The organism is Brachyspira hampsonii (genome assembly GCF_002214805.1).
Taxonomy (GTDB): domain Bacteria; phylum Spirochaetota; class Brachyspiria; order Brachyspirales; family Brachyspiraceae; genus Brachyspira; species Brachyspira hampsonii.
This window is the reverse complement of record NZ_CP019914.1, coordinates 2,652,885-2,710,555: the sequence shown is the minus strand read 5'-3', so window position 1 is coordinate 2,710,555 and position 57,671 is coordinate 2,652,885. Positions and strand designations below refer to the sequence as shown.

Annotated in this window: 52 protein-coding genes (2 of these 52 cut by a window edge); 21 read left to right on the top strand and 31 right to left on the bottom strand. The window is 27.1% G+C overall.

Features of this window, described 5'->3' with window-relative positions; genetic code table 11:
* From BHAMNSH16_RS11900 to galT, 5 genes are all read right to left on the bottom strand, one after another.
* Positions 1 to 1,041, bottom strand: partial view of an MGDG synthase family glycosyltransferase gene (locus BHAMNSH16_RS11900; RefSeq protein WP_069731506.1) — the 5' portion only. It extends 93 nt beyond the left edge of the window; only the first 1,041 of its 1,134 coding nucleotides appear in the window; its start codon is at positions 1,039 to 1,041; its stop codon lies beyond the left edge, outside the window.
* Between the two features lie 149 nt (positions 1,042 to 1,190).
* On the bottom strand, positions 1,191 to 2,855 hold the full coding sequence (locus BHAMNSH16_RS11895) for a S1 RNA-binding domain-containing protein (protein WP_008731697.1): 1,665 nt from the start codon (positions 2,853 to 2,855) through the stop codon (positions 1,191 to 1,193).
* A 48-nt stretch (positions 2,856 to 2,903) separates the two neighbouring features.
* The gene (cmk, locus tag BHAMNSH16_RS11890; RefSeq protein WP_008731698.1) at positions 2,904 to 3,575 is read right to left on the bottom strand and encodes a (d)CMP kinase; all 672 of its coding nucleotides are present in this window, start codon (positions 3,573 to 3,575) and stop codon (positions 2,904 to 2,906) included.
* Positions 3,576 to 3,837: 262 nt separating this feature from the next.
* Positions 3,838 to 4,830: a glycosyltransferase gene (locus BHAMNSH16_RS11885; RefSeq protein WP_069731505.1), complete on the bottom strand. Its 993-nt coding sequence runs from the start codon at positions 4,828 to 4,830 to the stop codon at positions 3,838 to 3,840.
* Positions 4,831 to 4,833: 3 nt separating this feature from the next.
* On the bottom strand, positions 4,834 to 5,808 hold the full coding sequence (galT, locus tag BHAMNSH16_RS11880) for a galactose-1-phosphate uridylyltransferase (protein ID WP_069731504.1): 975 nt from the start codon (positions 5,806 to 5,808) through the stop codon (positions 4,834 to 4,836).
* Positions 5,809 to 5,995: 187 nt separating this feature from the next.
* On the opposite strand from galT, the gene BHAMNSH16_RS11875 reads away from it, so the two are divergent.
* Both BHAMNSH16_RS11875 and BHAMNSH16_RS11870 read left to right on the top strand, forming a co-directional pair.
* Positions 5,996 to 6,904: a glycosyltransferase gene (locus BHAMNSH16_RS11875; RefSeq protein WP_069731503.1), complete on the top strand. Its 909-nt coding sequence runs from the start codon at positions 5,996 to 5,998 to the stop codon at positions 6,902 to 6,904.
* Positions 6,905 to 7,134: 230 nt separating this feature from the next.
* The gene (locus BHAMNSH16_RS11870) at positions 7,135 to 8,067 is read left to right on the top strand and encodes a nucleotide-diphospho-sugar transferase (protein WP_069732252.1); all 933 of its coding nucleotides are present in this window, start codon (positions 7,135 to 7,137) and stop codon (positions 8,065 to 8,067) included.
* 15 nt (positions 8,068 to 8,082) lie between these two features.
* Here BHAMNSH16_RS11870 and BHAMNSH16_RS11865 read toward each other — a convergent pair whose 3' ends face one another.
* Positions 8,083 to 8,937 carry an alpha-1,2-fucosyltransferase gene (locus tag BHAMNSH16_RS11865; protein ID WP_069732251.1) on the bottom strand — a complete coding sequence of 285 codons (855 nt, stop codon included), beginning with the start codon at positions 8,935 to 8,937 and terminating at the stop codon, positions 8,083 to 8,085.
* Positions 8,938 to 9,052: 115 nt separating this feature from the next.
* Between BHAMNSH16_RS11865 and BHAMNSH16_RS11860 the strand changes: the two genes are divergently transcribed.
* On the top strand, positions 9,053 to 10,069 hold the full coding sequence (locus tag BHAMNSH16_RS11860; RefSeq protein WP_069732250.1) for a glycosyltransferase family 8 protein: 1,017 nt from the start codon (positions 9,053 to 9,055) through the stop codon (positions 10,067 to 10,069).
* Between the two features lie 547 nt (positions 10,070 to 10,616).
* Here BHAMNSH16_RS11860 and BHAMNSH16_RS11855 read toward each other — a convergent pair.
* Positions 10,617 to 11,471: an aldo/keto reductase gene (locus BHAMNSH16_RS11855; protein ID WP_008728611.1), complete on the bottom strand. Its 855-nt coding sequence runs from the start codon at positions 11,469 to 11,471 to the stop codon at positions 10,617 to 10,619.
* A gap of 45 nt (positions 11,472 to 11,516) precedes the next feature.
* On the bottom strand, positions 11,517 to 12,551 hold the full coding sequence (locus BHAMNSH16_RS11850; RefSeq protein ID WP_039954438.1) for a mechanosensitive ion channel family protein: 1,035 nt from the start codon (positions 12,549 to 12,551) through the stop codon (positions 11,517 to 11,519).
* 160 nt (positions 12,552 to 12,711) lie between these two features.
* Here BHAMNSH16_RS11850 and BHAMNSH16_RS11845 point away from each other — a divergent pair, with 160 nt between their 5' ends.
* Together BHAMNSH16_RS11845 and BHAMNSH16_RS11840 are read left to right on the top strand one after the other, a co-directional pair.
* Complete coding sequence (locus tag BHAMNSH16_RS11845; protein ID WP_008728608.1) at positions 12,712 to 13,470, top strand: hypothetical protein; 759 nt, start codon at positions 12,712 to 12,714, stop codon at positions 13,468 to 13,470.
* Positions 13,471 to 13,542: 72 nt separating this feature from the next.
* Positions 13,543 to 13,890 (top strand): YqfO family protein, encoded by a 348-nt coding sequence (locus BHAMNSH16_RS11840; RefSeq protein ID WP_008724609.1) that lies wholly within the window; start codon positions 13,543 to 13,545, stop codon positions 13,888 to 13,890.
* Between the two features lie 7 nt (positions 13,891 to 13,897).
* Here BHAMNSH16_RS11840 and BHAMNSH16_RS11835 read toward each other — a convergent pair whose 3' ends face one another.
* From BHAMNSH16_RS11835 to BHAMNSH16_RS11810, 6 genes are all read right to left on the bottom strand, one after another.
* Positions 13,898 to 14,677 (bottom strand): hypothetical protein, encoded by a 780-nt coding sequence (locus BHAMNSH16_RS11835; protein WP_069731880.1) that lies wholly within the window; start codon positions 14,675 to 14,677, stop codon positions 13,898 to 13,900.
* A 26-nt stretch (positions 14,678 to 14,703) separates the two neighbouring features.
* A complete protein-coding gene (fliE, locus tag BHAMNSH16_RS11830) occupies positions 14,704 to 15,072 on the bottom strand; it encodes a flagellar hook-basal body complex protein FliE (RefSeq protein ID WP_008728607.1) in 369 nt (122 codons plus the stop codon).
* Positions 15,073 to 15,097: 25 nt separating this feature from the next.
* Positions 15,098 to 15,559, bottom strand: a complete 462-nt coding sequence (gene flgC, locus BHAMNSH16_RS11825; RefSeq protein ID WP_008724603.1) for a flagellar basal body rod protein FlgC — start codon at positions 15,557 to 15,559, stop codon at positions 15,098 to 15,100.
* 35 nt (positions 15,560 to 15,594) lie between these two features.
* Entirely contained in the window at positions 15,595 to 16,023 is a 429-nt protein-coding gene (gene flgB, locus BHAMNSH16_RS11820; protein ID WP_008728606.1) for a flagellar basal body rod protein FlgB, read from the bottom strand.
* Between the two features lie 119 nt (positions 16,024 to 16,142).
* A complete protein-coding gene (locus BHAMNSH16_RS11815; protein WP_008728605.1) occupies positions 16,143 to 17,225 on the bottom strand; it encodes a tetratricopeptide repeat protein in 1,083 nt (360 codons plus the stop codon).
* A gap of 1 nt (position 17,226) precedes the next feature.
* Entirely contained in the window at positions 17,227 to 17,886 is a 660-nt protein-coding gene (locus tag BHAMNSH16_RS11810) for an HAD family hydrolase (protein ID WP_008728604.1), read from the bottom strand.
* A 202-nt stretch (positions 17,887 to 18,088) separates the two neighbouring features.
* Between BHAMNSH16_RS11810 and def the strand changes: the two genes are divergently transcribed.
* From def to BHAMNSH16_RS11790, 4 genes are all read left to right on the top strand, one after another.
* A complete protein-coding gene (def, locus tag BHAMNSH16_RS11805) occupies positions 18,089 to 18,652 on the top strand; it encodes a peptide deformylase (protein ID WP_069731881.1) in 564 nt (187 codons plus the stop codon).
* Positions 18,653 to 18,658: 6 nt separating this feature from the next.
* Entirely contained in the window at positions 18,659 to 19,321 is a 663-nt protein-coding gene (locus BHAMNSH16_RS11800) for an HAD family hydrolase (protein ID WP_069731882.1), read from the top strand.
* A 99-nt stretch (positions 19,322 to 19,420) separates the two neighbouring features.
* Positions 19,421 to 20,659 carry a M23 family metallopeptidase gene (locus BHAMNSH16_RS11795; RefSeq protein ID WP_069731883.1) on the top strand — a complete coding sequence of 413 codons (1,239 nt, stop codon included), beginning with the start codon at positions 19,421 to 19,423 and terminating at the stop codon, positions 20,657 to 20,659.
* Between the two features lie 123 nt (positions 20,660 to 20,782).
* Positions 20,783 to 21,610 (top strand): GGDEF domain-containing protein, encoded by an 828-nt coding sequence (locus BHAMNSH16_RS11790; RefSeq protein WP_008729723.1) that lies wholly within the window; start codon positions 20,783 to 20,785, stop codon positions 21,608 to 21,610.
* 161 nt (positions 21,611 to 21,771) lie between these two features.
* On the opposite strand, the gene BHAMNSH16_RS11785 is transcribed toward BHAMNSH16_RS11790, so the two are convergent.
* Complete coding sequence (locus BHAMNSH16_RS11785; protein ID WP_008729676.1) at positions 21,772 to 23,367, bottom strand: potassium/proton antiporter; 1,596 nt, start codon at positions 23,365 to 23,367, stop codon at positions 21,772 to 21,774.
* A gap of 232 nt (positions 23,368 to 23,599) precedes the next feature.
* Between BHAMNSH16_RS11785 and BHAMNSH16_RS11780 the strand changes: the two genes are divergently transcribed.
* The 6 genes from BHAMNSH16_RS11780 (at position 23,600) to BHAMNSH16_RS11755 (ending at position 33,359) form a co-directional block, all read left to right on the top strand.
* Positions 23,600 to 25,267, top strand: coding sequence for an ankyrin repeat domain-containing protein (locus BHAMNSH16_RS11780; RefSeq protein ID WP_069731884.1), 1,668 nt, complete (start codon positions 23,600 to 23,602; stop codon positions 25,265 to 25,267).
* A 114-nt stretch (positions 25,268 to 25,381) separates the two neighbouring features.
* The gene (locus tag BHAMNSH16_RS11775) at positions 25,382 to 26,266 is read left to right on the top strand and encodes an Rpn family recombination-promoting nuclease/putative transposase (RefSeq protein WP_069731885.1); all 885 of its coding nucleotides are present in this window, start codon (positions 25,382 to 25,384) and stop codon (positions 26,264 to 26,266) included.
* 215 nt (positions 26,267 to 26,481) lie between these two features.
* On the top strand, positions 26,482 to 28,458 hold the full coding sequence (locus tag BHAMNSH16_RS11770; RefSeq protein WP_069731886.1) for a lysozyme inhibitor LprI family protein: 1,977 nt from the start codon (positions 26,482 to 26,484) through the stop codon (positions 28,456 to 28,458).
* Between the two features lie 135 nt (positions 28,459 to 28,593).
* The gene (locus tag BHAMNSH16_RS11765; RefSeq protein ID WP_008729773.1) at positions 28,594 to 30,267 is read left to right on the top strand and encodes an ankyrin repeat domain-containing protein; all 1,674 of its coding nucleotides are present in this window, start codon (positions 28,594 to 28,596) and stop codon (positions 30,265 to 30,267) included.
* Between the two features lie 104 nt (positions 30,268 to 30,371).
* A complete protein-coding gene (locus BHAMNSH16_RS11760) occupies positions 30,372 to 31,277 on the top strand; it encodes an Rpn family recombination-promoting nuclease/putative transposase (RefSeq protein ID WP_069731892.1) in 906 nt (301 codons plus the stop codon).
* A gap of 132 nt (positions 31,278 to 31,409) precedes the next feature.
* Positions 31,410 to 33,359: a lysozyme inhibitor LprI family protein gene (locus BHAMNSH16_RS11755; RefSeq protein ID WP_069731887.1), complete on the top strand. Its 1,950-nt coding sequence runs from the start codon at positions 31,410 to 31,412 to the stop codon at positions 33,357 to 33,359.
* Between the two features lie 74 nt (positions 33,360 to 33,433).
* Here the strand turns inward: BHAMNSH16_RS11755 and BHAMNSH16_RS11750 are convergent, their stop codons facing one another.
* The 10 genes from BHAMNSH16_RS11750 to BHAMNSH16_RS11705 form a co-directional block, all read right to left on the bottom strand.
* Positions 33,434 to 33,859, bottom strand: a complete 426-nt coding sequence (locus tag BHAMNSH16_RS11750; RefSeq protein WP_008730552.1) for a helix-turn-helix domain-containing protein — start codon at positions 33,857 to 33,859, stop codon at positions 33,434 to 33,436.
* 2 nt (positions 33,860 to 33,861) lie between these two features.
* Entirely contained in the window at positions 33,862 to 34,563 is a 702-nt protein-coding gene (locus BHAMNSH16_RS11745) for a JAB domain-containing protein (RefSeq protein WP_008730550.1), read from the bottom strand.
* A 149-nt stretch (positions 34,564 to 34,712) separates the two neighbouring features.
* Positions 34,713 to 36,230 (bottom strand): hypothetical protein, encoded by a 1,518-nt coding sequence (locus BHAMNSH16_RS11740; protein ID WP_008730547.1) that lies wholly within the window; start codon positions 36,228 to 36,230, stop codon positions 34,713 to 34,715.
* Positions 36,231 to 36,429: 199 nt separating this feature from the next.
* Entirely contained in the window at positions 36,430 to 38,928 is a 2,499-nt protein-coding gene (gene feoB / locus BHAMNSH16_RS11735) for a ferrous iron transport protein B (protein WP_069731888.1), read from the bottom strand.
* A 138-nt stretch (positions 38,929 to 39,066) separates the two neighbouring features.
* Positions 39,067 to 39,924 carry a DMT family transporter gene (locus tag BHAMNSH16_RS11730; RefSeq protein WP_069731889.1) on the bottom strand — a complete coding sequence of 286 codons (858 nt, stop codon included), beginning with the start codon at positions 39,922 to 39,924 and terminating at the stop codon, positions 39,067 to 39,069.
* Between the two features lie 158 nt (positions 39,925 to 40,082).
* Positions 40,083 to 40,343: a YkgJ family cysteine cluster protein gene (locus tag BHAMNSH16_RS11725; protein WP_008730562.1), complete on the bottom strand. Its 261-nt coding sequence runs from the start codon at positions 40,341 to 40,343 to the stop codon at positions 40,083 to 40,085.
* Positions 40,343 to 41,329, bottom strand: coding sequence for a hypothetical protein (locus BHAMNSH16_RS11720; protein ID WP_008730564.1), 987 nt, complete (start codon positions 41,327 to 41,329; stop codon positions 40,343 to 40,345). The genes BHAMNSH16_RS11725 and BHAMNSH16_RS11720 overlap by 1 nt, the downstream gene beginning before the upstream one ends.
* 20 nt (positions 41,330 to 41,349) lie before the next feature.
* Entirely contained in the window at positions 41,350 to 41,883 is a 534-nt protein-coding gene (locus BHAMNSH16_RS11715; protein WP_008730567.1) for a hypothetical protein, read from the bottom strand.
* Positions 41,884 to 41,885: 2 nt separating this feature from the next.
* Positions 41,886 to 42,353 carry a tellurite resistance TerB family protein gene (locus tag BHAMNSH16_RS11710; protein ID WP_008730569.1) on the bottom strand — a complete coding sequence of 156 codons (468 nt, stop codon included), beginning with the start codon at positions 42,351 to 42,353 and terminating at the stop codon, positions 41,886 to 41,888.
* 26 nt (positions 42,354 to 42,379) lie between these two features.
* Positions 42,380 to 43,909 (bottom strand): hypothetical protein, encoded by a 1,530-nt coding sequence (locus BHAMNSH16_RS11705; RefSeq protein ID WP_008730571.1) that lies wholly within the window; start codon positions 43,907 to 43,909, stop codon positions 42,380 to 42,382.
* Between the two features lie 322 nt (positions 43,910 to 44,231).
* Between BHAMNSH16_RS11705 and BHAMNSH16_RS11700 the strand changes: the two genes are divergently transcribed.
* Entirely contained in the window at positions 44,232 to 45,359 is a 1,128-nt protein-coding gene (locus tag BHAMNSH16_RS11700) for an ABC transporter ATP-binding protein (RefSeq protein ID WP_008730572.1), read from the top strand.
* A gap of 102 nt (positions 45,360 to 45,461) precedes the next feature.
* Here BHAMNSH16_RS11700 and BHAMNSH16_RS11695 read toward each other — a convergent pair whose 3' ends face one another.
* Positions 45,462 to 46,952 (bottom strand): VWA domain-containing protein, encoded by a 1,491-nt coding sequence (locus BHAMNSH16_RS11695; RefSeq protein ID WP_069731890.1) that lies wholly within the window; start codon positions 46,950 to 46,952, stop codon positions 45,462 to 45,464.
* Position 46,953: 1 nt separating this feature from the next.
* Complete coding sequence (locus tag BHAMNSH16_RS11690) at positions 46,954 to 48,681, bottom strand: AAA family ATPase (RefSeq protein WP_069731891.1); 1,728 nt, start codon at positions 48,679 to 48,681, stop codon at positions 46,954 to 46,956.
* A gap of 202 nt (positions 48,682 to 48,883) precedes the next feature.
* Here BHAMNSH16_RS11690 and BHAMNSH16_RS11685 point away from each other — a divergent pair, with 202 nt between their 5' ends.
* The 4 genes from BHAMNSH16_RS11685 to pgsA are packed head-to-tail and all read left to right on the top strand — an operon-like array spanning position 48,884 to position 52,209.
* Positions 48,884 to 49,831 (top strand): ABC transporter ATP-binding protein, encoded by a 948-nt coding sequence (locus BHAMNSH16_RS11685; protein WP_008731160.1) that lies wholly within the window; start codon positions 48,884 to 48,886, stop codon positions 49,829 to 49,831.
* Positions 49,832 to 50,557 carry an ABC-2 transporter permease gene (locus BHAMNSH16_RS11680; RefSeq protein ID WP_008731159.1) on the top strand — a complete coding sequence of 242 codons (726 nt, stop codon included), beginning with the start codon at positions 49,832 to 49,834 and terminating at the stop codon, positions 50,555 to 50,557. It abuts the gene before it with no gap.
* A gap of 43 nt (positions 50,558 to 50,600) precedes the next feature.
* Positions 50,601 to 51,617, top strand: coding sequence for a DUF4340 domain-containing protein (locus BHAMNSH16_RS11675; RefSeq protein WP_008731156.1), 1,017 nt, complete (start codon positions 50,601 to 50,603; stop codon positions 51,615 to 51,617).
* Between the two features lie 37 nt (positions 51,618 to 51,654).
* Positions 51,655 to 52,209, top strand: a complete 555-nt coding sequence (pgsA, locus tag BHAMNSH16_RS11670; RefSeq protein WP_008731154.1) for a CDP-diacylglycerol--glycerol-3-phosphate 3-phosphatidyltransferase — start codon at positions 51,655 to 51,657, stop codon at positions 52,207 to 52,209.
* Between the two features lie 52 nt (positions 52,210 to 52,261).
* Here pgsA and BHAMNSH16_RS11665 read toward each other — a convergent pair whose 3' ends face one another.
* The 4 genes from BHAMNSH16_RS11665 to galK form a co-directional block, all read right to left on the bottom strand.
* Positions 52,262 to 52,834: a hypothetical protein gene (locus tag BHAMNSH16_RS11665; RefSeq protein ID WP_008731152.1), complete on the bottom strand. Its 573-nt coding sequence runs from the start codon at positions 52,832 to 52,834 to the stop codon at positions 52,262 to 52,264.
* 127 nt (positions 52,835 to 52,961) lie between these two features.
* Positions 52,962 to 53,531: a hypothetical protein gene (locus BHAMNSH16_RS11660; RefSeq protein ID WP_008731150.1), complete on the bottom strand. Its 570-nt coding sequence runs from the start codon at positions 53,529 to 53,531 to the stop codon at positions 52,962 to 52,964.
* A 127-nt stretch (positions 53,532 to 53,658) separates the two neighbouring features.
* Positions 53,659 to 54,763 (bottom strand): peptide chain release factor 2 gene (gene prfB / locus BHAMNSH16_RS11655; protein ID WP_206193851.1). Its coding sequence is split into 2 segments (ribosomal slippage): positions 53,659 to 54,690 and positions 54,692 to 54,763, totalling 1,104 coding nucleotides; the frame shifts between segments, so codons are not numbered across the junction.
* A gap of 641 nt (positions 54,764 to 55,404) precedes the next feature.
* Positions 55,405 to 56,586, bottom strand: a complete 1,182-nt coding sequence (gene galK, locus BHAMNSH16_RS11650) for a galactokinase (protein ID WP_008727308.1) — start codon at positions 56,584 to 56,586, stop codon at positions 55,405 to 55,407.
* Positions 56,587 to 56,796: 210 nt separating this feature from the next.
* Between galK and BHAMNSH16_RS11645 the strand changes: the two genes are divergently transcribed.
* Positions 56,797 to 57,671: the 5' portion of an L-cysteine desulfidase family protein gene (locus BHAMNSH16_RS11645; protein ID WP_008727309.1), read on the top strand. 394 nt of this gene lie beyond the right edge of the window; the window shows 875 of its 1,269 coding nt (coding positions 1-875); the start codon lies at positions 56,797 to 56,799; its stop codon lies off the right edge, out of view.

Here is a 57,671-nt window from a genome sequence, read left to right as displayed (position 1 = left end):
TCTCATTTTTACTAAATTCTCTCTATTATTAGCAACAAGCAAATCTATTTTATTAAATATATCATCTGTAGAACTAGTATCATACCCTAATCCATTATTATCAATATATATAGGATTCTCCTCTTCCTGTCCCGGTAAAGCCCCCATAGATACAATAGGTATTAAACAGTTAATAGCTTCTATTATAGCTGTAGGACCGGATCTTGTTATTAATATATCATTATCATGAAATAATCTAGGAAGTTCTTGTGTATATCCTATTATAGTAGGCTTATTATCTTTTGAAGAATATACTTTATTTAAAGTATTAAATGTCTTTTCATTTCTTCCGCATACAACTGTTACTTCGCATTTATATCTTTCATATAAACCATCTATTATGTAAATAAGTCTTTTAGTTCTTTCAGAATTATTGAGAAGAAGTATTTTCAATGTATTATTAATATTTGTATTTTTTACAACCTCTTCTTTACTTTTAAACGATGAAGAGAATCCTTCTCTTACGGGTAAACCAAATGTGATAATTTTTTCTTTATCTATTCCGTTTTTCATCATATATTCAGAAGCCTCATAAGAAGGACTTATAATTTTATCTGCCCTATTATCAAACCATAATTTGCTTATTGTAATTAAATCTGTTATTATGATGAAAAATTTTATATTTATATTTTTCTTCTTTAAGATATTTAAAAGACTTCCGCTAAACATAGGGTGAACATTTACTATTATATCTGGCTTATATTCATTTATAAGTTTTAAAAATTTTCTTTTAACATGAAAAGCATTATTTTTATTGATAATATCTTTATTTTTAAAAGAAAATTTAAAAATTCTGTACCATAGTTTCGGTGCATATTTTATGCAGCTATTATAAAGCCTTTCTGTAGTCATAAGAGCCAGATTACCAAGTGTAAAACCATTTACAACTTTACATTCTATTTCTTCACAGTACAATGATTTAAAACCTTGTAAAAGTGAAGTGTGTACGCTTTTGTGTCCATGTCCTGTATATTCTGATGATATAATAAGAATCTTTTTCATAATATACCTTCTAAAAAACTATATGTAATAATTATACTTTAATTGATTCATTTGTCAATAATATCAAAAATCAAAACAAAATATTATAATAAAAAATCCTAATACCATAATGATACTAGGATTTTTTATTTCAAATAATCATTTATAAATTAGTTATTAATATTATCAAAAGGATTGTAAGTTAGAGAAGTAGGTTCTGCTTTAGAGATATAATTTTGTGTTTCTTTTTTATTTTGAGCTTCCATATATTCTCTTCTGGATAGCGATATTCTTCTTTTACTTTTATTAACTTCTCTTACAACAAAAGGATAAGTTTCTCCTACTTTAAGAACATCTTCTAAAGTGCTACCTTTAGGAATTTCTACCTGAGAAATATGCATATATCCTTCCAAATCATCTTCCAAAGCAATAATAGCACCTGAATCAACTATAGCTTTTACAGTGCCATCAACTATAGAACCTTGAGGATGTGCTTTTTCAAATAATCTCCAAGGACTGTCTTTAGTATGTTTATAGCTTAATTTAATTCTTTGTTTATCTCTGTCTATAGACATTATAACCATATTAGCTTCTTCGCCTTCTTTTACATAGTCTTTCATATTAACTATATTATTTCTCCAATCGAAGTCGCTTATATCGCATATTCCTTCCAAACCATTAGGAAGTTCAAATACGGCGAAGTTTTTAATGATTCTTTTTACTTTACATTTTACAGCAGATTTAACAGGGAAATCTTTTTCAACTGTATCCCAAGGATTTTCTTTAACCTGCTTTAATCCCAAAGTAAGTTTTCTTTCAGCAGCATTCATATCAAGTATTTTACACTCTAAGAAAGCACCTTTTTTAACGAAATCTGCCGGATTATTAACATGAGAATTCCAGCTTAAATCTGAAACATGTACAAGTCCTTCTATACCATCAGCAACTTTTACAAAAGCACCAAATTTTTTAACATTAGTAACTTCACCCTGAATAACATCGCCTATTTGATACTGCTCAACAAATTTACCCCAAGGATCTTCATCTAATTGTTTAATACCTAAATCAACTTTTTTGTTTTCTTTATCAATATGAAGAACTTTAAACATCCTTTCTTCGCCTTTTGATATTATAGATTTAGGATTTACAACTTTATCCCAAGACATATTAGGTATAGCAAGGAAACCATCAAAACCCGGAGTAATTTCAACAAAAGCTCCAAATTTCTCGATATTTTTTACTTTACCATTAATAATATCATTTTCCTGAAGATTATTTAAGAATGTTTCTATTCCTGCATTTTGAGCTTCTTCTAATAGAACTCTTCTTGAAACTACAACATCTCTTCCGTTTTTCTTAATTACTCTAAACTCATACTCTTTACCTATATAATCAGATTCTTTAATTCCTCTAGCCAAGTCTATTTGAGAAAAAGGACAGAATGCCTGATGTCCCATTATAGATACTTTAAATCCGCCTTTAACAACCTCTTTAACAACGCCTGTAACTGAGGTATTATTTTTTACAGCATTATCTATTAACTCCTGAGATTTTCTCTTATCTATTTCACTCTTAGACAATATAACATAACCTTTATCATCTTCGCCTGAAACAATAGCTTCTATTTCCTCTCCAATAATAGGTTCTTTATCAAATTCACTTCTTTTTATTTTACCTTCAGATTTAGAATCAAAATCTATAAAAACATCAGTGTCATCAAACTGCACCACTTTGCCTTTAACGATTTTGCCTCGGCTTAAAAATGTATTATCACTTTCTTCTAAAGCCTTACGAAATTCAATTTCATCATTTGATAAATTTTTATTATCTTCCATTGTTCCTTCTCCCTCCTGTACTTTGACAGGTTAAAAAATATCTAATATTTAATTAGACTTTATATTAAAAATCACATTAGTAATTTTTTCAACAACTTCATCAATAGTCATGCTGGTAGTATCTATTATATTTGCATTTTTAGGTACAACAAGCGGACTATCCTCTCTATTTGAGTCAAACTCATCTCTTTTTCTTATACTTTCGCGAATATCCTCATAACTAATATTCTTACCCTTAGATAATTCCTCATTATATCTTCGTTTAGCCCTTTCATCTAAAGAAGCATCCATATAAAACTTATATTTGGAATCTGGGAATACTACACTGCCTATGTCTCTACCGTCTACTACATAATTACCGCCTTCTGCTATTTTTCTTTGCAGAGATACCATATTCTGTCTTACAATGCTTATAGAAGAAACCTTAGAAACAAGATTAACAACTTCCATACTTCTTATAGCCTCTGTTACATCTTCATTATCTAAATATATTCTGCCGGCATTATCAAAGTTAATACTTAAATTATTAAGAGCTGATATGACTTCAATATTATTATTTATATTAATATTATGCTTGATCATATATAGGGTTACGGCTCTGTACATAGCTCCTGTATCTAAGTATTTAAAAGATAATTTCTTGGCTAATAATTTAGCTATTGTACTTTTACCTGCCCCGGAAGGACCATCTAAAGTTATTATTTCGTATGTACTTGACACCTATAACCTTTTTTTAAATTAATATAAGTTTCTCTAGAGTATATCATAAATAATTATAATTTGCAAATATTTATTTTAATAAAAAACAAACTTTATTATATTTTTTAAATATTTTCTAATAAATAATATATACTATTAATATAATAATATTAATAATAACAACTATATATCATAAATAATTTATTATATTCTAATATATACATCAAATTAACACAATATAAAAATATATACTTATATTTTGAAGATAAACAAAATATATTTTTTAGCCAAAAGATTTATATTTTTTTATAGAAAAAGTAGCAACTCTTTTAAATTTAGTTATTATTCTAATGATCCCATAAAAAAATCCAAGTCCGTAAAAAAAGTGCGTAATAAAAAACATAAAAGGATATATGAATATACCTAGAATTTTTGATATAAAGCCTTTATCGCATAAAGAATATACAACGCCGGCAAAAAAAGTCATTATTATGTAAACTAATAATGGAAGAAAATAAAATTTCAATATATCTAATTTAGAAAAATGATAAATAACTAATACTATAGGACTTGAAAGTATATAAACAGCAAATAATGACGGTAAAATAAATATTAAATTTTTAACATTAAAATCTCTGAATAATTGCTCAAATCTGCCCCTTCCATAATTAAGAAGCATTTTTATATAAGATTTTAAATTTGATCTTGGAGGACGATGAACTATTATTTTAGGATTATATATTAATTTGTATCCTAAAGAAAGTATTTTATCTATCAAAGCATTTTCTTCATTTGGGTACAATCTTTCATTAAAAAGCCCAGCCTCAAATAATACATTCCGCCTTACAAACAAATTACAAAGTATGACATCTCTATCAGTACCCTCTTTCATATCCTCATCATTAGATTTATATCTATTTGCTATTGGACCAACAGCATAATAAGATTTCATACATCTGTCAATATACATTTCTGTAAGTGAATTAACATTATGAATAGCAGGTCCACCTACTACGGCAACATTTTCATTAGATTCAAATATAATACTAGCTTCTTTGATATTATCCGCACTTACAATAGAATCATTATCTATAAAGTATACAATATCTCCTAATGATTGTTTAATACATTCATTTCTTTGAACTGTAGGGTGCGTACCCTCAGCTTGGAAAATTTCGATATCTTCCTTAGGGTAATTAGATAGATATACCCCTTCCAATGTTTTTTCTATATTTTCACCAACTCTGTGCGGTATTATAATAGTAAATTTAAGCAAGTTTTACATTCCCATATATCTAATATATGCCGTTCTTAATTGGGCAGCCATTTCCTCAGGGCTTGTAGGATTGCAAGGTGCCCAAGCTCCTGTTTCAGAAGAAGCATTAAATTTTTGTTTTTCCTTACTTCTCATAGGAGGGAAAAATTCTATATGGTAATTCCATATATCGCTGTAATTAAAACCGTCATTAACAGGTGCACTATACATACACATCATATATGGAAACTTCATATCAAATAACAAATCTAATGTAGAAGTAGCCTTTTTCAAAGCATCAGCAAGAGACAAACTTTCTTCTTTATTAAAATCAGTTATTGAAAGTGTTTTCTTTTTAGGCATTATCATAATACCATAAGGATATTCTGATGCAAAAGGCAAAAAACATATAAAATGATCATTTTCAAAAATGACTCTTTTATTGTATTCTAACTCCTGCTCTATCATATCCATAAAAAGATTTCTGCAGTTAGTATTATAATAGCTTGAAGCCATTTCTATTTTTCTTTTAATTCTTAAAGGTATCCAACTGTAGCCGTATATCTGTCCATGAGGATGCGGCATTGTAACACCTACAACTTCCCCTTTATTTTCAAAAGGCATAATATATTTTATTTTTTTATTTTCTGCTATAACTTTCATTCTTTCCTGCCATAAAGCTACCAATTTAGCAATATGCTCTACAGGAAGTTCTGGTAAAGTGGTATTATGATCCGGAGAATATAAAATAACTTCGCATTTACCTATAGAAGGAGCTGTTTTAAACATTTTACCATTATCTACTTCATCTGGATAAGGAGGCTCAAAAGATAAAGCAGGAAAATCATTATCATAACAAAGAACCTCATAAGTATCCGGTACTTTTCCGCTTCCGGGACAAAACGGACAATAGTCTTTAGGCATCTGAGGACGTGCCTGCCTATGACTAGCTATCATAACATAATCTCCAAGCAATGGGTTGTAACGCAATTCTGCCATATTTATTTCTCCTTAATATTAATTTATATTCTTTAATATCATATTTCATTTTTAATATGAATATATTATATATCTTTTTTGATAATAAACAATACATAAAACATTTATAATTTAAAAATATAAAATTATTTACTTTTTCATCATTATACTATATTATAAATACAACAATAAAAATGGATATAAAATTATGAAAAAGAAAATTGCTCTGCTTTTATGCTCTACCGGAAACGAAGCCTTTGCAGCTGGAAATGTTATAATAGGGGCTAAAAAATATCTATTTCAAAACTTAAAAGATGAAGAATATGATATTATATTTTATACTGATAAATTAGAACCTAATGATGAAAATGCTCTTAAAAAAATATTCAGGGGAATAATTATCAAAATATATCAGTCTCCATTTTCAAAAAAAATGATGGATTTAAAAGAATTAAACAATTTCAGTGTGTTCGCTTATGCACGTTTTGAAGCATTTAATTTACTCGACAATTATCAAAAAGTTTTCTATACAGACACTGATATAGTTATACAAAAAGATATTTCAGAAATAATAAATATAAATAAAAATATATCAACTATATATTTTCCAAATAAAATGCCTATATCCGGAAATTTTACGGATGATAATATTAAATTAGTAAAAAAATACGATTTAAATAAAATTTCAATAATAGATGCTGTTTTACTAATCAATGATAATCTGGAAAGACATGAAATTATGACAGAATGGTGTTATAAAAAAGCAGAAGAATATAAAACCAATGATCAATCCATAATAAATTTATTAATACAAGAGTTTAATATTGAAGTTTATGATTTAACTGAAAGTTACGGAGCATATCCCACTTCCAAAATAGCTAATGAGGCTCATATAATACATGCTATAGGTCCTCAAAAATTTTGGAGGGGAACTTACAATAAATATTGGGAAGAGAATAATAAAATATGGATAGAAGCAGGCGGAAATCAAACATATGAAGAAAATAATGCTAAAAGAAAAAAAATAGATAAAATTGTTTGGTGGATACCTACATTCAAATTGCGTGATAAAGTAAGAAGATATTTACTAAGAAAATCAGGACTTACAGGAAGGTAATATATTGACTTTTTTAATACTGAAGTTAATATAAATAAAGGTTTTTATATGCAACACAACACAACACAACACAACACAACACAACACAACACAACACAACACAACACAACACAACACAACAATAACAATAATAACTCAATTATATATTTCACTACCCCATATTTTAAATATATGGGGCATTTTAGCTGCAAAGAAAAATACATTGAAATTAATAATGTTGGAGATAATATATGTTTAATACTCCAATACTATTAATAATTTTCAAAAGGAAAGATACCGCATTAAAAGTATTAGACACTATAAGAAAAGTAAAGCCTAAAAAATTATATATATCTGCAGACGGATGGAGAAATGATGAAGAAAAAGTAAAATGTATTGACACAAGAGAAAGTATTTTAAAATCCATTGATTGGGAATGCGAAGTAAAAACTTTATTTCAAAATAAAAATTTAGGCTGCTGTAATGGAGTAGCAACTGCTATAACTTGGTTTTTTGATAATGAAGAACAAGGGATAATACTTGAAGATGACATAATAGCAGAAAACTCATTTTTTTATTACTGTGAAAAATTACTAGACTATTATAAAGATAATGAAAGAATAATGCATATTGCTGGAGACTCTCCTTTAGATAGAAAAGTTGGAGAAGCAAGTTATTATTTTGCCACTGTTCAGCATTGCTGGGGCTGGGCTTCTTGGAAACGAGCCTGGAAATATTATGACTCAACGATGAAAACTATAAGCTATAAAGATACTAAAAAAACTCTTAAAAAAAGATATAAAGACTTTAATATAAGAGATTACTGGCAGAATTGGTTTTATAGAACGGCGGATATTAATACTTGGGATTATCAATGGACTTACTGCATAATATCAAAAGACGGTATATGTATTAACCCTAGTTTAAATCTAACTTCTAATATAGGATTTGGGGAAGATTCTACTCATACTGGAAATCCAAATGATGAAAATGCAAACAGAAAAACATATCCTATAGATTACGAAAATTTAATTCATCCTAAAGAAATAAAATGTGATGCACAGGCGGACTTTGAAATAGCAGTTAAAAGATTTAATTTAATACCTTTCTCATTAAAACATAATATCACTAGAGAAATTAAAAGAATAATTAGACAAATAAAAGGTCTTTTTACAAGAAAATAAACAGTAAAATAAAAATTAAGGTGTTATACCAATATTACTGTTTATAAAACTATCTTTTATAGAAACTATATCATTCTTATTATTTATCCACATAAGAGGAACATTTCCAATAAAACTAGACCATAGGGTGAAAGTTGAAGGAGGCCCTATTATATAATCGCACAAACTCAGTAAGCTGTGATCCTCATTCCAATTGCATTTTGAAATTACATAATCATGATTTGGTTTTAGGGTTATCTCTTCATTAGAAAAAATTATAAACAAAATTTTTTTATTCGGGAATAAATTATAAAACTGCTCTATCTTATCATTATAAACCTCATCTTCATAATAATATTTGCCATTATTCCAAACTTTGTAATCGCCTCTTCTTATATGAATACCAACTTTCAAATCATAATCTGCAAATTTATTTTTTATATTATTGTACTCTTCTGAGTTTAGATTAATAGGAGTATATTTATTTACAAAATAATCTCTATACTGATATACCAAATTTGTAACTCTAAAATCCCAGCCTGAAACAAATATAGTTTTATTTTTATTTGCTAGTATCTGGCTATCATATAAATTAATATTTTCTCTTAAATTAATATCCATATAATCATATATTAAATAATTTTTTATATGAAGTTTATTACAAAAATTGGATATACCTTCAATAATTGCATATCTAGTATTAAGAGGAGGTAAAAGTATAGGAGGGATTTTTTTAAAGCTGTATTTATCTTTTATACCATAAAAATCTTCCATATCATAAAACTCTAAATTATGATATTCAATATCATTATGTTTACAATATGCCTCAAAATGAATATTCTGCAATAATCTATTGCTTTTATCTCCAAATCTTTTATAAAGAAAAACCATATAAAACCTATAAATATTTTGCATTTATTATAAAGTATAAATTTAAATTTGCAAATTATAAAATTGATGATATCATTACTTTCATGATAACAACATATACAGGAAATAAGCTATAATGTTAGAAATGAATATATGTTTTACATCTGATAATAATTATGCTCCATATATGGGTACAGCCATTGCATCTGTATTAAAAAATAGCCTAGAAGATGAAAAAATAACATTTCATTTAATAGACGGCGGAATAACTAAAGAAAATAAAGAGAAAATATTATCACTAAAAAACATAAAAGACTGCGAAATAAAATTCTACACACCGGATATAGAAAGGTACAATGAATGGTTTGAAAAAACATCTGCTAAATTATATTTTTCTCCTGCAATGTTTTACAGACTATCAATATCTACATTAATACCAAATGTTGATAAAATCTTATATTTAGATTCTGATTTAGTAGTTACAGGAAGTTTGAGAGAATTATTTTTAATGGATTTTGAAAACTATTATGCTATTGTTGTTAAACATTTAGAAGAATTAGAAAAAAAAAATAATAATAATAAATATTTTTGTTCTGGTTTTTTATTAATAAATAATAAATTATGGAAAGAAAATAATATAGAACAGCAATTTATAGATTATTATGAAAAAAATTATCAAACTTGTTTTGGAGATCAGGATATATTAAATGAAGTATTAAAAGATAAAATAAAATATGTACCTGAAAAATGGCTTTTTTTTTCTGATAAAAGATATCATTATAAAAATAGTAATTTAGAAGATCTTATTATTATTCATTATTTAGGATTTGATAAGCCTTGGATGGAAAACTGCAGAACTTCATTATTAATAGATGAGTTTTGGAAATACTATCAATACACGCCTTGGTTTAGAGATGAGCCTATCACAGCTTTTCAAACAATACTAAAACAGAAATTTTATGATTATGATGATGTGCGTTTAAAAGGTAATTGGATAAAACTATTTGGAATATACAGCAGTGATAAAGTACTTCAAATAGTTATATTCGGAATACAGATTAATATATCTATAGATTACAAAAAAAGAAGGGATATAGGAAGACTTCTGCCTTTTCAAAAATGGCGTGATAGATTTAGAGAAAAATTTAAATAATAACTATTAATAATCATTAAATATTTTATTTTTAAAATTGGAGAAAAAATGAATAAATCCATTTTGTTTATAATATTCAATCAAATCCTTAGCTAAAAATATAGCATGGTATATTCCATATAAGAAATATCGAGATATTTACAGAGAATTTATAAAAAGAAATGGGATAGAAATTTCTAAATCTATATATAATAAAACCAATTTTCAATATGATACTTCAAATGTAATTTTTATAGACATATTAATAAAACTTTCACTATTAATAATGAAAAATAAAATAATCAATTTTATTAAATTAGATAATAATTATTTACAAAAAATAGAAACTGAAATAGAAAATTATAAAACTACTAAATCATATTATCTATAATAAACGAGTATTACAAAAATATTAATTTATTAAAAATAAAAAAATTAATTATGTTTTATAGTTTAATATTATTTATAATATATAAAACCACTACATTTTTATATAAATAAAACTAAAAATTTAAAAAGTTGTTTTTATAGCATAAATAAAATATTTTAATAACTAAAATATATTTATTTATACTATATCCAAATGCATTTTTTTATTTGGTTTTGGAAACTCTTTATTTATAAGTACCATATCTTCATCATCAAGTTTAATTTTTTGCGACTCTATATTTTCTATCAAATGTTTTTTATTAGAGCTTTTAGGAATAGCTATTTTATTATTAAAACTCATAATAAATGCTAAAGCTATCTGAGAAGGCATAGCATTATGTTTTTTTGCTATGCTTAAAAGAGTATCATTTTTTAATATATCCTTACCCAATCCTCCTGCCTGTGCCAAAGGACAATATGCCATCAAAGCAATATTCCTCTCCTCCATATAAGGAGCTAAAGAATAATCAACACCTCTAGAACCTAAATGATATAATACCTGATTAACTGTGCATTTATCGCCATCTTTTACAGTTTCAAGCTCTTTCATGTCATCAATATCAAAATTAGAAACGCCCCAATCATTTATAAGCCCTTCTTTTTTTGCTGTCTCCATACATTCAACTGTTTCACTTAAAGGTACTCTTCCCCTCCAATGAAGCAGATACATATCCAAATAATCTAATCCTAAACGCTTTAATGATGCTTTTAAACTATCAAATATTTTATCTCTTCCGGCATTATGAGGATACACTTTAGAAACTATAAAAAGCTCTTCTCTCTTTATATTTACTGTCTTTAAAGCATTTCCTATTATTGACTCAGCTTTTCCATTTCCGTACATCTCAGCTGTATCTATAAGCCTCACACCATTTTCTAAAGCAAATGCTATAGCTTCAGACTCTTTTTTAAATTCTGTTTCAACTTCTCCTATACACCAAGTTCCTATTCCAAATTTAGGCATTATATTTGAAGATTTTAAAGTATAATTCATAAATAAACTCCTTAAATTAAGTATGAAGCTATTATTTAAAAAATATTATTCTTTGCTTATATACAAAGTCCTTGAAGGGAATGCAAATCCTACACCAAGTTTATTAAACTCATCTATTATTTTATAATTTATATCTTCCACTACTCTTACAAACTCATTGTACTCTGCAGTATTTACATAGTATATTACTTCAAAATTAAGAGAAGAATCAGCAAACTCTATAAATCTGGCACTTATAAATTCAGTATTATTAGTTTCTATAATTCTCTTTAAAAGATCCGGTATCACTTTTAATTTTTCTAAAGGAGTAGAATATTCAACCCCCAACATCATATACTGTCTTCTTTTTTCTAATATTCTATAGTTTTGTATTCTTGAAGCAAGTAAATTAGTATTTGATATTAAAAGCTGTTCACCGCTGTTTCTTCTTATACGAGTAGACTTTATGCCTATATATTCAACTACACCTTTATCAGCATCTATCTGTATATAATCACCTTTCAAAAAAGGTTTGTCAAATACTATAACAAAATAATTAAATAAATCGGCTATTATACTTTGTGCCGCAAAAGCAACAGCCACACCGCCTATACCAAGTCCAGCTATGAAAGTATTAACATTAACTCCCAAATTTGAAAGTATTGTTAAAAATCCAATAACCCATATTAAAGCTTTTAATATTGTGATAATACCGTCAGATATTACAACACCTTTTTTATTAGACAAATAATTATTACTGAAATTGCTTATAATATCACATATAAACATTATTACAAATATTATTATAAGTACAATAAGTATTTTTATCCAATATGTTCCAACCTCTTTAGGAAGTATTAATCCAACCCTTCCAAAAGATAAAGATACCATAAATATAATAGGTCTTACTCTTTTTTTAATACTTTTTACAAGCTCGTATAAAAATGTGCTTTGAAATTTTGTATTAAGTTTTAATAATATTTTCATAAAAAATATTAATATAACATTCATTAAAACTAAACTAATAATAAATACAGATAACGATATCAAGTACCTTAATAAACTATTATTCCAAATAATCGTTTCTTTCAAATATTGCATATATTCTCCTAAAAGCTAAATTATAATCCAATTTTATTATAAAATCGTATTTTTTTAAATAAATAAATTATTATTATAATAAAATATTAATAATTTTTTGACATAAAATAAACAATATATTACAATATTGCAAAATATTTTAATAAAAATGAGGGTAAAAATGAAAAAGATTTTTATTATTTTTGTCATTTCTGTTTTAGCTATCGCATGCGGCGGTCAAAAAACAGAAACAACTACAGCTAATGATGCAGCAGCTGCTAATAATGCAGAAGCTGCAACATTAACTATTGATTTCCAAGCTATGGTTGGAGATACTAATAATGCTTCAATAAGCAGCAACGCTTATTTAAAAGTTACAGGTTCTTATGGAGACATAGACGGTAAAATAGATGCTGCTACAGGAGCTTCTACACCTACTAGAACACCAGACTTATTAAACAAATACAGATCTGCTGACAACAATGTATTAAATAACAGAATGGAAGTAAGTATGGGACAATTCTTATTATTCGGTACAGCTAATGCATCAAGATATATTGATGACGGTATGTCTGGTTCCGGTATAGCTCAAAGAACTGTTGATGGTACTACAGGTCCTAAAGTTACAGGTACAGGTATTACAAAAGGCGATGATGGAGTTATTACTATCAGATTTGTACATGCAGGCGGTAAAACAGTAGAACCTTATGTATTTGAAATGAAATCTGATGCTAACGGAGTATTCCAAATCGGTGCCGGTACTGAAAACTTCAAAAGAAGCGAAACTCCGCTTACAAATGATTTTGATTTTAATACAGATTCTGCTCTTTTAATAGTTGATAAAGCTAAAGATGGAAATCCTTATTGGAAAGGAGATCTTAAAGCTACTTTTGAAAATAATATAATAAAAATTAATGGTACTTTAACAGAAACAAAATAATATAATTTAATATGATTAAAAGAAGAGCATGGTATTTTTACTATGCTCTTTATTTTAAATAAAGGAATATTGATGAATATAAAAAAAGTAAAAATAGAAATATATATACCTGAAGAATATACACAAAAACTCAGAGAAGCTTTAAATGATATAGGGGCATTAGGTGTTGGAAATTATGATAATGTAATGTCTGTAACAAAAATTACAGGTTATTGGCGTCCTTTAGAAAATGCTAATCCATTTGACGGAAAAGTTAATGAAATATCAGAAGCTCCTGAAGATAAGGTAGAGTTTTCAACAGATGCCAAAAATATAGAAAATATTATAAAAGTTATGAAAGAAGTTCACCCTTATGAAGAGCCTGTTATAAATATTATTCCGCTTTTAAATGACAGATTCGATGTAAATTTAAATTATTAATTTATGTTTATAATGAAAAAATATCTTTGATTATATAAACAAAATCATTCTTTGGAAACTTATTCATATTGACTACATTTTCTATAGCATCGGCAAAGTATAATTTATTATTACTTGGCAAATATGATACAGTGAATATTTGGGCATTACTGTTTAATAATTTTTCTTTAGTATATCCATATTCTGACATTTCTATTATTCCGCTTTGTATATTATCACCATAAAAAATAAAAACCGCATGATTATATAATTTAGCTTTTACTATTTTTTCTTTATCATTATCATCTTTTCTGAAAAGTTTTTGATTATCATCTATATACAAATCAAATATTTCATTAAATTCATTTCTTATATTGTTTAAAACTGCCTCTCCATCTTTATCAATATCAACTAAAAAGAAATAGTATGCATGTATTATAATAGATTTTTTATTTTTTATAACTTCAGCATTTATGAAAACCCTTGATGAATTAATAGAATACATACTATATCCGAAATATTTTAATCTGTCTATTATATTTTCTTTGCTTACTTTTTTATCTATATTATGTTCCAATACAGAATTATTTTTTATGAATAATAATTTTCTTTTATTAATATTTGAGGCATCAATATATAAAAATACTAGAGTTATTATTTCAAGTATTATTAAAATTATAGTTATATATATTTGATTATTGTTATAGATTGAAAAGAAAATTAAGTTGGCAAACGCTATGGCTATTACACCATAAACGCTTGCCCTTAATAACTCTTTTTTGAAGGAGAACAGCTTATTATTGTTCATTATTACTAATTTATTTGATGAATTTATTATCTATAAGTAGTTACTTCTTGATAAGCTCTAACCGCTCTGTCAATTACAGCCTTTGTAAAGCTAAGAGATAATTCAGCTTCAGCAATGGCATTCATCACATCGGATACATCAACCTGATCCGGTCTTATACCAGCCTGAACTATTATATTGTCTCTGTCAACCTGTTTCTGATTAACAGCATCAATAGCATCGCTTAACATTGTACCAAAATTACTTATTAAATCATTGCTTGAACTTCTTCTTAACTGCTGAGCAGGTCCGTAATGTCTTGGATCTCTAGTTTTAAGTATAAATCCGTAATTATCGCCGACATTTCCTGTTTTTGTACTAGCACTATAAGAGTTCATTACACTATTAATATTCATAAAATATCCTTACCATTATAAAAAATTAATATCTAATTATATTCAAAGCACTTCCAAACATAGTTTTAGCAGACTGAATCATAGTAGAGTTTGCCTCATAAGCTCTTGAAGCCTCCATCATATCAACCATCTCTGTAACAGGGTTAACATTAGGCATTTCTACATATCCGGCTTTTTCACCGTATTTAATAGCATCAGGGTGAGAAGGATCATATACAAACCTAGTTGCAGTTTCCATATCCTTTTCTATGCTGAATACCCTTACGCCTGTGCCAACATTAGGCTGCAAAGCCTCTGGTAAAAATGGACTTCTGTATTTGTTGCCATCATCTCTAGGCTTGAATATTACTCTGCTTCTTCTAAAAGCTCCGCCTTCTGTTGTGCGTGTTGTATTAACATTTGCTATATTATCTGCTATAACATCAAGTCTAGTTCTTTGAGCAGTTAAACCGCTTCCTGATGTATTAATAATTGAAAATATTCCCATTTCTGTTACTCCTTCAAGAATTTAAGCAGTACAAATTAAGCATTGCCTATCATTCTTCTTATTTCTCTATACTGAGCATTTACTATTTGCGTAAACATTTGATATCTTAAAGTATTTTTAGCTTCTTCTGCCATTTCTTTATCTATATCAACATTATTTTTATCATTTCTATAGCTAGTATCATAATCTACTGTAATAGTAGGTGCAACCTGTTTATAATCCATAGGCATATTAAAAGGAAAATGTCTTGAATCTGTTCTTTTAGCTTCCATACCATTATAATTTTCACTATCTAAAGCTCTTGCAAGCTGATATTCAAAAGTTACATCGCTTCTTTTGAAATTTGGAGTAGATACATTTGCTATATTATCTGCTATAACCTCAGCTCTAAGTCCGTAAACATTTAAAAGCTTTTTTGCTACTGTCATAGTTTTAGCATAAGTTGTATCAGCAAACATATTCATAGTTATAACCTCTAAATTATAAAATTATACTTATAAATATTGTCGGTTTAATGAAAAACTGCTTTAATATTTTTTAGGATTATATTATGTTAAATTATGATAAAATTTTATATACTACTTTACTTAAAATACAAACTATTCATAACTTCTTTAGCAAATGATATTAAATGACTGCTTACTGTAACAGTTGATGATATTGTAAGTATTATAGACTCTTCTACCTTACCAACTACCGCTATGGCATTAAAGAAATCATTATTATTTATCTTTGAAATGAATATATACTCTGCAAATAAATCATTATATTCTTCTCTTTGTTTTATGGATATAGGAGTAATTATAGAGTAAAGCTCCCCTCTCCTGCTTCTAAATCCGTCAAAAAGCTCTCTTATAGCAGCTTCATCATATTTTTTATCACTATAGCTGATTATTATTGATATTCTATTATCAGGACTTTCTATTTTTAATACTGCTCCGTCTATAGAGGCATTAAAAGTCTCAGGAACCATCAAATTAAATCTGTCAGGATTAGCCTGTATTGCTGTTAATTTTCCTATTTCAAACTTTGAATTATTTATTAAATATTTTATATTATTTATTCTGTTTATAATATTTTGGTCATTTTTATTTATAGTTAATGCCCTGTCTAAAATATTCAAAGCATCATCATATTTATATAATGCCCTATAAGCTACAGACATATTAATCATAGATAAAACATCTTCATTATCTATTGATATGGCTTTTTTATATTTTTCTATAGCATCATTATGTTTTCCTTCCATAGAAAGTAAAATTCCATACTGTCCGTAAACACTTGAATCAGCATTACCTAAAGATATTAGCTTTTCTATTACATTCTTAGCTTCTTCATATTCATAAGTACTTATAAGGGCCTCTATCTTATTTTCAAGCAAATCCTTATCATCTTTTATAAAATTAAGAGCATTATTAATAAGTTCTATTACAGACTTGAAATCATTTTCTTCATAGTAAATATCAATTAAAACTAAATATCCGTATTTGTATTTATTATCTTTTTTTATTAATTCTAAAGCTAATTTTTTGGCATAAGAAATATCATTTATATCTATAAGATTGTTAATTTTTTCTGCAATAACATCATTATTTTCTTTTATGATATCTTTAATATCCTCATCTACTGCCGCATTATCATAGATATTGTTAATATTTTCAAGCATACTATCTCCAATTAACTATAGTAAAACCTTTATCTTTATTTTTTAAAGCATACTCTTTTAATCTCTTATCAGGATTAACGCATACTTTAGTGTCGGCAAAATTAAAAAGAGGTAAATCACTTATAGAATCACTATACGCTATATTTTTATTGCTATGATGCGGGAAAAAATGCTCAGTGAATAATCTGTATCTTTTGGCAGCACCATAACAATTCTTACCGTACATATATCCTGTATATTTTCCCCTGAAAGTCCATAATTCAGTACCCATACATCTGTCAAAGCCTAAATTTGATGCTATATACTTAGCATAAATTTCAAAACTTGCTGTAACCATAATTAATGTATATCCATTATTTTTTAATTTTTTTATTTCATCTAAAGCATCTTTATAGTATAATTTTGGTACAATTTCATCAGCAAACTCTTTACCTATTTTATCTCCGAATTCTATATCTATATTTTTGAATATATGAGCTATTCTGTACTTAATACTTTGATTATCTATTATTTTTAAACAAAATAATAAAAAATAAGGTATCAAAGCCATATAATGCATTATACTTGAAGGATTCTTTTTCAAATAGAACATCATAAATGGAAATATAGAATCTTTATTTAATATAGTTTTATCCAAATCAAAATAAGCAACTCTCATCATAAAGTTTATTCTACTACAAAAAAATCATTTGTCAAAGGAATTTTATAATTTTAAACCGTAATTAACAAAAAAATTATGTAAACTAAAAAATCACTTGACTATAAATAAAAAATTTAATATTATATATTAGATTTAATATTAATTAATAATAATTGTAAATAATATCTTTATTTTATAAATATATATAATTTTGGGAGATAATATGCTAAGAAAATTAGTAATATACGGAGATGAAAGACTGCAGAAAGTATCAGAAAAAATAGAAAAAATAGATGATGAAATACTCACTTTAATAGATGATATGTTTGAAACTATGTATAAAGAGAAAGGGGTCGGACTTGCTGCGGTTCAGGTAGGAATATTAAAAAGACTTATAGTTATATCTGTACCTGATTTTGATGATGAAACAAAGCCTGATTTTAAATTGGCTTTAATAAATCCGGAAATAATATGGCATGGAGAAGAAAAAGAAATTTTAGAGGAAGGATGCCTTTCATTTCCTGAAATAAGAGATGATGTTGCAAGATATACTCAAATTAAAGTAAAATATTTGGACAAAGAAGGCAATGAACAGATACTTGATGCTGAAAATTACATAGCTAAAGTACTTCAGCATGAAATAGATCATACAAACGGCATATCATTTATAGACAGATTAGAATCATATCAAAAAAGAAGATTGAAAAGAGAATTAAAAGAACTTAGAAATAATACTGTTAGAGAAATAAAAAAAATACAAAACAGGGAAATGTTAAAAAATAGCTGATTAATTATGATAAAAAATATAATATTCGATTTAGACGGAACTTTAGCAGATTCTATATCAGACATATATAATTGTGTTAATGCTTCATTAAAACATTTTAACTTAAAAACAATATCAATTGAAGATACTCATAAGTTTGTTGGAAACGGAGCAAAACTTCTTATCAAAAGAGCTGTTAATAAATACAGTCATAATGAGAAAATCGAAGAAGAAGTATATAAATACTATATAAAATACTATGAAGAACATTGTGTAGACAGTACTAAAGCATATAATGGAGTTTATGAAACTTTAGAATTATTATACAATCATAATATTAATATGTTTGTTATAAGCAATAAACCTAATAAAATGGCTATAAAAACTGTAGAAAAACTAAATATACTAAAATATTTCAAAGCAGTTATAGGAGACGGTATTTATTCATACAGAAAACCTGATGTAAATATATGGTACAGTTTGAAAAAAGATTATAATTTAATAGAAGATGAAACAGTTATGATTGGAGACGGAATACCGGATTATGAATTCGCATGTAATTCAAGTATAAAATGTTTGTTAGTCTTATACGGAATAACAGATAAAAATATTTTGTTAGAATTAAATAACAATTATTATTTAAATTCGTTCAATGAGATTGCCGATTATATAATTAACAAAAAAATTTAATTAAAAAGAATTATATACTTGACAATACTATAAAATATTTGTATATTAAAATGGATTATTTATTAGTAATAAAATAAGTATTAATTTAACAGTAACAATATGAAAAATAACAAATTTAAGTACACCAAAATTCGCAAAAATAATAATATTTTTTCGCATATAGAAGATATATTATTTAAAATCAAATCTCAATTTACTAAATCAAATAGTATTCAAAGAATAAGAACAACTTATGTTCATTCTACAAGATATACAGGTAAAAAAAATAATATTTTCATATCAATAATCAAAAAATTTTCATTAGCTGCAGCATCGCTATCATTATTTATGATTTTATCTAACTTTTTAATAATGAATATACGCCATACTTCCAATGCGGCAATTCTTCCTAAAGATAAAATGCCTACTAGTGCAGCATATTCTAAAGTATTAGATGAAATATCTCCTGAAGAAGTAAGTTATAATACTTCAAGTATATCTGAAGTTCCTACTGTAACATCAGCAGTAACCCTAGAAAATGCTACAGATATATTTTACAACTCTATAACCTCAGATAACACTTTAGTCGGAGACGGCACTATAGGGATGAAATATGATGAATATATCATAGAAGAAGGAGACAATCTAACAACAATATCAAGAAAAATAGGTGCTAATTTGGATACATTAGTAAGTGTAAATAAAATAAGCAATGCAAATAGATTAAGACCCGGACAAAAAATTGTTATACCTAATCGTAACGGATTATTATATACAATAAAAAAAGATGAATCTCTAGAAGATATTGCTGAAAGATATGATGTATCATTAAATAGAGTTCTTTCCTTTAATAAAATAAGCAATCCTAATGATATTAAAGTGGGAGAAGATATATTTTTACCGGGAGCTAAATATACTTTAGATGAAAGAATAGATAAATTCGGACAAATGTTTAGCCTTCCTACAACCATCACTAGAATAAGCAGTGTATTCGGATATAGAGTTCACCCTATTACAGGAGTTAGAACTAAACATATGGGTGTTGATATACCGGGAAGACTTAATACCCCTGTATATGCCGCCAGAAAAGGAAAAGTAATATTTGCAGGATACAGCGGCGGTTATGGTAACTTGGTAATAGTTCGTCATGATAAAGGATATACAACATATTACGGACACCTTAACTCTATAACTACAAGAGCAGGTGCTACTGTAGGTGTTGGTGTTATGATAGGAAGAATGGGAAGTACAGGAAGATCTACAGGAAGTCATTTACATTTTGAAGTTAGAAGAAATGGCGTGGCACTTAATCCTGCTGATTTTATACCTATAAAGAAATTCCTAAGAGGAAGAAGATAAAAACTATTAATATTAAAACTAATTAGAGGGATTCTTTCAAGAGTCCTTCTATTTTTTTAAATTTATATATTTTTATTATATTACTATTTACAATTATATTTATTTTTGTATAATATTTTTATTATGAATGATATTATCAAAGTAATAAACATATTAAATGAAATACCAGAACCATTTTCTGTAGACGGAATAATAAAAACTTTTGAAGCTAGTTCTAAAGATTTTATAAAAAGTTTTGCAATATATTTTCATAAAGATAATACTGCCGAATCAAGATTATGGTATGTATCGGAAAATAAATTGGTCATAAATGAAAAAGAAAATAATAGAGAATATATTTTATCTGCCAGAGGAAACAAATTCGGTTCTATAATAATAAATACGGATAAAAATAAAAATGATATATTAATACTTATTAATTATCTTTCAATAATATTATATAGCGAAAAATTGTCATTTTTAGCGAACAGAGATAAACTTACAGGGCTATACAATAGAGGATATATTATTAAATATCTGCAAGAAAAAGAAACTTCAGATGAAATATATTCTATAGTAATAATAGATTTAGATAAATTCAAACACTACAATGATACTTATGGTCATAATGTAGGTGATCATGTATTAAAATTAGCATCAAAAGCAATGAAGGATTCTTTAAAAAGCATAGAGAATAAATCTGTACTTGCAAGATATGGAGGAGAAGAATTTATTGTTGTATTTGATATACAAGATAAAAATGATCTTTTTAAAGCTATGGAAAAAATAAGAAACTTTATTACAGAAACTGATTTTTCTACTGAAGAGTATTCCCTTAAAGCAACAGCTTCTTTAGGCGGAGCAATAAAAGAAAAAGATACATCATTAAGAACATTTATAAATAAAGCGGATCAATCACTATATAGTGCAAAAGAAACAGGAAGAAATAAATCTGTTATATTAGATTTCTAGATTATTTAAGACTGTATAATTATTCTATAGCTAAATAAAAAAAGTCACTTTTATTTAGCTTTAATAAAAATAAAGCTAAATAAAAGTGGGAGATTATTTATGAAAAATACTATATATTATAACCATTCATACATAGTATGGTAAAAAATAAAATGAAAAATTTATACATCTTTAATTAAAACGACATCCTTATCTTTAATAACTGTATTTCCCCTAGGAATAACACTTCCACCTTCTCTTTTTATCATAACTACCAAATTATTTTTAGGAAGATTTAAATCCTTTAATTCCTTGTTTTTCCAAGGGTGATTACTGTTAATATTTATTTCTCTTAAACTCATATCATAATATTTTGTTCTTTTAGCATTAAGTATGACAATATCCCCTTTTTCAATAACTGTATTTCCATGAGGAATAATAGTGTCCCCTCCCCTTTCTATTGTTACTATAATCGAATCTTCCGGAAGCTCTATTTCCATAATAGGTCTTCCAATCCAATGGTGATTATTTGGTATTTTTACCTGTATAAGCTCCATATCCGAATCATCTACATAGTCATTGAAAGTTTTAAGTACATTTTCTCCAGAATCTACAAGATCCAGCTTTTTGGCTATGAAAGGAAGGAGCGTACCTTGAAGCAGTACAGATAAAATTGCTAGTACAAATACTATGTGAAATATATCATAGCTTATAGAATTATTATTAACTATTACAAATATTGCAAATACAATAGAAGCTGCCCCTCTAAGTCCAGCCCACATAACAAGAATCTGTTTTTTAAATGAAATTTTAAATGGTGTTAATATAGAAAATACGGCAATTGGTCTTGCTACAAATGTCACAAATAACGCTACATATACAGCTGTAGGAGCCACATTGAATATTCTTGAAGGAAATGATAAAAGTCCTAACAAGAAAAATAGAACCATCTGCATAAGTCCTGTAACTCCGTCAAAGAAATGAACCAAAGTAACTTTATTCTTAATATTGCTATTTCCTAATACTATTCCTACTATATAAACTGTTAAATACCCGTTTCCGCCTATAATAGAAGAAAGAGAATATGAAAGAAGTGCCACCGCTAATGTGAATATAGTATCTAATCCGTTTACAGGAAATCTAAATTTCCTAAGCATATTATAAGCTAAAAATGATACTAATGCTGCAACTATCAAGGCAAAAACTATCTGGGCAAAAACCATATACAAAATAGAAAGAGGACTAGTTAAAGTTTTTCCTATAAGTCCGAGAAATATAACTGTAAGCATATATGACATAGGGTCATTACTTCCGCTTTCAAGCTCTAATAATGAAGCAAGACCATCTTTAAGGTTTAAATTTCTAGAACGAAGTATTGAGAATACAGAAGCGGCATCTGTTGAGCCTATAACAGAACCTATTAAAAAACTTTCAAAAAAACCAAATTTAAGAATATAATGACATAAAGCACCTGTTATCATAGATGTTATAAATGTACCTATAAAAGATAAAAGAAATGCCTTGTTTGCAACAGGTTTTGCAGCTTTCCAATTTGTACCAAATCCGCCGTAAAACATTATGAATATCAATGTTATAGTACATAATTGTTCAGCAACTCTATAATCGTCGAACTCTATTTTTAAAAGCCCGTCAGTACCAAATATCATACCCAAAACTAGAAAAAGCAAAAGAGACGGCACTCCAACCTTAGTTGAAATTTTACTCACTATTATACAAAGAATAATTATTATAGAAGAAAGCAGTATTGATATATTCATAAAAATCCTATTGTGTAAATAATATTTTAATAAAAATATAGATTATAATAAATTGATAACCTAACAGCTATTTCAAAAAACATATTGATTATTAAAAATAAATATTTTAATATTTTCTATTATATAAAAAAATACAATATTTGTCAAAAATATTTATTTTATAATAAATAATTGAAATTTTAATTATTTTAATTTATTATAAAAAATAATAATACATACAGAGGGTAAAAATATGAAAAATTTTATTTCTATTATTTCTATTTTTGTTTTAATGATCTCTATAATTTCATGCGGAGGCGGAAACAAAGAAATAGCAGAAAATACACAAACTAATCAAACAGAAACTAATAAAGTATATGTTAATCCAACAACTACAAATCAAAATAATAATACAAATATCAATATTAGCATTGATACAACTAAATATACTAATGAATATATTCAAGGCACAGAATTAGACCCTATGCCTACAGGATATAAAAAAATAGATGAAATACTTAATGAACATAAATATAAAGCACCAATATACGAAATATCAAAACTAATATCAGAGGAAGGACTAGAAGGAAAAATTACTGAAACGACAAATTTTGGTGATAAATACATATATAAAGATTCTACTCCTTTATTTTTGGCAGTACAATTCGGATACAATGATTTAGCAAAAGAGCTTATAAAAGAAGGTGCTGATGTTAATGCCAGAGCAAACGATATGGAAACAGAAACAGAAGGCGGCCTTGATATGCTTTACTATGCTGTTAGAAATAATAATCCTGAAATGACTAAAATCTTAATTGATAAAGGACTTGATAAAAATAGAGATTATGGTTATGAATATTCTACTTATTTGACAGATATTGCTATTGGCAACAACAATCTTGATATACTTAAACTTCTTGTAAAAAGAGGAGATTCAAAAGAAACTTTAATTCCAGAAGCAGTACGAGAAAATAATATAGAAATGGTTAAATATTTATTATCTATAGGACAAGATATAGATGCTCAGATATTTTTTGACGGTTTTTGGGTTGATTCTCCTTTGAAAGTAGCTGCTGAAAACGGCTATGTAGAAATGGCTAAATTTTTAATTGATGAAGGAGCAAATTTAAACTCAGCTGATGATTATATGCTTTATGCATATAATAATTATGATATAACTAAATTATTAGTAGATAATGATGTTTTTAATCTTAATACTAATACTACTAAAGAAGAAGCTATAAAATTAGTACAAGACGGCAAATATTATGAAATAGAAAAATTATTATTAAGTGAAGATTCAAATAATATAGACGGATATGATGAATTAATGAATGCTATATCTAAAGGTGATATGAAAGCATTAGAAAAACTTATAAAAGATGATACTGATTTAAATAAACAATATGATAAGATTACGCCTCTTGGCTTAGCTGCTGCTAGAAATGATAAAGAAATGGTTAAATTTTTAGTAGAGAAAGGTGCTGATATAAATTTAGAAGACGGATATGGATATACTCCTTTAATAATAGCAATGAAGTATAGTAATATTGGTTTAGCTAAAGATATTATTGATTTGAAGCCGGATTTAAATGCTATATGTTCAGCAACAGGAGATACTCCTTTAACATATTTAGTAGATAAAGTGAAATTTGGATCAGATATTTGTTATTATTTGATAAAAAATGGTGCTGATGTAAATAAAAAAAATAATAACGGAGATACTCCATTAATAGTTTCCGTACAAAATTTTATTTTAAGTTATGGTATGTTAGGAGTTCTTATAAATATGGGTGCTGATTATAACATTAAAAACAAAGAAGGAAAAACAGCTATGGATATTGTTATAGAAAAAGATGACAAAGCAGCACTTCATCATTTAAATAATCCTGACAATTTAGAATACTATCTTACTATATAAATATAAAAAACAATAAAATACAAAGTGTATGCATATTTTTTATATGTATGCACTTTTTTTATTCACAATTTTTCAAATTTTGACAATTTATAGTTATTTTAGTATAATATATTCATGAAAAATAATACAAATATAAAAAAAATAAAATATTTCAATCCTTTGAACGATTATTTTATACGATACCTTTTTACTGACAAAGGAAGCAGCGAATCTATACTTTTAGATTTTATTAATTCTATAATGCTTGATTCTAGAATGAAAACTTTTAAAGCAGTAGAAATATTAACCCCATTTAATTTAAAGAAAAATAGAAATCTAAAAGAAACTATAGTCGATGTAAAATGTATTACCCAGAATGGCTCAGTTGTTATTATAGAAATTCAGCTTCAAGGTAATTCAAGGTTTCCAGAAAGAATACTTTATTATTGGGCAGCAAATTATAGTAAATTATTAAAGCATGGAGAAAGATATGATGAACTTACACCTGTAATAAGCATTAATTTACTCAATTTCAATTTAGACAAAACAAACAATATACATTCCTGCTATATGCTTTACGAGATGAATAACAAAAAACTTCTCACAGACCATTTGCAGATACATATAATAGAATTAAAAAAGTTTAAGAAAAACATATTAACTAAAGATTTAAATTGTTGGTTAAAAATGTTTACAAGCAAAAATTTGGAGGCTTCTATGTCTGAAATAGTAAAAGAAAAACCTATAATGGAAGAAGTACAAAAAAAATATAATAATTTTGTAAAAAGCAGATTGATGATGATGGAATATGAGAATAAAGAGGCTTATTTATATGGTAATCAAATAATGCTTGATGAAGAAAGAAGATTAGGTATTGAAGAAGGTATTAAAAAAGGAAAAGAAGAAGGTATTAAAGAAAATCAAATATTAACAGCTAAAAATATGAAAAAAGAAAATATAGACATTAATATTATAAGCAAAATAACAGGATTAAGTATAGAAGAAATAAAAAACTTGTGAACATCTATCAAGTTCACTTGATAGATATTGTTAGTGAACAAGTTTTTTATAAACTATGTAAGAAATAAAAAAATTATAATTAGATGGAATAATTTTTTAAGTGCATGCATATTTTTTATATGTATGCACTTTTTTATTGTAACAATATTTCCAATTGAAATTTTAATTATTCTAATTTATAATGCGAAAACAACAATACATACAGAGGGTACAATATGAAAAATTTTATTTCTATAATTGCAGCATTTATTTTAGTTATTGCTGTAATTTCATGCGGTGGAAACAAAGAAACTAATCAATCAGAACAAAATACTCAAACTAATCAAACATCGCAATCTCAAAATATTCAAACTAATACTTTAGTTAATCAAAGCAAACAGACAAATAATCAAAAAGAATTCTTTGATATGAAATATGTATATAAGGGCATTAGAGCAGATAAAGCTAAATTTGATGAGAAGCTTAAAAATTTAAGAGAAAATAATGAATATGCAAAAAGGAATTTTAATTTTCTTAATAGGAAATTTGCAAATGATGATGAAAGAAAAAAATATTCTATAGAGTTTATATCAAATGTTAATTATGCTGCATTAGATTTAGAATTCTTAATAAGCTGGGGTAATTGGGGTATATATAGTGAAGTTACAGATTATGATACTGTTGGATATTTATATGTTGATCAAAATTTAGCATTAAAAAAAGCAAGAGAAGAATTATTAAAATTAAATAAAAAAGATGCTGATGTTTATTTAGCATTATTCTTATCTCATTTTGCCTGCGATTCGCTTTATTATTTTGAAGAAGAGAAAAAATATTTAACAGAATGGAAAAAAGCAGGCGGAAGTAATATTGCTATGATGATGAGAAAAAATGATAATGAGAATACTTATATACAAAAGATGAATTTAATTAATTATATAATAGAAGCTCCTGATTCTTTAAGAGCAGAAAAATTAGCTGCTGATGCTTATAAAGATAATTTCTATAAATACATTGTAAAAGATAATGGATATATAGATTTATTCAATGAAAATAATTATTCTTTAACTTCAATTGAATTGCAAGGTACAGCCAGTTTATCTTCAGTAGAAATAGCAGAAGAAATAGTAAATACAAATATAATGAACAAATATATAAAAACTTATGTAAATAATAGATTATCTAATGATGATATAGAAGACTATTTAGAATATTATCAAAATTATTACAATATTAATGCCGTTTATTGTTATGACGGTTGGAATAAGCTTAATCTACTTGAGTTTAAAAAGAATACATTTTTAATTGAAAGCACTATGAACGGATTAGTAAATATGCATTATTATAATCCTGAGTTCATAAAAGATAATTTATATGCTTCATTTAAAGAAATAAAAAATTATAATTTCAGACTTGGAGATATAGATAAAGTAAAATCTGCTGAAATTAATTCGATTTCTACAAATGATTTGAAAGATTATACTAAAGACTCCAAATTTATAGATTCAGGCAGCTTTGATATAGAACAATATTCATCTTATATAGCTAGCAACATGTATTATCCTTTGCATAGCGTATCTTTCTTCTTATGTGATATCAATAATGACGGCGAAGAAGAATTAATGCTTTCAGGCAAATATACAAGTTCTGCAGGAAGAGGCGGTATAGCACATTATACTTTACTTTTAAAAGATAATTTGGAAGTAGATTTTGATTCAGAAACAGGACTGCTTATTAATAATCCTGATTTTCAACATTTGGGATGTACTCAAAAAATATACACAGAAAATGGAAAAAATAAAATTCTTTTATTGGATACTCTTAACAATGAAGCATGTGATATATTTGTTGATAATAATGAAATAAATAATGCGGAAGTTTTTGATTATATTACATATAGTTATCAGCCAAAATTGGAATGGAAAGGAAGCATACTTAATGGGGTACCTGAAGGAGCTTTAAAAACTGATGCAAGTTTTGATATGTTTAAAGCAGAGAATGCATCAGATAAAGCAATAGTATCAGACAGAACTTTGCGAGTAGCTGACAAACTTATAAGCGACGCATATTTTATTAAAAAAGCTGCTTTGGATAAACAAGGTCAGGAAGAATTATTGGAACAAAGAAGAGCAGAAATAAAAGCTATTCAGGAAGCAAAAGGCGATATTAAAGTAATAGAAACTGAAATGCTTAAGATTTTGAATATACAATAATTTTTAATAGTTTCAATAAAAGTGCATGCATTATATATGTATGCAGTTTTTTTATTGTTAAAAATATTTTCTAATTGAAATTTTAGTTATTTTAATTTATTATAAAAAATAACAATACATACAGAGGGTAAAAATATGAAAAATATTATTCATATAATTATAATATTTATTTTAATGATTTCTATAATTTCATGCGGAAGCGGTAATAAAAAAACAGAACAAACAGAAAATATTCAAACTAATCAAACAGAAACTAATAAAGTATATGTTAATCCTATAACTACAAATGAAAATCATAACACAGATATTGATATTAATAAAACTAAATATACTAATGAATATATTCAAGGTACAGAGTTAGATCCTATACCTACAGGATATAGTAAAATAGATGAAATACTTAATCAATATAAATATAAAGCACCAATATATGAAATATCAAAATTATTAGCAGAGGAAGGACTAGAAGGAAAAATTACTGAAATGACAAATTTTGGTGATAAATACATATATAAAGATTCTACTCCTTTGTTTTTGGCAGTACAATTCGGATACAATGATTTGGCAAAAGAGCTTATAAAAGAAGGGGCTGATGTTAATGCCAGAGCAAGCGATATGGAAACAGAAGATGGTATTGATATGCTTTATTATGCTGTTAGAAATAATAATGTTGAAATGAGTAAAATTTTAATTGATAAAGGACTTGATGCAGGAAGAGATTATGGTTATGAATATTCTTATTATTTAACAGATGCAGCGATAAACAATAATAATCTTGATATGCTTAAAATACTTGTACAAAGCGGAGATATTGATTTAAAATCAAGCTTAATTCCTGATGCCATAGAAGAAAATAATATAGAAATGGTTAAATATTTAATATCTATAGGACAAGATGTAAATGCTCAAATATTTGCAGATGGAGATTGGATTAACTCTCCTATGAAAGTAGCAGCTCAAAATGGCAATATAGAAATAGCTAAGCTTTTAATTGATAAAGGAGCTAATTTAAACTCAAGTGATGATTATATATATAATGCAATAGATTATGGTAATTATGATATAGCTAAATTATTAATAGATAATGATGTTTTTAATCTTAATACTAATACAACTAGAGAAGAAGCTATAGAATTAGCAAAGAAGAAAAAATATTATGAAATGGAAAAATTATTATCAAGCGAAGATTCAAATAATATAGACGGATATGATGAATTAATGAATGCTGTATCTAAAGGCGATATGAAAGCATTAGAAAAACTTATAAAAGATGATACTGATTTGAATAAACAATATGATAATATTACACCTCTTGGCTTAGCTGCTGCTAGAAATGATAAAGAAATGGTTAAATTTTTAGCAGAGAAAGGTGCTGATATAAATTTAGAAGACGGATACGGATATACTCCTTTAATGAAAGCAATAGATTATTATAATGTGGGTTTAGCTAAAAATATTATTGATTTAAGGCCTGATTTAAATGCTATATGTTCAGCAACAGGAGATACTCCTTTAACATATTTGGTAAATGCCAACAAGTACGGCGGCGGAGCAGATCTTTGTTATTATATGATAAAAAATGGTGCTGATATAAATAAAAAGAACAAGGAAGGAAATACTCCATTAATGATTGCTGCGGCAAGTTATAGTTATGGTATTGTGGGAGTTCTTGCCAATATGGGGGCTGATTATAATATTAAAAACAAAGAAGGACAAACAGCCATTGATATTGCTTCAGCTAGAAATGATAAATCAGCACTTCATCATTTAACTAATCCAAGAGATTTAGAAAGTTATCTTAGTTACTAATAAATACTAAAAAAGTGTATGCATTATATATGTATGCACTTTTTATTATATATAATAATTTTAATAAACTTTACTTTTATAATTATTTTTTGTATAATAATATTATGAAAGATTTTAATAAGTTAAAGCAAATATTAAATGAACCTATTACAATAAATAATTTAAATAGAATTAATGATTATTTTGTACGCTATTTATTTTCGCATGATGGCAATGAAAATATAGCTTTAAATTTCATTAATGCCGTATTTAAAGATTTAAACTTTGAAACTTTTAATAAAATAGAAATACTTAATCCTTTTAATATATCAGAAAACTATGATGAAAAAGAATCAATAGTCGATATAAAAGCTACTACAGAAACAGGTATCACTGTTTTAATAGAGATACAATCAAGAGGAAATGAAGATTTTATAAAAAGAGCTTTATACTATTGGGCTTATAATTATAGTTCTAGTTTAAATAGAGGTTCTTTTTATGATGGATTAAAACCTACTGTAAGTATTAATATTACAAACTTTATACTTACAGATGAAGATAAAGTGCATAGCTGTTATGTTTTAAAAGAATTAAACAATAATAAAATTCTAACAGATCATTGTCAATTGCATTTCCTTGAACTTCCTAAATTCAATTTAAAAGATATTTCTGCAATAGAAAGTTTAGATAATATACATAAAGAATTCATTTCTTGGATAAAATTTTTTAAGGGGGAAGACATGTCTATTTTAATGAAAGAAAATACTATATTTGAAGAGGTAGAAAAAAAATGCCTCACTTTTGTTAATGATAGTCCAGTAATGGATAAATATAAAAAACGAGAAGTAGATACATATTTCTTTAATAAGAGTATGGAGTTAGATATAAAGAAGGCTAAAGAAGAAGGTATTAAAGAAGGTATTAAAGAAAATCAAATATTAACAGCTAAAAATATGAAAAAAGAAAATATAGATATTAATATTATAAGTAAAATAACAGGATTAAGTATACAAGAAATAGAAAATCTATAATAAATATAAAAGTTACAATAAAAAAGTGCCTGCATTATATATGTATGCACTTTTTTTGTTAAAAATATTTTTTGATTGCAATTTCAATCATTTTAATTTATGATACATAAAAATACTTATGGACGGTTTAGCATGAAAAAACTTATTTCTATAATTGCAGCATTTATTTTTATGATTGCTATAATTTCCTGCGGCGGCGGTAATAAAGAAGCAAATCAAACATCACAAAATACAAATGCTCAATCTCAAAATATTCAAACTAATACTTCAGCTAATCAAAGTAAACAAACAGATAATCAAAAAGAATTCTTTGATATGAAATATGTTTATAAAGGTGTTAGAGTAGATAAAGCTAAATTTGATGAAGAGCTTAAAAATACAAGAGAAAATAATGAATATGCAAAAAGAAATTTTGATTTTCTTAATAGGAAATTTGCAAATGATGATGAAAGAAAAAAATATTCTATAGAGTTTATATCAAATGTTAATTATGATCCATTTAGTGAAACTTTCAGCAGTTGGGATAGATATAATGAAGATCTTACAGATTATTATGCTGATGAATATTTATATGTAGAACAGAATTTAGCATTAAAAAAGGCAAGAGAAGAATTATTAAAATTAAATAAAAAAGATGCTGATGTTTATTTAGCTTTGTTCTTGTCGCATTTTGCTTGCGATTCGCTTTATTATTTTGAAGAAGAAAAAAAGTATTTAACAGAATGGAAAAAAGCAGGCGGCACTAACATATCTATGATGATATCAAAGTATGATGATGATGACGCTTACAGTGGTAAAATGAAATTAGTTGATTATATAATAGAAGCCCCTGATTCTTTAAGGGCAGAAAAATTAGTTGCTGATGCTTATAACAATGGTTTCGTTAGATATATTACAAAAAATACTGGATATATAGATTTATTTAATGAAAATAATTATTCTTTAAGTTCAATTGAATTGGAAGGTACAGCTCATGTAGCTTCAGTAAATATAGTACCAGAAATAGTCAATACAAATATAATAAATAAATATTTAAAAACTTATGTTACAAACAGACTTAGCGATGATAAATTATATTTTGATGATGCGGAGTATTTTAGAAATTATTACGGAATTGATTTTATGGAGTATTATGATGGATGGAATGGACTTAGTTTTCTTGAGTTTAAGAAAAATACATTTTTAATTGAATCAAGAGTAAATATGCATTATTATAATCCTGAGTTTATGAATGAGCATATATATGCTTCATTTGAAGAGATAAAAACTTACAATTTCAGACTTGGAGATATAGACAAAGTAGAATCCGCTGAAATTAATTCAATTTCTACAAATGATTTGAAAGATTATACTAAAGGCTCTAAATTTATAAGTTTCGGTAAATTTAATGAAGAAAAATATTTGGAGTATATAGATGAAACAATGGGTTGGCGTATATATTTTCCATCTTTCTTTTTATGCGACATCAATAATGACGGCAAAGAAGAATTAATGCTTTCAGGAGATTATGATTATGGCGGAGGAAGAGGCGGTACAGTGAATTTTACTTTGCTTTTGAAAGAGAATTTGGAAGTAGATTTTGATTCAGAAATAGGACAGCTTATTAATAATAAAGATTTTCAAGATTTAAACTGTATTCAAAAAATATATACCGAAGATGGTAAGAATAAAATATTTTTATTAGATACAAATTATAATAAAGCATTTGATATATTCATTGATAATAATGAAATAAAGAATTCAGATTATTTTGATTATATTACATATACTTATCAGCCTAAATTGGAATGGAAAGGAAGTATACTTTACGGAGTACCTGAAGGGGCTTTAAAAACTGATGCCAGCTTTGACATGTCTAAAGCAGAAAATGCATCCGACAAAGCCATAGTGTCCGACAGAACTTTGAGAATGGCTGATAAATTAATAAGCGATGCATATTTTGCTAAAAAATCAACTTTGGATAAACAAGGTCAGGAAGAGTTATTGGAGCAAAGAAGGGCAGAAATAAAAACTATTCAGGAAGCGAAAGGTGACATTAAAGCGATAGAAGCTGAAATGCTTAAGATTTTAAATTTACAATAAGTAAGTCAATCCCTTATATTTTAATATTTAATTATATTAATAATATAAGGGATTAATTTAAATATATAAAAAATTTAATCTATGATATTTTTCAAATCCTTTATTATAGTATCTATATTAGATAACTGCAAAACTGAATAATTTTTAAGCTTATTTGCTATATACAAAAGTTTCTTAGTTTTTTCTATATGATCATAACTAAATAGTATAGCTATAGGTACATTTAAAGCTATTGCTATTTTATTCAAATTTGTTATTGATATATTTCTCTTGCCCACCTCAACACTTTGAAGATATTTAGCCGATATTCCAGACATTTCTGCTATTTCAGATATAGTCTTAGTCTGTGATTTTCTTATAGCTCTTATATTATTTCCAACAGAAGATATAAGCTCATCATCTTCCCTAAATATCTCTTTGTTATTATTATTATTGTTCTCTTCCTTATTATCACTAAGTATATTATTATAAAAAGGTTTCTTTAAATTAGTTGTAAGCATATTCAAACCTCCGCATTATGTTTGTATTTGTCAAACATACCATCTTCCCTAAAACTATAAAAAGAATTACCAGCAACTATAATATGATCTATCATTTTTATTTCTACCATTAGAAATGCCTGATATAAAACCTTTGTAATTTCAATATCCTCTTTTGACGGTTTGGATACACCCGACGGGTGATTATGCGATATTATAACATAACTAGCTCCTAGTGATAATGACTTTTCTACCAAATCTCTAGGATATATAGTAGCAGAATCTATTGTTCCTCTGAATATATGCTCCATAGATATGAATCTTTTATTCACATCTAAACAAATAATAGAAAAAGTTTCAAATTTCAATTTTCCTAATTTTATAATTAGATAATTAATTAAATCTTTTTTCTTTAAATGAGGAGAAGCTATTTTTAAACTGCTAAGTAAATAATATTCCAAAATAGAAGGAATACTTTTTATCAAATTAATCTTTTTTGAATTAAGACCTTTAACCTTTGACAGTTCTTCTGCTGAAGCATTAACTATATTATGCAGATTGTAGAAATTATAATAAAGTTTTTCTACTATGCTATTTGCCTTTTCCAAAGATATCCCATTTGATATAATTGAAGCTAATATTTGCTTTTCATTGACAATATCTGCATTAGTATTTTCTAGGGCATTACTAAATTTTGTATTATCATTATAAAAATCATTATACATACGCATTTCCTTAATAAATTATAGTATAGCCCTAGTTAAACAAATTCTTTTTAAAAAATAAGCCATTTATTAAAGAAAATAAACAGTATATATTTAACTTTTATAACTTTTTTAAAAAAATTACCATTATTATAAAAAATTTATACAATTCAATAGGATAATGTATATATTAATTTTATTCTTCCGCTCGCTTCAGCACCATTATTTTCGCCAATACCCGCATCTTCTATTACAGCATAAAAAACTTTAGTTTCGCCTTTTTTCAAAGTAAAACCTTGAGTATATTCTATAATTTTTGCACTATTAGCTCCGGTTATATCCTTGAAAATAAAAGCATCTTGGGCACTGTTATAAGTAAAATTAATACTTGGAGAATCATAATCTGTTATAACAGTTTCAGTTCCAATAGATATGCCTTTTCTATCATACATAGAAACTTTAGAATCTAAAGATATACTAATACTATTTTTATCTTTATCTTCATACTGTATATCGAGAGTATAAACAGTAGAAAGAATGCTTTTAGTTTCTCCAATATTTACTTTAAATAGAGAATCAAAAAACAAGCTAGGCTTATCTTTTGAAACTATAGTATTTAAAGTTTTTGTACCATTGATAGTATTAGCTATTCTCATATAATAACTAAAACCTGCATAATTTAAATATTCATCGTTTCCAGTAGTTCTATCATAAAAACTATTAGCACTGATATTTTCTATTTCTACATTCTCAACTTTCAAAGCTATTTTATTTTTCTCAACAGTTTTTATAGGCATATAAGGAGATCTTCCAGGACTTCCATTACTAGCAATATTTCTTGATAAATCTATTTTACCGCCTTCTACAATAGGAGCATAACTATTATCATTTGCTATAGACGAAGTACACCAAGGATATATCTCTATAGTTCCGTCAGAATGAACTATTCCTACAGGATCATATTCGTAAAAATAAGTAAAACCATCAACAGCAAATTTTACCTGACTATTTAAATTAGCACTGTCGGCACTAGCCTCCCAGCCTAATTCAACAGCCCCCCATTCTATAGGAGCTGGAATACCAAATATAGTTTTCCATTTTGTAGGAACTGCAAATGCAAATACAAGTTTTGAGTAACTGTCTATTGCTATTAAATAATTATCTGTATCAAGTCCGGCACTTCCTGTAAATCTATAAAACCAAAATCTTTGTAATCTATCACTTTTATTGTATGCACTTGAAGAACTAAATGTAGGATTCATATTCTTATACATATAGTATTTTACTTTACTTACTGTAAAACCTGCTGCTTTTGTATTAGTTCCGTCATAATAATATTCATTTCTCAAAGGATCATTTATCTTCCAAGTATCATCTTTTATAAGCATATATGTAGGCTCATTCTTTAATCCGAAAGAAGCAGCTATAACATAATCATTGTCAAGATCAAGAGTAAATCCCCTATAATTAGGGTCATTCCAAGCCTTTGATACAGCATCATAAACAAAAGGATCCTCATCGGCACTTAAAATACTTTCTCCACCAATATCAGGTTCTGCTGTATCACTAGTACTATTATTTCTTGACATTTCCTGATAATAATATCTAGGATTAAAACGGCTATTACATGTATTAAATAATATTAAAATAAAAATAATTGATAATATAACAAATAAAGTCCTTTTCATAAAAAAATCTCATAAATAATATTCTCTTAATAATTATACTAGTAAAATAAATTAAGTAAACAATATTTTTATTGATTATTCTACTATTATTATTAATTTAATATAAAAAATGCCCAAGACCTTGATTAAACAAAGCCTTGAGCAAAACACTATATTAAAAAACTATCTTATTGTCAAACTATATTATACCTAATATAAGCTATATAATACCTGCAATTCTTCCGGCAATCTGATAGAAAGCAAAACTTACTATCCAAGCAACTGACAAGGTATAAATTACTAAGAAAGGAATCCATTTATTACCAATCTCTGTCCCTATGACCCCAATTGCAGCAAAACAAGGAAAATAAAGCAGTACAAAAAGCAGTAATGTATATGCTACTACAGGATTAAATACCGGATCATTCTGTAATGATTCTGTAAGTACAGCCTCATCTCCGTCTTCTATAGATTTAATCTGTGCTATAGTAGAAACTAGTACCTCTTTGGCAGCCCCGCCTGCAACAAGTCCGATACCTATTCTCCAATCAAAACCTAAAGGCTTTAATACTGGCTCTATAAATGTACCTATTTTTCCTGCATAACTATTTCTTAAACCTTCAGAAGCGACTAATCTGTCATATTCAGCAGTAATAACCTCTTCATCATTAGCATCTAATCCATGACTAATAGCCAATGATTTAGCCTCCTGCATAAGTCTTGCATTATCTTCATCTGTAGGACTGTACTGAGGGAATGTCATTAAAGCCCATATTATAACAGAAGCACCAAATACATAAGTACCGGCTTTTTTAATATACATCCAGCCTCTGTCAAACATATGTCTTAATACAGCTTTAGCTCTTGGTATTCTATATGGAGGAAGTTCCATTACGAAAGGAGTTTCCTCTCCTTTGAAAAATGCTTTTCTAAATATAAATGCCATTATAAAAGCCATCAATACACCAATCATATATATACTGAACATTACAGAAGCAGCCATTTTGGGAGCAAAGAAAGCACCAATAAATAATATATAAACAGGAAGTCTCGCACCGCAGCTCATAAATGTAGTAATCAATATAGTTACTACCCTATCCTTTTTACTTCTTAATGTTCTAGCCGCCATAACTGCGGGAATTGTACATCCGAAACCTAAAAAAAGCGGTATAAATGACTGACCATGCAAACCTAATTTATGCATTATTTTATCCATTAGAAAAGCAGCCCTAGCCATATAACCGCAGTCTTCCAAAAATGAAATCCCTGTGAATAATATCAATACTAATGGAAGGAAAGATAATACCGCACCAACTCCGCCTATAACACCATCAACAATAACCGACTGTATCAAACTGCCTTCAGGAAGCAAACTGCCTACAAAACCAGATAATGCCCCTATTCCAGCTTCAAGCCAGCTCTGAGGATAAGCTCCTACTGTGAATGTTACTTTAAATATAAGCCATAATACAACTAAGAATATTGGAAGTCCAAGCCATTTATTTAAAAATATTACATCAGCAGCCTCTGTAAAATTAAATGCCTGTATATTATCCTTATGAACCGCCTCCTGCAAAGCTCCTCTTATATATGAATATCTTTTGTCAGCCATTATAGAATCTGTTTTGGCATTCATAGAAGTTTCTAATTTAATTATTTCCTTATTTAAAACTTCTATTACCTCTCCGCCGTTATTGCATTCTCTTCTTATAGAATGAATAGCTCTTTCGTCTTTTTCTAAAGTTTTAATAGCAAGCCATCTTTTATGAATCTCGCTTATATCACCATGCATAGTATCTACAATATTTTTTATAGAGTTTTCTACTTCTTCGCCATATCTTATAGCAGAATCTCTATGAAGCTTATTTCCAGAAGTATGCATCTGCTCTATTTTCTCTAATATTCTAACAACGCTTTCATATTTATTTCCATGAACTTTCATAACAGGAAATTTGAAAAGCTCGCTCAAATTATTTTCATCTATATGAACACCATTTTTTTCAGCATGCTCATACATATTTAGAACGCATACTATAGGAATGCCTAATTCTACAAGCTGCAATGTAAGATAAAGATTCCTCTCCAAATTTGTAGAATCTATAACATTTATTATAAAATCAGGTTTTTCATTAAGTAAAACATCGCATGCAACTACCTCATCTTGAGAATAAGCACTCAAACTATAAACACCCGGTAAATCAATTAAATCATAAGTATAGCCATTATAAAGCATATTAGCCTGTCTTTTTTCTACCGTTACACCGGGATAATTAGCAACTTTATAATTAGCACCAGTTAAAGCATTGAATATAGTTGTTTTTCCAGAATTTGGATTTCCTGCTAAAGCTATCTTAAATTTAGTATTATTAGAAGGAACTTTTATTTTCTTTTCTATATCGCTTTTACTTTCTATTAAAGAATCATCTAAATCTTTAAGCTCTTTATGTTCCTTATGTTCTATAGGCTTTAATACTCTTTCTTTTTTTATCTCAACATCTGATTTAGCAACTTCTATCCCATTAGCTTCAGATTTCCTAAGAGAAATTTCATAGTCCATAATATGAACTTGTATAGGATCTCCTAAAGGTGCTTTTCTAACAACCCAGCCTTTTGCTCCCGGAGTAAATCCCATTTCTATAATTCTTTGTCTAATCTCACCGTCAGTGGCTACTTTATCAACAACGAAACCTTCTTCAATATCTAATTCTGTTAATTTCATATTTTCTCCTTTTTTCAAAAACAGAAAATTAATACACGCTTACAAATTGTTTGTATATTCTAACATTGAAAATAAAATTGTCAATAGAGAAAATATATTTTTGTTATTTTATTACACAAAAAAATAAAAAATTATTAATTATTTTTTACTTCCTATCACCATACTTATAGTAGAAAGTATTATTAAAACAGATCCTATGATAATATTAACTGTCAGCTCTTCTTTATATATAAAAATAGAAGCGATAACTGTAGTAGTCGGTTCAAACATATTAAGTATTGATGCAAGAGAAGAGCCTAATTTTTTAACTCCGTAAAGTAAAAGTCCAAGAGAAAATATTGTACATACTAAAGATATTACAGCAAAATTTCCAAACACATATAAATTATTAAGTACCTGCAAAGAACCTGTAAACATTCCCGCTATAAAAAAAGATACAGACACAAATAATGACATATAAAAAAGCGAAACTATAGTATCAACTTCAGAAAAACTGCATCTCTTATTAGCTACTATGTAAGAACCATAAGTTACAGTAGTTATTAAGGCATATATTACTCCCAAAAATGATTCTACTTCTACAACCTGAGTAAGCATTACTATTCCTACAACGGCAAATACTATAGAAAGAATTTTTAATATGTTAGCATTTTCTTTAAATATAAATATCATTACAAGCAGAACTATAACAGGATATCCGAAATGTATCATATTGCTTAAACCTGCAGATATATATAATAATGATTTAGATAAAAAGAAAAATGTAAGTCCAAGACCTGTAATGCTAAATATTAATAATTCTATAAACTGTCTTTTTGTTATTTTAAAACTTTTCTTTGAAACTATTATAATTATAAATAAAAAAATTGCTGTAAGAAAATATCTATAAAAAACTATTGAAAGCGATGAATAATTATGTGCTATAATATTTTTAACAAAAATCGGCAAAAATCCATAAGCAATAGATCCTATTATAACTAGTAAAACATTTAACATTGAAATCCTCTGCAATTAAAAAATTTAGAATAAAATATTGTAATATTGTTTAAAATTTATGAAATAAAAGAAATTATTAATGCATATATTAACCCTAAAACTAATTATGATTAGTAATCATATATAATATTTTTAATAAATCAATATAAATAACTGCATTATTTTTTATAATTTTTCTTTAACTGAATACATACTTGATAATTTAATTTATAGAACTCTTCTTTGGAATAAATATTAGAATATTTTCTTTGATACATAATATCTACATTACAAATTTCCGGTCTGCTTTCATATATAGAACATTTATTATCATCTGTTAAATATATGCATTGACCATTGCCATTATCATATTTTTGAAGCTGCGGTACATGTTCAATATTTTTACAACATATACCGCAGCAATCGCAATCAAATTTCATTATAATTTACAATTTTCTAATAATTTTGTAGACTCTTCACTAATAGAACCATTATCTGTTAATATAGGAGTATCCAAAATAGCTTTAATAGTTTGAGTTAATTTTATATTGCTTGCCACAACTTTTTTAGCTTCTTCACTATAAGAACTGTAGTTAGTACCTTGTTGATTAATAACTTCTTCCAAATTATCAATAGCCTCACTATATAATGAATCCACTCTTATAAGAAGTCTTTCAAACATTTGAGTTCTTCTTCTTATAAAATTAGTTGATACTCTTAATGTTTCAAGTTCTTCTGAAATTTTATTTGCTTCAGCCAAATTGGAATATGCATCATCAAGTTTTTTAGAAGAAGCACCTAAAGTAACAAATCCCATAATAGCAAGAGCAGGTCCGGCTACAAGTCCTCCTAAAACGGCCATACCGCCCGCCATACCAAAACCGCCTGCTGCTAAAGATCCGCCGCCTAAAAATGCCAAAGTAGCATTAGTAGCTGCAACCCCAGATAAACTAGCAATAGCAGTACCTGTAGATGCAGCGGCAAAAGTCATAGTAGCACTATAGGCTCCAAAAGCAGCCAAAGCACCAGCTCCAACTCCTCCTATTCCACCAGCAAGCATAGATGTTACCTGTAAAGAACATTCTTTTAATTCTTCAAAATATGCTTTATCAAATTTCAATTTATTTATCTCATTAATACCCACAGAATCTGATATATCTACATTTTTTAATTTTTCAAAAGCTTCAATAAATCTTTTTATAGATACATCAAATACATATATTTTTTCTCTTCCTAAAGCTTCTAATGAATAATATGTAGCTTGTCTTGCTTTATCCAAATTATCTTTTGCTGTATCTATAGTTGAATTAGCCAAAGAATTAATGTCATTGGCTTCACTATTATTCATCAAGCCTTTTACACCTGCTCCAACGCCTGCAGCAGCACTGCCTATTGCTATAGCTCCTAAAATAAATGGTATCGGCATATTATCACTCCTTTTTTAAATTAACCTATTTCTACTAAATCTCTTATACTTTTATACACACTTGCATTAGCATATACAAGATTATCAATTTCTTTTGAAATCATATCGATAATTCCAAGTTTGTTTCTTAAATATTTAAAATAAGAATTAAATTTATTATCAGTAGATGCTGTAATAGTTAATAGTTCAAAATATATAATTTTTTTTACTACATTATCATCTATATCTTCTAAATATCTCGAATATCTTTTCCAAACTTTTTTTACAACAATTCTCTCTTTAAAATCATAATCATTATCTCTTACTACTTCAGATATATACTCTTCTAATTCATCAATAAAAGATAATAATTCTGATATATAATAATCGTTTAAATTTGATATTTCTGCTATAGATTTTTTAATATTAAAAGATAATACAGAATCTATATCATCTCCATTAAAATAATCATAATCTTGCAAAGTAAAATAATTATTATGTATTTTTGAAATAACATATAATTGTGCTATGAATGATTTTTTTATTTCACCATCTTCAATATAACTTAAGTACATGATTATATCCTTTCATTAAAAATAAATTCATTTGTTCTTTCATTCAAAACTAATACAGTATTAATCATATCTTTCATCTCTTCTACGATAGAATTATCCACTTTACATTTTTTAGCCACGGCATTAACAACTTCTCTTTCATAATCATCATATTGCTTATTACATAAAGCACATGATATTATTTCAAAAAGAAACTTTTTAGCTTCTTCTTGCCTATAATCAGGATCAAAATTATTATCAATAATTTTTTTAAAACGGACTATTACTTTTTCTTTTTCAACTCCAAGTATTTTAGTTAAAGTTGATTCAGGACAAGTCTTTCCAAGCATTTCCAAATATATTAAATCTATTTGTCTTCTCTCATCTTCATCTATCTCGCCATCTATAGCCATAAATGCGGCTAAACTTCTTGCCAATTTCTTTTTTTCATCTTCATCGTATATACTTTCGCATAATTCAGATAAAAACATATAATCTCCTTAATACTTTATTATGTTTAAATTGTCAAGGCATCATCACTATTCATAAAATCATCTATTTCTCTAAATGAATTGAATTGTGATTTTTTGCCAAGTTTATTTATTATTTTATTATTACCTTCTATAAATGAATCTATATCTCCAAGTTCTAATGCTGTATGCATTTGATTTAGAGCATCATTAAAAACAGTAATATGATCTATTAAATATTCGGATATAAGTTCTTCTAATCTTTCTCTGTATTCTCTGATCATTTTTATTGCCTCAGCACATTCAGCTTCTATTCTTAATCTTCTTTCATGAGCAAGTTTGGCTTCTTTAAAAACATTTAAAACTTCTTTATAATAAGCACTGCTGAAAGCATATCCAACCATACTTCCAATTAAAGCTCCTACAATAGGCACAGGAATTGCAGCTTGAAATGCAACAGCAAACATGCTTGATGACATCATACAAACACCTTTTTCACCAAGTTCTTCAAAGCACTGAACTCCGTCTATTTCTCCGCTGAAATATTTTTTAAAAGTTGTTCCTACTTCCAAAGTTGTGCTAACTATCATAGCAGGCATAGAAGTTTTTGATACATTTTGAAGCATAGTATTTTTGGAATTCTGCATAGCTCCTTTTATAACACTTCCTGTGAAACCTGTAGTATAACTTAATGCTGCTGCTTTACCTGTATCAAGAGCAACATCCATTATAGCCTCTTCTGGCTCTTTATCTCCTTTAAAACAGGCTACGCAATTTCTTATTATAGATATGCCTCCTCCAATGGCAGCCCCCATTTTTGCCTGTTCTAAACCAGCCCTATGCCCTAGTTTTGCAATGTCCTTTGCTGTGGAAAGTTCTGGATTTAACCTAGCCTCCATAGCTTCATCACTAGATAATTCACTTTTTCTAACATTTTTACTTATTTTTTCGTATTTTTTAGCCTCTTCAATTTTTTTTTCGGCTATGTCTAATTTTCCATCTTGTTTTAATCTTTCAGCCTGTTCATAGCATGATTTAGCTTTTGCTTCTGCTTCTATTTTTATACCTGCATACTGTTCTGAAGGTACATCTATAGGAACATCATTATCTAAATACTTCTGATAGTCTTTTGAAGCTAATTTTTGCAGAGCTTCGCTAGAATTCTTTCCTACAAATTTCATTTGGGATTGTTCTATAATATTGCCATGCTCATCATAAGTAACATGATCATATAATTGATCATTAACTCTTCCCACATCGTCTGTTCTTACTACTCTCTCGCCATTTTTATTTATAATATTTTCAGCATTTTTTCTAGCTGCATGTTTTACTTCAGCAGAAAAACCAGCCTGTTGTTTTAAATTAGAATATTTATTTTCAGGTTTCACTTTATATTGAGAAATCTCTTTTAATCCTTTAGTTAATTGTTTACCAGCTTCGTTATCAGCACCGCTATAGGCAACAAAATGCTCTTTTACAGCAGAACCATATCTATCAACTACTTCAGAAGCAGCATTCCCTAAAACAATATTATCAAAAGACTTTTTTTCTTTTTTATCTTTTTTCATATATGACATATATACTCCTCTAACTGCAGTATATACAATATTAATACAAAGTCAATAAAATAACATATAAAATATAAACATATAAAATAAAAATACAAAATTAAGTCATTTTAACATTAATTAGCAAAATTAAATTAAAAAATTATCAAATGAGTATTTATTTGGCATTAATTAAAAAAATAAAATTTTTCCATATTTATAATTTCATATTAATGGCAATTTATTGAATATGCTTTATACTATAGATTAATATAACTAAAAAATATAATTATCATTAGACTTTTAGTTAATTACATATTCTAGCTGTTAGATTATAAAAAAGGAGATTACAATGAGTGTATCCATATCTATTGCAAATGCTGTAAAAAGTTATGAAAATCTTACAATAATACCTGATCTTTCATTAAATATAAAAAACGGAGAATTTTTTACTTTACTTGGACCGTCAGGATGCGGAAAAACAACTCTTTTGCGTATGATTGCCGGATTTAATACAATAGAAGGTGGAACAATAAAATTTGATGAAGATGTAATCAATAATATTCCGGCTCATAAAAGAAATATCGGTATGGTATTTCAAAACTATGCAATATTTCCTCATATGACTGTCAGAGAAAATGTTGAATACGGATTAAAACTAAGAAAAGAAAATAAAGAAACTATGAAGAAAAAAGTAGATGAAATACTTCATGTGGTGAAAATAGAAGAATATCAGCACAGACTTCCTGAAATATTATCAGGCGGACAGCAGCAGAGAGTAGCTTTAGCAAGAGCAATAGTCATAACTCCAAATGTTTTACTTATGGATGAACCTCTTTCTAATTTAGACGCCAAATTAAGAATAGAAATGAGAAGTGCAATAAAAGATATACAAAGACAAATAGGCATAACAACTATTTATGTTACCCATGATCAGGAAGAAGCACTTGCTATATCTGACAGAATAGCTGTGATGAAAAACGGTGTTATACAGCAGGTGGGAAGTCCTATAAATATTTATACAAGACCTTATAATGTATTTGTTGCCACTTTTATAGGTCATTCAAATTTATTCTATGCCAGCATAAAAAAAGAAGGAAATGATACATATATTTTATTCAGATGCGGATACAAATTGAAGATGAATAACTTATTAGATGTTAAAGACAATGATGAAGTTGTTGTAGGTATAAGACCTGAAGAATTTTTTATTAATTCTGAAAATGAAGAAGGTATGAAAGCTAAAATTTTAGCTAAAACTTTTCTTGGAAAATATACTAATTATTTGCTGCATTTCAATAATGATGAAATTATTCCTAATCAGACAGGTATAGAATATTCTCAAGATTCATCATACGCAGAAAGAATGTATGAAAAAGATGAAATAATAATTTTAAAACCTAATGCTAATAAAATTAATGTATTTAAACCTGATATGGAAAAAAGCCTTATAAAAGGGGTTAAAAAATATGAGATTTAAAAAATGATTATGTATTGTAAAATATAGTACTGCTTTTAAGTATTGCTTAGTTTTAATGAGTAAAATAATATGATTTTTTATTTTATTAAAATTAAATGCATGTTAATTTCTAAATATACTTGAATACATATCGCCCGTAATCTCTTTAACAGAACCTCTTGAAGAATCATAACACCAATTATAATCAAATATGCTATTTTTTACATTAAAGAGAGGAGTACTTCCTATTATAAGAGAATAAAATCTATTTTCATTTTTCCTTTGTTCATTTACTAATTTATAATCATCATCAGTAAAACCATTAAATACAAAGTCAGAGATAAAAATTAAATCAGATTTTTTATAATTCTCAGTATTCATAGTTTTTATGGCATGCCTCAATGCAGGCACAGCATCAGTTCCTCCATCAAAACTTAATCTTAAAAACTCAATCAAATTATCCATAGTATTAGGATATGTTAAATCCATAGTTTCTATTTTAGTACTAAAATTTATAAGATAACAATTTCTTTTCTGTTTCATCGCACGAGTAGCCAAATATAATGTAACAGCTTTTGAAACAGTTTCTGGAACTCCGCTCATAGAACCGCTTGTATCAACACATATTATAATAGGACCTTTTTTATCATCTTCTTTAGCAGTCATTTCCTCTTCTATATCTTTTTCATAAAATGAATCAACATATCCTTCTTTTTTGAAAGTTAAAAGCCTGTTTTCAAAATATTTAACTCCAAATAAAGTTTCAAGTACACCTTCAGCTAAAAGTAGTTTTTCCTGAGGAAGTATATTATGTATATCCCTAGAATAAGTTATTCCAACAATCTCTTCCTGAGAGTTAGTATCTATTTTTTTAGTTTTAAAAGTTTCTTTTCTTAGAACTTTCTCTATTTTTATGCTTTCCTCTGCTTTCATAAATCTGCCTAGCATATCGCAAAGTTCTTTTATACTTTTATGATTTTTCAGAAATTTTGCTAGTTTTTTTATATAATTTATATCTCTTTTTGCAATTTTTCCAAGACTCAAATCAAAAAGCTCACCTGTTTCATCTCCTAATGATTCTTTAATTTCTTTTATATCTTTTAAATATTCAAGCAGATTTTTAGTATCTTTAAAAAACTCTTTTCTCCTTTCATCTATTTTATCCAAAGCCCATTTAGTATATTCTCTGTCTAAAGAATTTTTCCAATCATTCAAAACTGCTTTTTCTAAAGCATTATAATCAGTATTAATGTTATTATATTTCGAATTTTCTTTATGTTTATTTTTTATATCATTTAATTTTTTATTATAAAAATTATCATCAGCATCTTTATCAAAATTTTTATAATTATTTATATCATTTAAAATACGGTTTTCATCAGCACCATTATTTTTAAAAGAAGAATATGCATTATTATATTTATCATATTCATTTTTTAAAGGATTATTAGATGAAAATTCTTTATTCAAATTTTCATTATAATCATTTATTTTTTTATCAAGTTCCTTTGAAAACTCTTCATCTTCAAGTAATTCACCGTACTGAGAGAATTCAGTATATAATTGATTTTTAATATCATCTTTTTTAAATAAAAAACTTAATATATCCAACATATTATTTCAAAGACTCTCTAATCTTTTCAAGTTCTATAACCCTAGACTTTAATTCAGATATATTTTCATTGTATATTTCAGCCATTAAAAAATTATTTTCATCGCTTAAAAATACAGAATATATATTATTAATATTATTTTTTAAATAATTTTCATAATCATTAACAAAATTATTGATATTATCTATTAACTTGCTGCACTCTTTTTTAAATTTCGGATTATTTACTGAGGCAAAATTATTAGATGTATAATTAGCAAAATTTTTATTTTTAATAGGCAAACTGCATATAGTTTCATCTGCTTCATTTCCATTTTCATCTTTAATTTTTATAAAATCAGTAATTATATTTTTTGGCAAATTATTAAATGAATTATTCAAATTATTAGACATTGCAGATACTGCTTCAGAAACTGCATTTAATGCATATCCAAAAGAAGAACCCATATTCACAGATTTAAAATTATTTTGCTGTGCTAAAAAAATATTTTTTATTTTTAATTTTTTATCAGAATTTAAATAATAACATTCAGTAAATAAGATTTTTTTACCGCTTGAATTACATGCTTTAAAACTAGAATTACTTCCAATATTCAATTTATTTAAAGGAACATATAAATTTTTATATGAACTAGAAGGTTTATTTGATAATCTAAATTTAACAGGTAATTCTACAAACTTTTCTCCATTTATCAATACTGTTTCAAATTCTGAATTATCATCATTCGAATTATTACTAATATTATTTGAAGAAATTTGATATTTATTTTTCATATCTTCAATTTCTTTATTGAAATTATTAATATTTGAAGATGAAAAGTTTTTTATTGATTTTAATACCATTTTTTTAACTGCCTCAATATTTTCTTCAAGCGTCCATATACAATGAGTTATTAAAAAACAGTCTATAGGCATAACGGTATTTCTATCAGAGAAAAATGCAGCCGCTTTTAATATATAAACAATATTTTTCCATCTTCTGTCTGAAATATATATAGCTTCATTATTGCCTTTGTTGTATTCATCTATCTCATTTTTAATATAACATATTATATTAATAGCTTCATCAGATACTGATACATTATCTATATCTTTATTAAATTTTAACCAATCTTTAGTAGATATTTTTTCCTCTTCTTTTAAGCAAGCATCAAAAGAAACATCTTTATCAGATATTAACTTTACAAAATTATCAACATCTTTAGCAGTATCAACAAACAAACGCATTATAAATCTGTCATACATTGCCTCAAGTCCCTGACCTTTAGGAGGAGTCTCATTGCTTGCTGAAACTAATGCCTTTAATGGCACTTTCTCTTCCGCACTTCCGTTTCTATACACTTTTTCATTTATTATAGTTAATAATGTATTTAATATTGCAGGACTGCTTTTCCAAATTTCATCTAAAAATACAAAATCGGCTTTAGGTAAATAACCTTCAGTTTGTCTTTCAAATTTATCTTCTTTTAATTTTGATAAGCTCACAGGTCCGAATACATCTTCAGGAGTTGTAAACCTATTCATAAGCTGCCCGAAATATTTTGAATCTTTAAAAGCTGAAGCTATCCTTCGTACTATCAAACTTTTAGCAGTGCCAGGAGGACCGTATAAAAATACTGATTTTCCAGCCAAAGCACATAAAAAAGTTAAGGCAATAACTTCATCTTTTTCATATAACCCTTCAGAAAGTTTTTTTAATATATAATTTATTTTTTCTTTATTTAATTTCATATTATATTATCTTAATAATTACTTATTAAGTATAATAACATATATATTAATCATTAACAAGTATAAAAATATATTTTTAGATTTTATAATTGTTTTTTTACTTTATATATATTATAATGTTTTTCTACTTATATATTTTTAGATTTTAAATAATAATTTAACAAAAATTATTTTATAAATTACAAAATTATAAAGGAATAAAATGATATCAGTAGAGAATTTAAACAAATACTATGGTGATTTTCATGCTTTAAAAGGCGTAAGTTTTGAAATAAAATCAGGAGAAATAGTCGGAATACTAGGACCTAACGGAGCAGGAAAATCTACTACTTTAAGAATACTAACATGCTACCTTTCGCCTACTAGCGGAAATGCAATTATTGACGGAAAAAGCATATTAAATAATGAAAGAGAAGTAAAAAAAGTTATTGGATACTTGCCAGAATCAGCACCGCTTTATGATGATATGAGTGTATTTGATTATCTAGTTTATATGGCAGAAATTCAGGAGCTTGAAAGAAGCAGATTAAGTGAAAGACTTAAATATGTTGTAGAAGCATGCAGCCTTAAAGATGTTATATCTAAATCAATAGGTGAACTTTCAAAAGGTTATAAACAGAGAGTTGGTATTGCAGGAGCTATAATACATGATCCTAAAATACTTATATTAGATGAGCCTACAAACGGACTTGACCCAAATCAAATAGTAGAAATCAGAGAACTTATAAAAGAATTGGGTAAAGAAAAAACTGTACTTATATCTACACATATATTAAGCGAAGTTGAGGCTACTTGTTCTAGGGCTATTATTATTAATCAGGGTAATGTTATAGCAGATGCCGATCCTAAACATTTAACTCTAAATAACAGCAAAGAAAATAAAATATCTTCAAGAATAAAGTTATCTGTTAAAACTAATGATGATAATAATAAAATAATAGAAAAACTAAAAAAAATAGAAAATGTTTATGATGTTAAAGCAGAAGATAACAGAGAGCTAAAAGATATTACAATATACTCTAATGATGAAGAGCCTAGAGAAAAAATTTATTCTTTTATAAAAAGTACAGATTGGATAATATATGAAATGTTTAGAGAAAGAGAAAATTTAGAAGAAGTATTCCATACATTAACAAAAGGAGATAAATAAGTGCAGTCAATAAGTTATACTATAAATAAATCTAATGTTATATTAAAAAAAGAATTAAGACATATTTTCTTTTCGCCAACAGCATATATATTTTCAGCAATATTTTTAATTGTAAGCGGAGTATATTTCTTCTCAAGATTTTTTATACTTCAGCAGAATGATATGCAGGATTTTTTCAGTATTCTGCCTTTAATATTATCGCTTATAATTCCGCCTATCACTATGGGATTACTATCAAGTGAGTTTTCAAGCGGTTCATATGAGCTTATAAGCACTCAGTCAGTTTCTGCTTTGGAAATTATACTAGGAAAATTCTTTTCAGCAGTGATATTTATGCTTTTTGCTTTAATACCTACTATACTCTACCCTATTACATTAAGTTTTTTAGGAAGATTAGATATTGGACCTGTTATTGCAGGATATATAGGAAGCGTATTTCTTATTATGGCTTTATGTGCTATAGGCATATTCGCATCTTCTACTACAAAAAATCAAATAGTAGCTTTAATTGTAGGGCTTGCAATTATGATATCTTTGAATATGTTTTTAAGATATTTAACTTTGCTTTTCCCTGCTTCTGTTAATTTTATAGAGGTAATAAGCGGAGATTATCATTTCGCTAATATATCAAGAGGAGTATTAGATTTAAGAGATATTATATACTTTCTATCAGTTACAGTAATATTCCTATACTTAGCAAATATTATGCTTGAAAACAGAAAATAATTTACGATATTAAAAGAAATTATAAACTTATAGGATAAATAAAATGAACAAAAATGTTACAAAAATTATAGTTTTACTTATAGCATTGGCGGTAATAAGTGTTGCTGCATTTCTAACAACTAAAAAAAGCCGCGAAAAAATGGAGGCTAATAAACCTAGAAAACAGCTTTTTGAACTTAATGAAACTAATGTTACTAAATACGAATTAAAATATAGTGAAGAACCAATTATCGTAGAAAAAATAGATGAAACTTGGAAAGTTGTATCTCCTTCTAATAATTATAAAATAGATCAGTTAGAGGCATTTGCAAATGTTAAAAACTTTAATACTTTGAATATAGATACTACAATAACAAATCTTGCTGAATTAGATTCATTCGGTTTAGAAAATCCAAGCAATGAATTTACTGTTTGGGAAGGAAATAAGGAATATAAAGTATTTGTTGGAAATAAAACTGCTGATGAAGAAAAATATTATGTTAAATATAATGATGAATATTTCAGCGTGGAGCTTATTTATATAGAAGCATTAAAGAAAACTATTGATATGCTAAGAGATAAGCAAATATTTGACAAAACTATTTATATTGATTCTGTAGTAAAAACAGAGAGCAATATAAGAGATTATACAAATACCATCATAAAAGAAAATAGAACTAATTGGGTTGTTGACGGAGTAGACGAAGAAATTAATTTAAATAAGGCATACAGAGATTTTGAAGCATTATCTTTAGTTAAAGCTATAGGTTTTGTATATGATGAGAATATGCTTAAATATTTAAATAGGTTATTTAGAATACCTGATGCAACTATTACCATATATATGGAAGACAATACTAAAACTCAATATCAATTAGTATATGATAATAATGATAACAGAGTATATGTCAAACCTAAAAGCGGTATAATATATGAAGTGGACTATAATATATATTCGGCTGCTATGCGTGACAGAAGTTATTATATAAAAACTGAAGATGATGAAAAAGAAATGAATGATGAAAATAATCCTTATATGGAAGAAGACGGCATGAGATTAGATGAAAATTTGCAGCAATAAATTAATAAAATTTAATATATTTTTAAGGAAGTAATTTATGAAACAGCAAATACCTAATTTACTAAGCATTAGCAGAATAGTTTTGTCCCCTCTTGTTATATTTCTGTACTTTTACAATTCTATGATAAGTGCGGTATTAGCATTGATATTTCTCATTATATTAGAAATAACAGATGCTTTAGACGGTGCTATGGCTAGAAAATTTAATCTTGTTAGTGATTTAGGAAAAGTGCTTGATCCTTTTGCTGATACTGTATTTCATATAACTATGTTTACAATATTTCTTTATGAAGGTTCTATGCCTATATGGATGTATATAATATCACTTTATAGAGATATGTTTTCAATGTTTATAAGAATTTTAGGCGGATTAAGAGGTTTTGCTGTTGCTGCTAAATTCAGCGGCAAACTTAAAACTGCATCAAGAGCTGCTGCTGTAGTGATAATATTCCTAATAAAAATATTAAAACATACAGAAATATCTCTTCCTTATGATCAAATAACATACTACAGTTTATTAGTTGTTACAATAATAACAATATATTCATTCTTTGATTATATGCCTTTAATAACAGGAAAATCAAATAAATAAATATATATAGGGCTATTCTTATATTATTTGAGAATAGCCTTTTATATTTTAATTAAAACCAATATCTAAATCCGAAATCTCCTGAGAATCTGAAGAATTTAGCAAAAGTCCAACCTGTATGACTAGGATACCAGCCAAAAGTTCCGAAACCATCACTTCCTATAGAGATTACATTAAGACCGGGAGAAATCTGCAAAAATATTTCCCAATCTCTATCAACTATAAAAGAAACACCTAAAGGAAGCCTAAAACCCAATCCTAAATTCCAATAATTATTTCCAAACTCTGCAACAGCCTCAGCTCCGGGTCCGAAATAAAGCCAAGCATCAGAATCACCTGCTTTTCCTATTCTATATTTTAATGCCCACCAATCAGCATTAGCACTAAGTCCAAACCAAGACCAGCCCTTACTCGATATTCCTATATTTAATATACCGCTGAACATCAATGGGAAATTATCAATTTTTCCGGTTACGCCTAAAGAAGCCTGACTTGGAAAACTAAATCTCAAAAAAAATCCTGCCGCAGCACCATTGGGATAATCAGCATACAGCTTAGATGATACAGACAAACAAGAAATAAAAATAAAAAAACATCCGCTATAAATTATTACTCTTTTTAACATATAAACAAAACCTAATTATTTACTTTATATAAATATAAAAAATAATATAAAAAAGTGAAAAATTATAATAAAAATAAAAAGCCCCGCTATAAAATAACGGAGCTGTAAACATTCTAAATTAATAATATTAGAACCAATATCTAAATCCGAATTGGAATGTCAAATGTAAGAAATGTTCAAGATAGAAACGGTTTTCATCACCAAAATGCAATCCAAGTAAAGAGAAACCATTACCGTCAGCATGTATCACATTTACAACAGGAGCAGGTTCTAAGAATATTTCCCATTGTTGTTTAATCAAGAATGAAAAACCTATAGGCATTCTTAATCCGGCATTAATAGCCCATATACCATGAGAGCCGAAAGCAAAATCAGCAGCAAGTCCCGGTCCTAAATAGAAATGAACATCAGAAGCACCAGCCTGTCCTAAAGGTATTTTTAATCCCCACCAATCCATAGTAAGTCCTACACCAAAATACTGATAGCGGCTATCAAAAATATTAGCTACAGCTTGAACGCCAAACATCAAAGGTACACCGTCAAATTGACCTACTAATGTTAAACCTTGATTAGGATATCCAAAAAATAAAGAAGCTCCTATAGCAGCTCCGTCTGAATAAGCAGCTTCAGCTTTCTTAGGCACAGCAGCAACTAAAACAGCTATCATAAGAGATACAAGTGTAATCTTTTTTAACATAATATTCTCCATTCATTATTTATTTTTACAATATACTATTTATATACAAAAATGTCAATAAGTAACATAATATACCATCTATTATATAATAATAAAAAAAGTATATATTTTAAGGTTTAGCATCATTTTATTTTTTTATTTGCTGTTTAAGATACGCAGATATGAATTCATCTATATTTCCGTCCATTACAGAGTTCATATTTCCGCTTTCACATCCTGTTCTTAAATCTTTTACCATTTGATAAGGTTGGAAAACATAACTTCTTATCTGATTGCCCCAAGCTATATCAGTTTTCTCACCTGCTATTTTTTGTTTCTCTTTATCTAATTTTTCTTTTTCTAATTGATAAAGTTTAGCTTTAAGCATTTTCATAGCCATATCTTTATTATTATGCTGACTTCTTTCTGCCTGACATTGAACAACTGTATTAGTCGGTATATGAGTTATTCTAATAGCTGATGAAGTTTTATTAACATGCTGTCCGCCTGCTCCGGAAGCTCTGTAAGTATCTATTCTTAAATCAGCAGGATTTATTTCAACTTCAATATCTTCATCTATATCCGGCATAACACTAACCGCAACAAATGAAGTATGCCTTTTAGCATTAGCATCAAAAGGAGATATTCTTACAAGTCTATGAACACCTATCTCTGAACGCAAATATCCATAAGCATAAAGCCCCTGAACATAAAAACTTATTTGCTTTATGCCAGCTTCATCTCCGGGAAGTTCATCTGTTGTTTCAACTGTAAACCCATGTCTTTCACAGAATCTCACATACATTCTTGAAAGCATAGAAGCCCAATCGCAGCTCTCTGTACCGCCGGCACCGGCATTCAAAGTTAAATATGCATTCTTACTGTCAAATTCACCCGAAAATAAATTTTTGGTTTCTAATTCATCAAAAACTTTCTGCAATTCTAAGCATTCAGTTTCTAATTCTTTTTCCATTTCAGTATCATTTGACTCTATAGCCATCTCTACTAATTCGTATATATTATTAGAATTCTTTATCAAATTTTCAACAGGCTCTATTTTATCAAGAAGAAGCATTCTCTCCTTCATAAGTTTCTGAGCTGATATATTATCATTCCAAAAATCATCTTTAGAAGATATTTCATCTATCTCTTTAACCCTTTTATAAATAGAATCCGGGTCAAAGATACCCCCTTAATACTTCAGATTGCTCTTTAATATTAGATACTATACTTTTAATTTCTGATAATGTCATAAAATGTCCTACTATTGTTACGATATAAACTCGCTGAAAATAGATTATAACTTCAGTTATAATCTGCTCATTTATATCTCGGCTATTGTTTACGATATAAACTCGCTGAAAATAGATTGCAACTAAAGTTATAATCTGCTCGTTTATATCTCGGCTATTGTTTACGATATAAACTCGCTGAAAATAGATTATAACTTCAGTTATAATCTGCTCATTTATATCTCGGCTATTGTTTACGATATAAACTCGCTGAAAATAGATTATAACTTCAGTTATAATCTGCTCATTTATATCTCGGCTATTGTTTACGATATAAACTCGCTGAAAATAGATTGCAACTAAAGTTATAATCTGCTCGTTTATATCTCGGCTATTGTTTACGATATAAACTCACTGAAAATAGATTATAACTTCAGTTATAATCTGCTCATTTATATCTTGGCTATTGTTTACGATATAAACTCGCTGAAAATAGATTATAACTTCAGTTATAATCTGCTCGTTTATATCTGATTATTTCACAATATAAATAAATATTAATACATTAAATTCTTAATTGCTATAATACAAAAACGCTATATTTATACTTTATAAGCACTATAAAAAATATAATACTTAAAAGAAATATTTTTTATTAAAAATTACTCTTCCGTAGGTAAAATTCTAGTACCGCTGGATAGTTTTAATATATAAACATCAGCATCTCTTCTAGTTCTTTCTTTATAACGCGTATATAAATTTTCTATAACATTTTCAACTTCAGTTTTTTTGAGGAACATTAAAACGCCGCCGCCGAAACCTGTACCTATCATTCTAGCCCCCAAAACACCATCCATACTCATAGCCTCTTCAACCAAAATATCCAATTCTGCAGTAGAAACTTCATATAATTTACTCAAACCATCATGGGTTTTAAGTATCAAATTAGCTAAATCTTTAACTGAACCCTTTTTAATAGCTTTAACTGCCTGATTAACTCTATCCTGCTCAGCAGAAACATATAAAGCCCTTCTTTGTTCCTTATTCTGCAAAGTTTCTTTAATAAAATCAGCATCTTTAACTTTCAAATCAGATAATGATTTTAAAGAACTTTTCTTTTCTTTGAGTTTCTTTAATGCATTTTCACATTCTCTTTTTCTGGCATTGTACTCCCCATCGCTGGAAGTTCTTTTCTTATTACTATTAATAACCGCCATACAATAATCACCTAAATTGAAATCAAAATATTCATATTTAAGTGTTTTCATATTAAAGAAAAATAAAGTATTCTCTTTGGCTAAAAATATTGTAACATGATCGCTTAAAGATGTTCTATGAGAGGCATACTTAATTTCGCCTTCATAAGATAATTTTGCCATTTCTATATTGTCAACATCTTTAATATTGTTTATATCTAAAGCAGCAAAAGTTAAACAAGCACATAATGAGCTGGATGATGCCAAAGATGTATTAAAAGGTAAATCTGTATATACAAATATATCCATACCATGTATTTTATATTCTTTTTCCAAAAGTACAGAATAAACACCTTTAAAATAAATAGCCCACTCATCTTCTTTATTCTTTTCTAAATCATCTAATGTAAATGATTTTCTAGCTTTAAAAGAATGGGCATATATATTCACTTTATTATCAGGTCTTTTTCTAGCTACTATATATGTTCCTCTGTCTATAGCAGAAGTTATAGTATCCCCGTCTGAATAATCTATAAGCTCTCCTATAACTGTAACTCTTCCCGGAGCAAAATAAAGCTTTGTATCGCCTTTATGCCCAAAAACTTCTCTAAATCTTGCTACTATTTTTAAATGTAATCTAGGTATCATACTAAATCTCTCAAAAATTATCTGTTATAAATATCATAAAATAAAAAAAAATCAATACCATAAATATAGTTATTCTAAAAAAATAATATTTTATGTTAAATATATAGAATATAAATCGTAAATTTTTTTTAAAACTAAAATAAATAATCATTAAAATAATTGATTTTGATAAAAAACAATAATATAATAATAAAAGTAGGATTTAATTTTATGGACAGAACTTTATACAGTAATTATATTAATATTTTAAAAGAAGAATTAATACCGGCACTAGGATGCACAGAACCGATAGCAATAGCTTTTGCAGGTGCTAAAATCAGAGAAATAATTGGAAATATACCAGAACATATAACTGTAAAATGCAGCGGAAACATTATAAAAAATGTCAAAGGGGTAACTGTACCAAATTCAGGCGGCTTAAAAGGAATAGATACTGCGGCTATTTTGGGATTGATTGGAGGAGATGCAAGCAAAAATCTAGAAGTTTTATCTTCTGTAAAACAAGATGACATACATAAAACAAAAGAACTCTTAAATAAAAAATTCTGCACCTGCGAATTAATAGAAGGAGATGAAAACCTTCATATCATAATAGAAGCAGTATATAAAGATACAAATGCCTTAATAGAAATAAAAAATTCCCATACTAATATTACAAAAATTATTAAAAATGGTGAAAAACTATTAAATTCTGATAGTTCCTCAAATAAAAAAGAAGAAGATATAAGAGAAACTCTAAATATAAAAGATATACTTACTTTTGCCAATGAAGTTAATATAGATGATATTAAGGACACTATAAAAAGACAGATAGAACTTAATTACAGTATAGCAGAAGAAGGACTGAAAAATGATTACGGTTCTGGTGTAGGAAAAACATTAATGCAATATTATGGAGATGATATAATAAATAAAGCTAAGGCTTACGCTTCTGCAGGTTCGGATGCCAGAATGGGCGGATGTTCTATGCCTGTAGTTACTAATTCCGGAAGCGGAAATCAGGGTATAACTGTATCTGTTCCTGTAATAAAATATGCTGAATATATGAAAGTATCTGAAGAAAAACTATACAGAGCCTTAGTGCT

Excerpts from the sequence above, each read along its gene's own strand:
- BHAMNSH16_RS11895 (WP_008731697.1), bottom strand. The coding sequence starts at position 2,855 with ATGGAAGATAATAAAAATTTATCAAATGATGAAATTGAATTTCGTAAG.
- galT (WP_069731504.1), bottom strand. The coding sequence starts at position 5,808 with ATGGCAGAATTGCGTTACAACCCATTGCTTGGAGATTATGTTATGATA.
- BHAMNSH16_RS11875 (WP_069731503.1), top strand. The coding sequence starts at position 5,996 with ATGAAAAAGAAAATTGCTCTGCTTTTATGCTCTACCGGAAACGAAGCC.
- BHAMNSH16_RS11870 (WP_069732252.1), top strand. The coding sequence starts at position 7,135 with ATGTTTAATACTCCAATACTATTAATAATTTTCAAAAGGAAAGATACC.
- BHAMNSH16_RS11865 (WP_069732251.1), bottom strand. The coding sequence starts at position 8,937 with ATGGTTTTTCTTTATAAAAGATTTGGAGATAAAAGCAATAGATTATTG.
- BHAMNSH16_RS11860 (WP_069732250.1), top strand. The coding sequence starts at position 9,053 with ATGTTAGAAATGAATATATGTTTTACATCTGATAATAATTATGCTCCA.
- BHAMNSH16_RS11855 (WP_008728611.1), bottom strand. The coding sequence starts at position 11,471 with ATGAATTATACTTTAAAATCTTCAAATATAATGCCTAAATTTGGAATA.
- BHAMNSH16_RS11850 (WP_039954438.1), bottom strand. The coding sequence starts at position 12,551 with ATGCAATATTTGAAAGAAACGATTATTTGGAATAATAGTTTATTAAGG.
- BHAMNSH16_RS11845 (WP_008728608.1), top strand. The coding sequence starts at position 12,712 with ATGAAAAAGATTTTTATTATTTTTGTCATTTCTGTTTTAGCTATCGCA.
- BHAMNSH16_RS11840 (WP_008724609.1), top strand. The coding sequence starts at position 13,543 with ATGAATATAAAAAAAGTAAAAATAGAAATATATATACCTGAAGAATAT.
- BHAMNSH16_RS11835 (WP_069731880.1), bottom strand. The coding sequence starts at position 14,677 with ATGAACAATAATAAGCTGTTCTCCTTCAAAAAAGAGTTATTAAGGGCA.
- fliE (WP_008728607.1), bottom strand. The coding sequence starts at position 15,072 with ATGAATATTAATAGTGTAATGAACTCTTATAGTGCTAGTACAAAAACA.
- flgC (WP_008724603.1), bottom strand. The coding sequence starts at position 15,559 with ATGGGAATATTTTCAATTATTAATACATCAGGAAGCGGTTTAACTGCT.
- flgB (WP_008728606.1), bottom strand. The coding sequence starts at position 16,023 with ATGAATATGTTTGCTGATACAACTTATGCTAAAACTATGACAGTAGCA.
- BHAMNSH16_RS11815 (WP_008728605.1), bottom strand. The coding sequence starts at position 17,225 with ATGCTTGAAAATATTAACAATATCTATGATAATGCGGCAGTAGATGAG.
- BHAMNSH16_RS11810 (WP_008728604.1), bottom strand. The coding sequence starts at position 17,886 with ATGATGAGAGTTGCTTATTTTGATTTGGATAAAACTATATTAAATAAA.
- def (WP_069731881.1), top strand. The coding sequence starts at position 18,089 with ATGCTAAGAAAATTAGTAATATACGGAGATGAAAGACTGCAGAAAGTA.
- BHAMNSH16_RS11800 (WP_069731882.1), top strand. The coding sequence starts at position 18,659 with ATGATAAAAAATATAATATTCGATTTAGACGGAACTTTAGCAGATTCT.
- BHAMNSH16_RS11795 (WP_069731883.1), top strand. The coding sequence starts at position 19,421 with ATGAAAAATAACAAATTTAAGTACACCAAAATTCGCAAAAATAATAAT.
- BHAMNSH16_RS11790 (WP_008729723.1), top strand. The coding sequence starts at position 20,783 with ATGAATGATATTATCAAAGTAATAAACATATTAAATGAAATACCAGAA.
- BHAMNSH16_RS11785 (WP_008729676.1), bottom strand. The coding sequence starts at position 23,367 with ATGAATATATCAATACTGCTTTCTTCTATAATAATTATTCTTTGTATA.
- BHAMNSH16_RS11780 (WP_069731884.1), top strand. The coding sequence starts at position 23,600 with ATGAAAAATTTTATTTCTATTATTTCTATTTTTGTTTTAATGATCTCT.
- BHAMNSH16_RS11775 (WP_069731885.1), top strand. The coding sequence starts at position 25,382 with ATGAAAAATAATACAAATATAAAAAAAATAAAATATTTCAATCCTTTG.
- BHAMNSH16_RS11770 (WP_069731886.1), top strand. The coding sequence starts at position 26,482 with ATGAAAAATTTTATTTCTATAATTGCAGCATTTATTTTAGTTATTGCT.
- BHAMNSH16_RS11765 (WP_008729773.1), top strand. The coding sequence starts at position 28,594 with ATGAAAAATATTATTCATATAATTATAATATTTATTTTAATGATTTCT.
- BHAMNSH16_RS11760 (WP_069731892.1), top strand. The coding sequence starts at position 30,372 with ATGAAAGATTTTAATAAGTTAAAGCAAATATTAAATGAACCTATTACA.
- BHAMNSH16_RS11755 (WP_069731887.1), top strand. The coding sequence starts at position 31,410 with ATGAAAAAACTTATTTCTATAATTGCAGCATTTATTTTTATGATTGCT.
- BHAMNSH16_RS11750 (WP_008730552.1), bottom strand. The coding sequence starts at position 33,859 with ATGCTTACAACTAATTTAAAGAAACCTTTTTATAATAATATACTTAGT.
- BHAMNSH16_RS11745 (WP_008730550.1), bottom strand. The coding sequence starts at position 34,563 with ATGTATAATGATTTTTATAATGATAATACAAAATTTAGTAATGCCCTA.
- BHAMNSH16_RS11740 (WP_008730547.1), bottom strand. The coding sequence starts at position 36,230 with ATGAAAAGGACTTTATTTGTTATATTATCAATTATTTTTATTTTAATA.
- feoB (WP_069731888.1), bottom strand. The coding sequence starts at position 38,928 with ATGAAATTAACAGAATTAGATATTGAAGAAGGTTTCGTTGTTGATAAA.
- BHAMNSH16_RS11730 (WP_069731889.1), bottom strand. The coding sequence starts at position 39,924 with ATGTTAAATGTTTTACTAGTTATAATAGGATCTATTGCTTATGGATTT.
- BHAMNSH16_RS11725 (WP_008730562.1), bottom strand. The coding sequence starts at position 40,343 with ATGAAATTTGATTGCGATTGCTGCGGTATATGTTGTAAAAATATTGAA.
- BHAMNSH16_RS11720 (WP_008730564.1), bottom strand. The coding sequence starts at position 41,329 with ATGCCGATACCATTTATTTTAGGAGCTATAGCAATAGGCAGTGCTGCT.
- BHAMNSH16_RS11715 (WP_008730567.1), bottom strand. The coding sequence starts at position 41,883 with ATGTACTTAAGTTATATTGAAGATGGTGAAATAAAAAAATCATTCATA.
- BHAMNSH16_RS11710 (WP_008730569.1), bottom strand. The coding sequence starts at position 42,353 with ATGTTTTTATCTGAATTATGCGAAAGTATATACGATGAAGATGAAAAA.
- BHAMNSH16_RS11705 (WP_008730571.1), bottom strand. The coding sequence starts at position 43,909 with ATGTCATATATGAAAAAAGATAAAAAAGAAAAAAAGTCTTTTGATAAT.
- BHAMNSH16_RS11700 (WP_008730572.1), top strand. The coding sequence starts at position 44,232 with ATGAGTGTATCCATATCTATTGCAAATGCTGTAAAAAGTTATGAAAAT.
- BHAMNSH16_RS11695 (WP_069731890.1), bottom strand. The coding sequence starts at position 46,952 with ATGTTGGATATATTAAGTTTTTTATTTAAAAAAGATGATATTAAAAAT.
- BHAMNSH16_RS11690 (WP_069731891.1), bottom strand. The coding sequence starts at position 48,681 with ATGAAATTAAATAAAGAAAAAATAAATTATATATTAAAAAAACTTTCT.
- BHAMNSH16_RS11685 (WP_008731160.1), top strand. The coding sequence starts at position 48,884 with ATGATATCAGTAGAGAATTTAAACAAATACTATGGTGATTTTCATGCT.
- BHAMNSH16_RS11675 (WP_008731156.1), top strand. The coding sequence starts at position 50,601 with ATGAACAAAAATGTTACAAAAATTATAGTTTTACTTATAGCATTGGCG.
- pgsA (WP_008731154.1), top strand. The coding sequence starts at position 51,655 with ATGAAACAGCAAATACCTAATTTACTAAGCATTAGCAGAATAGTTTTG.
- BHAMNSH16_RS11665 (WP_008731152.1), bottom strand. The coding sequence starts at position 52,834 with ATGTTAAAAAGAGTAATAATTTATAGCGGATGTTTTTTTATTTTTATT.
- BHAMNSH16_RS11660 (WP_008731150.1), bottom strand. The coding sequence starts at position 53,531 with ATGTTAAAAAAGATTACACTTGTATCTCTTATGATAGCTGTTTTAGTT.
- galK (WP_008727308.1), bottom strand. The coding sequence starts at position 56,586 with ATGATACCTAGATTACATTTAAAAATAGTAGCAAGATTTAGAGAAGTT.